Origin of the sequence: Nitrososphaera sp. (genome assembly GCF_037447015.1) — an archaeon.
Lineage (GTDB): Archaea > Thermoproteota > Nitrososphaeria > Nitrososphaerales > Nitrososphaeraceae > Nitrososphaera.
On the sequence record NZ_JBBIHK010000007.1, the window covers coordinates 1 to 57120 of the forward strand.

Below are 57120 nucleotides of genomic sequence, written 5' to 3' on the forward strand. Positions count from 1 at the left end.
AAGACTTGGACGTCCGGCCCGGCGACGTGATCAAGATCACGAGAAAGAGCCCGACCGCGGGTGAAAGTGTATATTACCGCTACGTGGTGGAAGGTTGAGAAGGGATTATGATAGAGAACTCTATCGAGATGTGGCCTATTATCAACGACATTCTGCGCAGGGAAGGAGTCGCAAGGCAGCACCTCAACTCTTACAACGAGTTCATGGAGCGCGGTCTCCAGAGCATCATCGACGAAGTCGGCGAGATTGAAATCGAGACCGCCGAATACCCTTACAAGATCAAGCTTGGCAAGGTGAAACTGCAGCAGCCGAGGATAATGGAGCTTGACGGCTCTATCACACACGTCGCCCCGATGGAGGGGAGGCTGCGCAACCTCACTTACGCTTCTCCGATAATGCTCGAGTGCTCTGTCGTCGAAGACGGCAAGATACTTGAATCCCGCTTTATCCACATCGGCGACATGCCGGTGATGGTCAAGTCCAACACCTGCCTGCTCCATAACCTGCCGGAGAGCAAGCTTGTCGAGTTTGGCGAAGACCCGCGCGACCCGGGAGGATACTTTGTCATCAACGGGTCAGAGCGCGTCATCGTCGGGCTTGAAGACCTCTCGTACAACAAGATAATCGTAGACACTGAAGAGACCACGGGCACGCTGCTGTACAAGGCCAAGGTCTACTCTTCCATCGTCGGCTACAGGGCCAAGCTGGAGCTTATAATGAGGCCCGACGGGTCGATTGTGACAAAGATACCGGGCTCGCCTGTCGACATACCCCTCATCACGCTCATCCGCGCGCTCGGGCTCGAGTCCGACAAGGACATTGCAGACTCGGTCTCTCTGAACGAGCAGATTCAGGACGAGCTCGAGCCTTCGTTTGAAAAGGCCGGCGACGTCTCTTCCAGCCGCGACGCCATAGTCTACATCTCAAAGAGGATTGCGCCAGGCATGCTCGAAGAGTTCCAGATCAAGCGCGCCGAGACTCTGCTCGACTGGGGCCTCCTGCCGCACATCGGCAAGAACCCTGAGAACAGGCACGAAAAGGCGCTGTTCCTGGGCGAGGCTGCCTGCAAGCTTGTCGAGCTAAAGCAGGGCTGGATAGAGGCCGACGACAAGGACCACTATGGCAATAAAGTGATAAAATTTGCAGGTCAGATGCTTGCAGACCTGTTCAGGACGGCGTTCCGCAACCTCATCAGGGACATGAAGTACCAGCTGGAGCGCTCGGGCCAAAAGAGGGGAATCAACGCAGTTGCCGCCGCAGTGAGGCCGGGCATCGTCTCTGACAAGCTGAACAACGCCATCGCTACCGGAAACTGGGGCCGCGGGCGCGTAGGCGTGACGCAGCTTCTGGACCGCACCAACTACATGTCCACGATCAGCCATTTGCGCAGGATCCAGTCGCCGCTGAGCAGGAGCCAGCCCAACTTTGAGGCCCGCGACCTGCACGCCACGCACTTTGGCCGGATCTGCCCCGCCGAGACCCCCGAAGGCTCCAACTGCGGCCTGGTAAAGAACCTGGCGCTCTCTGCGATAATCTCTGTAAACGTGCTGTCTGCCGAAGTCACAGAGAAGCTGTACGAACTTGGCGTGCAGAATGTGGACGAGGCAAACGAGAAGCTCAGAGCGCAGGGCACCCGCGTTTTCGTCGACGGGAGGCTCATCGGCTACGCCGAGAAGGGCGAGCACCTGGTCGAAACCCTCCGCTCGATGAGGAGGTCGGGCAAGGTGCACCCGCACGTGGGCGTCTACCTCTACAGCTCGCAGAACGAGAACGCGACCAAGAGGCTGTACATCAGCTGCAACGCCGGCCGCGTCCTGCGCCCGCTCGTCGTGCTAAAGGACGGCAGGCCGCTCATCACGACAGAGATAATCGAGAAGGTGTCCAAGAAATTCCTGTCTTGGATGGATCTGCTCTACATGGGCGTGGTCGAGCTCGTGGACGCAAACGAGGAGGAGAACCTGTTCATCGCCATGGACCCGAAAAAGATAGACCCTGCCAAGCACACGCACCTAGAGATATTCCCGTCGGCCATCCTGGGCGTCGGCGCGTCCATCATACCATACCCTGAGCATAACCAGTCTCCAAGGAACACCTACGAGAGCGCCATGGCAAAGCAGTCGCTTGGCTTTTCGACTCCGCTTATGAACGCAAGCACCTACGTGCGCCAGCATTTCATGCTGTATCCGCAGGTGCCAATCGTCAGCACAAAGGCGATAAACCTGCTCGGCCTCGAAGACAGGCCGACCGGCCAGAACTGCGTCGTGGCAGTGCTTCCGTTTGAAGGCTACAACATCGAAGACGCTGTCGTGTTCAACAAGTCGTCTGTGGACCGCGGCCTTGGCAGGACGTTCTTTTACCGCATCTACGAGGCCGAGGCCAAGCAGTATCCCGGCGGCATGAAGGACACGTTTGAGGTGCCGCAGGCAGACGCCAACATCCGTGGCTACCGCGGTGAAAAGGCATACCGCCTGCTGGAGGCAGACGGCGCCATCATGCACGAGGCCGTCGTCAACGGAGGCGACATACTGATCGGCAGGACTTCGCCGCCCCGCTTCATGGAAGAGTACAAAGAGTTTGAAGTCAAGGGGCCGTACAGGCGCGACACGTCGGTAGGCGTGAGGCCGTCTGAAAACGGCGTCGTCGACACCGTCATTATCACTCAATCAGTAGAGGGCGGCAAGATGTACAAGATCCGCGTGCGCGACATGCGCATACCCGAGATAGGCGACAAGTTCGCTTCAAGGCACGGCCAGAAAGGGGTCGTCGGTATGCTGGTCAACCAGGAGGACGTTCCCTACACAGAGGACGGCCTGGTGCCCGACGTCATGATCAACCCGCACGCCTTCCCCTCCAGGATGACTGTGGGCATGTTCATGGAGTCGCTTGGCGGCAAGGCCGCGTCGCTGCGCGGAAAAATAGTCGACGGCTCGGCGTTCCTGGGCGAAAAGCTGGACGACATCAAGGGCGTCATGGAGCAGTACGGCTTCAAGTACACCGGCAAGGAAGTGATGTACGACGGCAGGACCGGCAAGCGGTTCCCCGCCGACGTGTACGTCGGAGTAGTCTATTACCAAAAGCTGCACCACATGGTTGCAGACAAGATCCACAGCAGGGCAAGGGGCCAGGTGCAGATGCTGACCAAGCAGCCGACAGAGGGCCGCGCCAGAGGCGGCGGTCTCAGGTTCGGCGAGATGGAGCGCGACTGCCTCATCGCCTACGGCGCCTCAATGATGCTCAAGGACCGGCTCCTGGAAGAGTCGGACAAGGCCGAGGTGCACGTCTGCGAGCGCTGCGGGCTTCTTGCGTACTATGACGTGAAGCAGAGGCGCTACGTCTGCCGCGTCTGCGGTGAGAAAGCCAAGATATCATCAGTCGTCATCGCCTACGCGTTCAAGCTGCTGCTGCAGGAGATGATGAGCCTTAACGTCGCTCCCAGGCTGATAGCCAAGGAGAAAGTCTAGAGGAGGTAATGGTGTAGAGATGATGGAAGAGTCTGCCAAGGTTCTGGGTGGTATCAAGTTCAGCGTCTGGTCGCCAACCGAGGTGCGCAAGTTCTCGGTCGCAGAGGTGACTGCGCCAGAGACGTACGACGAGGATGGAATGCCGGTTCAGGGCGGCCTGATGGACAACAGGCTTGGGACGCTCGAGCCGGGCCAAAAGTGCGCCACGTGCGGCAACACGTCTGCCAAGTGCCCCGGGCATTTCGGGCACATCGAGCTTGCCGAGCCGGTGCTGCACATCGCGTTCGTGGACGACGTGCACAAACTTTTGCTGACGACTTGCAGGTCGTGCAACAGGATCAAGCTCGACCCCGAGGATCTCGCGTATTTCAAGGGCATAAGGGACAGCAAGGCGCCATACGCGGTAATCACTCTTGAAAACATCAAGGAGGAGATCATCGAAAAGGCCAAAAAGATCAAGAGCTGCCCGCACTGCGGCAAAGAACAGTATGACCTGATATTCACAAAGCCGACCATATTCGTAGAGCGGACGGAGGCTGGCGAGAACCGCCTGCTGCCCATAACCATCCGGGAGCGCCTCAGCCACATCCCGGACGAAGACCTTGCTTTGCTGGGCTACGACCCGTCGACTGCAAGGCCGGAGTGGTTCGTGCTGCAGGTGCTGCCGGTGCCGCCCGTGACTGTGAGGCCGTCCATCATACTTGAAACAGGCATCAGGTCGGAAGACGACCTTACGCACAAGCTCGTGGACATTATCCGCGTCAACCAGCGCCTGAAGGAGAGCAAGGAGGCAGGCACTCCACCGCTCATCGTGCAGGACCTCGTCGACCTCTTGCAGTACCACGTTACGACGTACTTTGACAACGAGGTGTCGGGCATCCCGCAGGCCCACCACCGTTCAGGAAGGCCGCTCAAGACGCTGACGCAGCGCCTGAAGGGCAAGGAGGGCAGATTCCGCGGATCATTGTCGGGCAAGCGCGTCGACTTTTCAAGCAGGACCGTGATTTCGCCTGACCCGAACCTTGCGATTTCAAACGTGGGCGTGCCGGTCGATGTCGCCAAGAAGCTCACCATTCCTGAAACGGTCTCGCAGTGGAACCTTGAAAAACTAAAGGCGCTTGTGACCAACGGCCCCAACACGTACCCTGGCGCCAACTATATCATCAGGCCGGACGGCGTCAAGATAAGGCTCGACTATGTGACTGACAGGAAAACGATAGCAGACTCGCTTGCGCCCGGCTACATCGTCGAGCGCCACCTGGCAGACGGCGACATTGTCATCTTTAACCGCCAGCCGTCGCTCCACAGGATGTCGATAATGGCCCACTCGGTGGTAGTGCTGCCGTACAGGACGTTCCGCCTGCATCCAGCAGTCTGCCCGCCGTACAACGCCGACTTTGACGGAGACGAGATGAACCTGCACGTGCCGCAGAGCGAGGAAGCCCGCGCAGAAGCGACGCTTTTGATGCGCGTCCAGGACCAGCTCATATCGCCAAGGTACGGCGGCCCAATCATTGGCGGCCTGCGCGACTTTATCACAGGCGCTTTCATGCTGACCCGGGACAACACGGTTCTGACACGAGACGAGTTCGCCAACCTGGCACTCGTGGGAGGGTACAAGGGCCCTCTGCCAGAGCCGGCCGTGACTGCCAAGGACGGCACCAGGCTTTACAGCGGCAGGCAGCTCTTCTCGCTCTTTCTGCCAAAGGACTTTAACTTTGTCATAACGAGCAAGTGGAACAAGGCCGCCAAGGGCGAGGGCAAGGACGTCGTGATAAAGAACGGCCAGCTGATCTCCGGCGTCATCGACAAGGCGTCGATAGGCGCGGAGGAGCCAGACTCTGTGCTGCACAGGATAGCCAAGGACTATGGCACGGACGCCGCAAGAAAGTTCCTCGACTCTATCCTGATAATGCTAAAGACGTACATCACCCACAGGGGATTCACGTACGGCTACTCTGACCTGTGGCTGCCGCCGGAGACGAGGCAAGAGATATCCGACATCATCCAAAAGACCTACGACAAGGTGCACGAGCTGATACAGCAGTACAAGGACGGCACGCTCCCGCTGACGAGAGGCCTGGCCGCAGAAGAGGCACTGGAACTTTACGTGGTAAACGAGCTGTCACGCGCACGCGACAGGGCCGGCAGGACCGCCGACAGGGCGTTCCCCGACGACAACTCGGGCGTCATCATGGCCTCGACCGGAGCCAGGGGCTCGACCCTGAACATAGGCCAGATGACTGCCGCGCTTGGGCAGCAGTCGATACGCGGCAAGCGCATCCAGAAAGGATACCGCAACCGCGCGCTCCCGCACTATGAGCCGGGCGAGACAAACCCTGACGCAAGGGGGTTTGTAAAATCCAACTACCGCGACGGCCTTTCGCCGCTGGAGTTCTTTTTCCACGCCATGGGCGGCAGGGAAGGTCTCGTGGACACGGCCGTGCGCACGCAGCAGTCCGGCTACATGCAGAGGAGGCTCATCAACGCGCTCGAGCATTTGAAGATAGAGTACGACCAGACCGTGAGGGACCCGCACGCCAACATCGTGCAATACCTGTACGGCGAGGACGGCATCGACCCTGCCAAGAGCGACCACGGCGAGGCCGCAAACCTGTCACGCCTGATAGAGGCCGAGGCCATAGTCGACGAAGGCCGCAAGGCGACTGAGGACCAGATAAACAGGATAATCGAGGAGTACGGCACAGACCTCAACCCGAGGATGCGCGCAAACCTGCAAAAGGCGCTGCTTGAGAACAAGCTGTCCAAGGACGGCGTAGAAAAGGTGGTCAAAAAGGTGCTCGACCTCATAAACAAGGCCCTCGCAGAGCCCGGGGAAGCGATAGGCGTCGTGACCGCTCAATCGATAGGCGAGCCGGGCACGCAGATGACTCTGCGCACCTTCCACTTTGCCGGCGTCAAGGAGCGCAACGTGACCCTCGGCCTGCCAAGGCTCATCGAGCTTGTGGACGCAAGGAAAAAGCCCGTGACGCCGACTATGGACATCTACCTTGACAAGGAGCACAGGGATTCCCGCGAGAAGGCGCTTGAAGTGGCCCGCGAAATCCTGTACACGCAGGTGGGCGACCTCATAGAAAAGAGCGAGACCGACTATTCCGGCGTCCTGACGTTCCACTTCTCCGAAGCCAAGCTGGCAGAGCGCGGCTGCACGCTGGAAGAGGTCAACGCGGTGCTTGAAGGATCAAAGAAAAAGTACGACGTCAAGATGAGCGAGAGCAAGGGCTACATCAAGGTGACCGTGCCAGACGAGCCCGACGCGCAGACGCTACTCACGCTGAAAAACAAGCTTCTGAACACCCGGGTAAAAGGTGTACCGGACATCGAGCGCGTCACCATTGTCAAGCAGGACGACGAGTGGGTCATCCAGACTGCCGGCTCGAACCTGGCAAAGGTGATACTGGTCGACGGCATAGACCTGTCCCGGATAACCACCAACAACGTCTACGAGATATGGCAGACGCTCGGCATCGAGGCCGCAAGGACCGCGCTCGTAAAAGAGATAACGAACACGCTCGAAGAGCAGGGCCTCGAAGTGGACGTGCGCCACATCATGCTCGTGGCAGACCTGATGACTTCAAAGGGCTACCTCCAGCAGATAGGCAGGCACGGCATCGCCGGGACCAAGACTTCGGTGCTGGCAAGGGCGGCGTTTGAAATCACGGTCCCGACCATCGCAAGGGCCTCGCTTGAAGGCCAGGTGGAGACGCTACGGGGCGTGACAGAAAACGTTATAGTAGGTGCCACGGTACCCGTCGGCACTGGAATGGTGGACCTGTACATGCAGGTCAAGGAAGGCAACAACAAGGAAAAGGAAGAAGAATAATAATAAGAATAACAAGGAGAAAAATGGTGATAGTAAAAAATGAAGGCAATTGAAAAAGTGGTCAAAGACGCCATTGCGGCCAACAAGTACAAGAGCGGAGTGCGCGAAGTGCTCCAGTCGGCCAAGGGCTCCAAGCTGATAATAGCCTCAAAGTCGATGGACGCTGCAGACAGGGCCAAGCTGGACGAGCAGGCCCGGTCGGGCGGCGCCCAGGTATACGAGTTTGATGGCAACTCTGTTCAGCTGGGCAAGCTGTGCAACAAGCCCTTCCGGGTGACTGCGATAGCGCTGAAAGGCACGACTGACGCAGAGATCAAGTCCGTGATGGCCGAGCAGCAACAAAAGGGCAGCGGCAAGTGAGGTAGCGGCCGACGACCCTCTTTTCTTTATCTTCTTTTTGTCTTTTTAAAATTGGGGGCGTCAAGACTTAAATTGTACTTGCAAGCTGTGCTTGAGTTGTTGTTGTCGTCGCCTGTTACGGCTGTTGGCAGAGGGACTCGCACTTGACGGAAATAAAGCTGACGTCTGACGAACTAAAGCTGATATCGCTGTTTTCCAGCGTCACTTCGGCGACTGCCCGTGACTGCATAGTCGACGACAAGATGGACCGCGTCATATTTGTTGTCAATAAAGGCCAGATGGGGCTTGCGATAGGCAAGGGTGGCGCCACGATAAAGCAGCTGCAGCAGGTGGTCGGACGCAAGGTCGAGCTGGTCGAGTTCTCGGACAACCCGGCCGATTTCATCCGCAACATGCTCAACGCCGACATGGTCAGCGACGTGCGCATAAACGACCGCATGGACGGCACCAAGCAGGCAATCGTGACTGTTGACCAGAGGAAGAAGGGCGCAGTCGTGGGCAGGGAGGGCAGGAACGCAGAGAAGGCCCGCCTGCTAGCAAAGCGATACTTCAATATATCCAGTGTTTTGATAGTAAGTCCGGAACAGCAGATTACAAACAGGGTGAATATGAGTAATGGGTAAATCTCCACTAGGGTTGTTTGCCGGCGGCGTGCTCCGCAACAAGAAGAGCCGCGCCAGGTGGGCAGACAAGTATTACAAGAGACGCATGCTCATGCTTGACAAAAAGGCCAACCCGCTCGAGGGGGCCCCGCAGGCAAGAGGCATAGTGCTGGAAAAGGTAGGCATCGAGTCCAAGCAGCCAAACTCTGCCGTGCGCAAGTGCGTCAGGGTGCAGCTGATCAAGAACGGCAAGTCGGTGACGGCGTTCCTTCCAAAGGACGGCGCGCTCAACTTTGTCGACGAGCACGACGAGGTCATCATCGGCGGCATCGGGGGCTCGATGGGTGGCGCAATGGGCGACATCCCCGGCGTCAGGTGGCAGGTGTTCAAAGTAAACGGCGTTTCGCTGGACCAGCTGGTCCGTGGCAAGAAGGAGAAGCCGAGAAGATGAGCGGCCGCGAACAGGTAAACATCATGCTCTTCAACAAGTGGGACATGAAGGACATTGGCGTCAACGACCTTGGACTAAAGACTGCGATATCGCTCAAGCCGGCCGTGCTTCCAAACACGTTTGGCAGGCACGAGCACCAGCGCCTGAAAAAGGCCGACGTCAACATTGTCGAGCGCCTCGCAAACAAGATGATGCACTTTGGCAAAAAATACGCCAAGAACACCGGCCGTATGGGCGGCAAGAAGGCAAGGGCACTCAACATGGTCCGGACCGCGTTTGACATAATCCACCTCGAGACTGGCAAGAACCCTGTCGAGCTCCTTGTGAGGGCAATTGAAAATTCGTCGCCAAACGAGGACACGACAAGGATCGTGTACGGTGGCGTCGTCTACCACGTCTCTGTCGACGTAGCTCCGCTGCGCAGGGTTGACCTTGCACTGCGTTTCATAGCAGAGGGCGTAAAAGAGTCTACTTACAGCAACCCGCAGACGGTGGAGGAAGCACTTGCCCGCGAGATAATCCTGGCCGCAAACAACGACATGGCCAGCCACGCGGTCAAGAAAAAGAACGAGCAAGAAAGAATCGCGATGGCTTCACGGTAAAAAAAGCCATTTCTTTTCTCTTCCTCTTTTTCACTTTTTGGCGTCACAAATTGGCTACCTGTACAGGCTTCTGCAACATTGACCAGCTCTTGCAGCGGCTGATTGGCCCGGATTCCATAAACCATGCCGTCATTGTCGTCATAAAAGGTGACAAACCCAGGCATTTGCGTCGGTTCCTGACTGACAACCTTGCCGTCTATTGTGACAGCATCGGTTCCCGTAAACGGTTCCCATCCTATCCATTTGTTGCTGCCGTTTATTGTAACGGGCTGGACTTTGGCGATTGTTTCAGTGTGGCTGGCATAATATGCAAGTTTGCATTATGGAATTCAGTGCTATCTTTCTTTTATCTCATCCAATTTGTTCACCGTGATGACTATGATGCCCTTTCCGCCCAAGGCGTTAAACGATTCTGTAAGAGGGCAGAGAGAATGGTTCTCATAGAACATGACGACGTCTCCCCCCACACCACTCCGCCGGCCTCCATCACTCCCTCCAAGTTATAGCCAGAAGGCAGACTTGACGCGACAGGCTGTTTTACTGGAAAGCCGACGGCAACAGAACCAAGAGTCTTGGGGAGACATCCGCTGTCGGTAGCGGCAGTCGCCATCCTTTTTTCCGTGCCTGTGGTCGATACGACTGCGATTCCGCTGACAATCGCCGCCGCTGCTGCAATTACCATTGAAACGATAATGATGCTTCTTTTCATCCGGTGCTGCCGGGGCGTCGTGCGCAAACATGGTTTAAATATAGTGTGGAGTTAGGCTTACCTAATTGTGCCTCTGGCACTGGGTACGTGGCTGCTAACAAAATGATCAAAACTAGGACAGCTGTCATTTCGTCCCTGCTGCTTGCGCTTCTCTTACTGGCCAATATGATCCCGCTGGCGTCGGCGCAGCCCGGGGATGAGGATTCGCTTGCAATCGCCGCAAACCTCGAGAGGATACGGGCGCAGGTCATGCTGGCGCAAAAGAGCCTGGAGGCCGGCGACAGAGATGGCGCCTTTGCGCACGCCTTTATCTCCCACGCTACGATTTTCCCGTCGATCAATGACGAGCTGCAGGCAGCCGACGAGAAGCAGGCAGCGCATCTGGAGTCGCTGCTGACCGATCTTGCCTTCAAGATCAAGGACGGGAGCCTTTCTGCGCAGCAAGGGACGCTGCTGCAGCAGGAAATAGAGCGCACAATCGATGCCTTTGAAACTGATTCTGATGCTGCCCTTGTGTCGCAGGTTACCGCGCTCTTGCTGCGCGACGCTGCACGGTCCTACCAGCTCTACAAGCAGAATTCGCAGCAGGTGGACTATGAAAACGCGGCCGGCCTTGCCGCCCTTGCCAGGGACAAGTACCTTTCAATCTCAAGCTCGATGGATGAGGCCCGGCAGGCAGAGATCGATTCCTTCTTTTCCGACCTGGAATCGTCGATACAGCTCAAATCAGACCCTGCTTCGGTGGCCCGGACAGCGGCAGCCATCGAGCGAGACCTTGTAGAGAACCTCTCCGCCGGAGGAGGGTCGTCGTCCGGCGGCTACCGTCAGTACTTTGCGGAGATAAGAAAGCTGTACGGCCAGCTGACGGACCAGGTGCGGGCCGGCGACTACAAGGCAGCCGAGCAGAGCGGCATCTCTGCCTACCTTGATAATTTCGAGTTCCTCGAAGCGCCGCTTGAAAAGCACGACGCCTCCCTCAAGGAAAAGCTAGAGATCCAGATGCGCGAAGAGCTGCGGCAAAAGATCCGCGACCGCGAGTCTCCTGAAGCAATAGGCTCGTTCGTGGGCGAGATACTTGCCGGCCTTGACACCGCCGAAGGGATGCTCAGGGGCGACCCGGGATACGAGGCAGGCGCCCAACAGGGCGGCAACAGCCGGTTTGCAAGCATCGAGGGCCTGAGCGAGGGCTTTGGCGCCTACAAGGGGCCGCTGAAGGAAAGGGGCGACGCGGCGGAATCGGCCAAGGAGGAGGTGCGGATAAACATCGACCAGATACGCGTCAGGCTGGACGAGGTCCTCCACATCTACCAGTCCGGCGACTCGCAGGGCGCCATGCAGGCTGCAAGGTCTGCATACCTTGACAGCTACGAAAACATCGAGCTCCCGCTCCGGCCCATAAACCCCGATTTCACGCTTGAAATGGAGATCAAGTTTGCCGAACTCCGCAACCTGATGCAGGCAGGCGCGCCGTACGAGCAGGTGGCCGCAAAGGTGGTGGAGATCCGCCGGGGCCTCGACGAATCCGAGCGCCTCGTGACGGGCACGGGCTCGCTTGCCCCTGCAATCGCGTTTTCAACGTCGTTCTCCATAGTGTTCAGAGAGGGGCTGGAATCTGCGCTCATACTGGGGGCAATCCTCACCTACCTGGAAGCGTCGCGCAACGAGCGCTTCAAGAAACACGTCTATTACGGCATAGTCCTTGCGTTTGCCGGCACGGCCGCGACCTGGTTTGCGGCAGAGTACATCATCGAGATCTCTGGCGTCAGCAAGTCGCTGATAGAGGCCATAGCCGGCATATCGGCAGTGGCGGTGCTGTTCTGGGTGAGCTTTTGGATACTGAACAAGGTCGAGACGAAAAAGTGGATCGAGTTTGTCAAGGCCAAGGTCTGGAAGGCCACCACGACAGGCAGCGTCATGGTCTTTGTCATGCTGTCGTTCTTTACGGTCTACCGCGAGGGGTTTGAGACCGTGCTATTTTACCAGGCGATGCTGTCGTTTGCAAAATACATGGAGTGGTACGTGGCGGCCGGCCTGCTGTCGGGCCTTGCGATCATTACCGGCGTCACGTTCCTCGTGCGCAGGCTGGGCAAAAAGCTGCCCCTGCGCGTCCTGTTTGGGCTCACAATGGGCGTCGGCGCCTACATGTCAATCGCGTTCATGGGCAACGCCGTGCGCGAGTTCCAGGAGGTCGGCTACATCCCGACCACTCACCTGATAGGCACCGTCCCGCGCCTTGACATCAACCTTGCCACGATGACCGGCATCCATCCCACACTTGAGAGCATCGTGGCGCAGGTAGCGCTGCTTGGAGTCTACCTTGCAGGGTCGATGTACGTGCTCGTCCTGCAGCCACGGCGCAAAAAGCTGATCGAGTCTTCAAGAAAGTCCCGGGCCGACCTCGCTTCGTCGACTACTACTACTACCACTGCCCCGGGCAACAAGGCCGGCGACGCCACTACTGCTACTGCCGCCAACAACAACAAACTCGACATAGATGACCACTAGCACTATTTTAAAACCGTGATGCATACTGGTATGTGCTGACGTGGAGAAAAAAGAGAAACAACAACAACAGCAGCCGAGCCTGCCCATAAGAGACATATACAGGCCCAAGTCCGAGACCGTCCTTGTGATGCAGGGCGGCGGCTCGCTTGGCGCGTACGAGTGCGGCGTCTACAAGGCGCTGGACAAGCACGGCATCAAGTTTGACATCGTCGCCGGCACGTCGATAGGCGCCGTGAACGCCGGCATAGTGGCAGGGTCGAAAAACCCTGCGCAGGACCTGGAGGATTTCTGGCTCTCCTGTGTGGAAAATTTGACGCCGCAGGCGCTGCCGGACGAGCTGCGCGGCATGGTGGCCTCTACGGTCAGCGCCCTGTACGGCAACCCGCGCATGTTTGCGCCGATGTGGCGCTACTGGCCCCTTGCCGCAAACCCGCTCTTTGTTTCGCCGTACCTTTACAGCCTTGACCCTCTGAAAAAGACGCTTGCGCAGTACGTCGACTTTGACAGGCTGTCGCCGGGCCACTCGCCCCGGCTCATCGCGACTGCGACCGACCTGCAGAAGAGCGAATCGGTGGTGTTTGACAGCGGCCGGCGGCAGGTGGGCGCCGAGCACCTTGTGGCGTGCGCCGGCTTTCCCTTTTACGGCATCGGCTGGGCGGAGATAGACGGCAGGTACCTGTGGGACGGGAGCCTGGTGAGCAACACTCCACTGCGGGACGTGATACGGGCATCGCCTGAAAACGACAAGCGCGTCTACATCGTCAGCCTTTTCCCAAAAAGGCAGGACAAGCTCCCGCAGAACATGGCCGACTCGTGGCACAGGGCAAGGGACATCATGCACAACGACAAGACGGACCACGACATACACACGTCGCAGGTGATGACGCGCTACCTCGACCTCATGCGCAGGATGCACGACCTTTTGAACAATGCCAAGATAGGTGAAAAGCTGACGGCCGCGTTCTGGGAGCTGGAGCGGGAGTACCACGAGCTGACGGTGGAGCGGGGCACAATCATTGAAAGCGTGGTGAAAATAGAAAGAAAAGAAGACGTGCACTATATCTTTGAAGACGCCGACTTTTCGGCCACGACGATAAAAAAGCTGATACGGCAGGGGGAGCAGGATGCGCACGAGGCGCTACTAGACAATAATCTTGCCCATCCTGCCTGACTGGTAGTCCTCTATGGCCTGCTGGATCTCCTCCTTTGTGTTCATGACAAACGGGCCGTAGCGGGCCATCGGCTCGTTTAACGGTAATCCGCCTATCAGCAGCACGTCAAGGTCTGTCTTGGCGGTTATCTCTACCTCGTCGCCGTCGTTCCCAAACATCACCATCTGGCCCCTTTTTGCGACTCTCTTGGCAGTAGAAAAGGCGCCCTCTCCCTCCACGACGTAGGCAAAGACGTTATAGTTCTTTGGGACGGGCTGCGCCACCCTTGCGCCGGCCTTTATCGTAAAGTGCAGGTACATTATAGGCGTATGCGTGTCTATGACTGCCTTGGCGCCAAGCGCCTCGCCTGCAATGACTCGCACTTTTACGCCGTCCTTGTTTTCAACAACGGGTATCTTTTCTGCACGGACGTCCTGGTACTTCGGCCTGGCCATCTTGTCTTTTTTCGGGAGGTTGACCCACAGCTGGAACCCGTGCATCCTTCCTCCCGTGCGGGCAAACTCTTTTTCAGGCATCTCCGAGTGTATGACGCCGGCGCCGGCGGTCATCCACTGCACATCGCCCGGCTCAAGCCTGCCCGAGTTGCCCTGCGAATCCCTGTGCTCAAACCTGCCTGCCAGCATGTACGTTACCGTCTCAAATCCCCTGTGCGGGTGGTCGGGCGCCCCCTTGGCCTCGCCCGGCGCCAGCTCCATCGGGCCCATCTCGTCCAGCAGCAGGAACGGGTCGAACTGCCTCAAGTTGCCCTGCGGCAGGGGCCTGTGGACCAAAAAGCCCTCGCCTTCGAGCGTCACGATGCTATCAACAATATCTCTTACAGAACGATTCATTTTCTTCTCGTCTATTATCGTGGCCGTCCTATTTAAGGACGGTAGTAATAACTTACCAAGTGCATCACGACAACCTTAGCAGATAAGCCTACGCTAACCGTGATCGCTAACGCTTATAAAAAAGGAGTATGGCAGTAACAAGTCGAATATTGGCAAACACCTCTTTTCGGGTGCAGGCTCACAAGTTCAGCCAGGACAACATACAGACAACGCTTGTTTGCTCAAAGTGCGACGAAGTTTTCCAGAAAGAGTTCCCCCTCGACCTTGAGGGCCAGACCACGGAATTCAAGTGCCCTGTCTGCGGCGTGCCCGGAGAGGTCGACCTGCCATACAAGAGCGCCGACGAGCGCGAGGCACTCGAAGAGGACTTTGAAGAAGTAGAGGAAGAAGAGTCGGGCGAAGAGTTCGAAGAAGAATACTAGTTAGTCCGTTGTAGCAGCGCTAGCAGTAGCGACACCGATCCAACATCTGGTCAAACTGTGGGCCGGGGCATCAAATTAAGGTGAGATGATGACAATGAAAAGCGATGGCAAGGACGTATCTCTATCGTTGCGGTAGCCAATCCAGGGGCGTATCTATGATTGGGGTTTTCATCGTTGCAATCTCTACTTGCTTTGAGCCATCGGACTTCATGACATAGATTCCCGCCTCCCCTTCAGCGATTATTCTGGTGAAGGCTATCTTTTGTCCGTCTGGCGACCAGACAGGATTGCCGTCAAAAGTCGCATTGCTATTGGAGAGGTTTGTATAGGAACCGTCATTGACATTGATCACGTATATCTGGCGCCCATCTCCTGCGACGGTCTGAAAGGCTATTCTGCTGCTGTCTGGCGACCATGCCATTTCCATCAATCCCAAAAGCTCGCCTGTCGTAGTCAATCGGGTCTGGTTATGGCCATCAGAGCTCATGATGTACAGGCTTGCGGGACCAAATTCATCATCCGCCTGTAAAAAGGCGACCTTGCTCAGATCAGGCGACCAAACGTGGCTACCGCTGATGTTGTAGTCAAAATCAAACAGCTTTCTTGCCTTACCGGTGTCGATGTCAATTTCTTTAAAAGACGACTCCGTAAAGACCTTTTTGTCTTTGTCGAAGACTATGCTTTCAAAAATAATCTTGTTACTTGATGCCCATGTCGGCTTGAAATCATTCGTTGCATCACCGTCATCTGTCAGATTAATGGGATTATCTTTCCCGTCCGCGCCGACCACAAAGATGTCTGCATCAGCCTCGTAGGCGATCTTGCTCCCGTCTGGAGACCATGTGTGGCGGCCGATGGCGTCACTGTTGTTTGCCAATAATACCTTGTCTGTGCCGTCCCTGCTCATGACATAGAGGTTCTGCACCAGCCTGCCGCCGTTTGGAGCACCTGCAGGGCCCTCCATGCCCACGTATGCAATTCTGGAGCCGTCCGGCGACGCCGCCGGTCTGACGTGCCACAGCCCGGCATTCTGGCCTGTAAGATTCGTAAGGTTGGTGCCGTCAGAATTGACCCTGTATATCTGCGTCCTAGTTCCATCGATCACTCCTGAAAATACTATCATCATTTCCTTGTCATCTTGAAAAGAAGCAGGGTTCAAAGTTGACGAACCAGACGGGTACATCATTGACATTGTTGAAAATAGGATTACCAGTACGGCACCGATGGCTACGCCTGATATCATTAGCACTGTGGTGCGACTAGGCACGTTGTTGTCCCACTGTCAGCTTGCTTTTGAGCTTTTGTCCAAATAGGAATGCTTTTTTCAGTTATTCAAACTAATGTGCCCTGTGGTTTCCTTCTGCTTGACACTAGCAAAACTCGTGCATTGTTATTTTTTTGTAAAATAATAATATCAGGCCGGGTTCTTTTTCAGCCTTGCAAGCTGGGCCAGAAACGCCGCAAGCTGTATCTCGGGATGGGCGCCGGACGCAAGCCTGTAATCGTATTCTGCCATGAGGGCTGCAAGCTCGTCCGGCCTTTCCAGCTTTAAATCGTAGGCTTCCTGGTTTGCGTACTTTAAAAAGTCTGTTTCGGACATGCCGTACACCTGGGTCAGCTCTAGCAGCTTTGCCCTGGCCTCGTTGAACTTGCCTGACAGCGCAAGTTTCAGCACGTCGCCCACCTTTGACCTGCCAGAAATCCCGATGGCGGCAGAGACGTTTGCCGTGTTCACTGCGCCCATGCCGGCTGCGGCCTGCATCACGTTTATCGAGTGGCGCAGGTCGCCGCCCGTGGAGTCGTAAATTTCTTCAAGCGCCTTTTTCTCGTACTTTACTTTCTCTTTACCGCAGATCATCTCCAGATGCTCCATGACATCTTCTTTTGGCAGGCGCGTAAAGCGGAATACGACGCACCTGCTCTGTATCGGCTCGATAATCTGCGAAAGATAATTGCAGACTATGATAAAGCGCGTGGTGCGGGCGCTGTCCTCTATGATGCGACGAAGCGCAGTCTGCGCCTCCGAGGTCATCTCGTCTGCCTCGTCCAGTATGATTATTTTCGGCTTGCCAAAGTCCTTGTCGCTTGCAAGTTTCACAGAGGCGGCAAACTCTTTGACCCGCTCGCGTACCATTTTTATGCCGCGCTCGTCAGACGCGTTCAGCTCCAGAGTGTTCTTGCGCCACTCGTCGCCCAGGATCTCTTTTGCAATGCACAGCGCAGCAGTCGTCTTGCCAACGCCGGCGGGCCCTGAAAAGAGCATGTGGGGTATGTCGGGGCTCCTGACAAGGTTGGTAATGCCTGTTATGATCTCTTTCTGGTTGACAATGTCTTCGAGCTTTTGCGGCCTGTATTTCTCGGTCCACATCAGGTTGGCAAGGTCGGTCTTTTTGGCTGCTGGCGACGACAAACGCTCCTGTGAGCGGTTTCATCGGATTAATAGATTGCTGCGCTATTGCAAGACGTTGCCGGTCAGTATCCTGTGAACGCCTCTACCCTGAGCCTGTCCTTTGGAATCTGCATCTCTTTTTGAAGCAGCCCCTGCATGGCCTTTAGCATTCCCGGAGGGCCGCAGATATAGAATATCGCCCTGCCGATCTCCTCCTCTGTCAAATGCCTCTCAAGCATGGCCCTGTCGATCCGGCCGCGCTCTCCGTTCCAGCCTTCGGCCTCTTCCTTCTCTTCCTCTGTGGCCTGACTGCTTTCGCCGGTGATCGTATGGACTATCTTGAGGTTCCTGTTCTGGCCGGCCCACCTGTCAAATTCGTCCCTGTACAGGATATTCTGCGGGTTCCTGTTTGAATCAAACATTACTATCCTGACGGGCAGCTGCCTGTCCGTCGCAAACTTGATCATGCTCCTAAATGGCGTCACGCCTATGCCGCCTGACAAAAAGACGGCCGGCCTTGAATGATCGTTGTGCAGGACAAAGTCTCCTTCCGGGCCCCAAACTGTGACTTTGGTGCCTTTTTCAAGCGACGCCAGCCTCTGCTTGTACGGGGTATCGCGGATTCTGGTGCTTACCGTCAACAGATCTGGTTCGGTCGGCGAAGACGCGATTGAAAAATGCCTGACCGGCCCCTTGGGGTCGCCGGAAACGCCGTCCAGCTTGAAGAACGCATACTGCCCTGCCGTGTAGTCCAGCCCGCCTCTTGAAAACTGGAATGTCATGATGTCCGTCCCTTCCAGCTTTTCCTTTGCAAGCAGTTCTAGGACAATCTTGTTGCCGCCTGCTTTTCTTTCCTCCTCTTCATAGTATTTCTTTTGCATGCTTTCTGAGGTGTCTTCCGCATTGCTTTGCTGCTGTTGTTGCGCTGCTGTCGCACCTCCTACTCTTGCTCCACCATCACCGTCAGCCGGTTTTGCCTGCTGGAGGCTCACCATTATGTCGCCAGTTGCCCCATCAACCTTGACCGGGTATGACTGCAGGTCCGTCGCCCAGACCGTCTGGTCCGAGACCTTTGCATTTCGCACGTCGAATATGGCATAGTGCCAGGGGCATTTTAGCTCATAGCCCTGCAAGGTCCCTTCTTCCAGCGGGCCGCCCTCGTGGGAGCAGACCGCGTCCATCGCGTAAACCCTGCCGTTCACCTTTGCCAAGACGACCGGCTTGCCGTCCACCTCCACCTTCTGGAGGCCGCCTTCCTTCAGATCCCTGTCGTTCAGAGCCACCTTTCGAAAGCCCTCCTCTGCAGTCGCCATGTCTGTTGGTTATAGCGCGGGAAAATATTTACGCGTTTTTCATAAAGATTCCTGACAGCCGGGGACAAAATTTGCCATGACGGTGGGCAATCGGGCAGCCCGGTGACTCCTCCTTGCACTATGCTACGATGATAAATCGTTTCAGGCAAAAAGAGAGATTCCGTCCAGATCTGCGCGCCTGAATGAAGACAACGGATTAAGCCCTGCGGGCCCTGTACATTCCGTCGTGACAACAAAGTACGGCGTCATACTTGCGTCGTCCTTTCTTGCGACGGGTGTGATAGTGGCATTGCTGATCTTTGCAAACATGCACGGCCTTCGGGATTTCTTTGACCCTGTAATCCCTGACAGAAAGATCGAACGCGTCGAGCCACACTTTGTCAACGGGACTGCAGTCGTAAAACTGTCAAAGGATCAGGCAAGCTGATGGCCGGTGACTGTCAACTCTGTCTGGAGCAAGATGGTGGACGTGGACTTTGGCATTCCCCACGCGACATACCTTGAAACAAAGCGCCTGATACTTGGCAGGGGAGAGAGCTATGGCTCGTGCGCAGGCACGGCCACGCTTCTTGGCATATCTCCTTCGGCGCCGCCACCTTTGAAATCACGGAAGGCTACCAGTGCCCGATCTGCTGGCACGTCCTTGGCTGGACCGGGTAAAACCCTGCAAAACACAAGCTTTCATAGCTCAAACTAGCTGGATGCGCGGCTAAAGCTGACCCAACAAAAAATATAACCGAAGGCAAGCCTTTACAATTTACCTGCAATGGCCGATGCTCCTGCCGAACCCAAGATTGAAGCTGTACAGGGGGTCTACCATATCGGCTACATGAACGAGGACGTCCGCATATCGTACAAAAAGGACGTCAAGATGGCGGTCGGAAGCGTGGCAGTCGACGCCAAGGAGGGCGACATGTCGTCGCTCCCGCGCTGGGTCGCCAAGATCCTTGCAGAGCAGGGCGCAGTCGAGATCCAGCCAAGCGATGTCGCCGGCTATATTTCAAGGACGCTGAACAGGGAGCGCATAGCCCGGCCCCACGACCTGTCCGGCATCGACGTTGACTTTTACGTGCGCGTCAACGACTATCTGGAAACGCTGAAGGAAAGGGAGCGGGAAAGCCTGCTCGTATCGCTAAACACGTTTGTCGAGTCGCGCCTTGGCAAGATAGTAAAGCTGGCGGCAAGGTCGCCGCTGTCTGCCGAGCTTGAAGCCAAGCTAGCTGCGGAAGAAAAAGAGCTCTATAACGTCATCCATCAGGCATCGATGCGCTTCAAGGGGGGCGTGATCAAAAAGTAAGTTGACGGCAGAGCAGATCACTACAGCCGCACTGGCAGACCGCCTCAGAGAGTTCCTCCAAGCGTTCAAGGACAGGGAGGGCAACTACCGCTATTTTGACAGGATACGGGACATGATGGCGTCAAACGCCCAGTCGCTCGTCGTTGACTATATCGACTTTGACTCTTTTGATCCGGAGCTTGGCAAGCTCCTGACCCACAGGCCGGACGAGATGCTGCAGGCGTTCAACGAGGCCGCGCTCTCTATCCTGCGCGAGATAAACTCTGATTACGAGCAAGAGATCCACGACAAGATCAAGGTCAGGATAGGCAACTATACCGTCCAGAAAGGGCTGCGGGACATCAACGCCGACCTGATAGACAAGCTTGTCAGCGTGTCCGGGATGGTCGTGCGCTCGTCGGAGGTCAAGCCCCTTGCCAAAAAGGTGGCCTACAAGTGCACCAACTGCAACGCAGTGACAGAATCGGAGCTCAAGGGCCTGGTGTTGAAAAAGCCATTGAAATGCTCGGCGTGCGGCGAAAAGGAGCTGGACATGGACCCTGAGAACAGCATATTCATCGATTTCCAGATGGTGCGCCTGCAAGAGCTGCCCGAGGACCTGCCGGCAGGCCAGCTGCCCCACTATGTAGAGGTGACCGTGATGGGCGATCTCGTCGACCAATGCAGGCCCGGCGACAGGATAATGCTCACCGGAATAATCAGGATAGAGCAGGAGCAGCTGGCACCGCAGGTCAAAACGAGCTTGTTCAGGCTGCGGATGGAGGGCAACAACATCGAGTACCTGGGCGGCAGGGCCGGGAGCAAGGACACCAGGACTGTAGAGAGAATAGCGATAAGCGCCGAGGACGAAAAGCAGATCCTGAACATAGCGGCCAAGCCTGACGCGTACGAAAAGCTGGTGGCGTCCTTTGCGCCCCACATCTACGGCCAGGAGGTCATCAAAGAATCAATATTGTTGCTCATCGTGGGCTCGGTGACGAAAAAGCTCGAAGACGGCTCGACGCGCAGGGGCGACATCAACGTGCTGCTTGTAGGAGATCCAGGCACAGCCAAATCAGAAATGCTGAAATTTGCGGCCAAGATCGCGCCCCGCGGCCTCTATACGTCAGGAAGAGGATCGACCGCGGCCGGCCTTACAGCGGCGGTCATACGGGATAAATCCGGAATCATGATGCTCGAAGCTGGGGCCGTGGTTTTGGGCGACCAAGGCCTCGTCTGTATAGACGAGTTTGACAAGATAAAACCTGAAGACCGCTCTGCGCTGCACGAGGTGATGGAGCAGCAGACCTGCTCTGTCGCCAAGGGAGGCATAGTCGCAACCCTCAACGCCCGCACTTCTATACTCTCTGCGGCAAACCCGATGTACGGCAAGTACGACCCGTACAAGAACATCACCGAAAACGTCAACCTGCCAGTCCCGCTGCTCACCAGGTTCGACCTGATATTCATCGTGCGCGACGTGCCGGAGAAGGACAAGGACAACCTGATTGCAAGCCACATCCTGGAAATACACAAGGACGTCGAGCACGCGGCCAAGCCCGCAATCGACATCGACCTCTTTAGCAAGTACCTCGCCTACGCCCGCAACAGGGAGCCGGTGCTGACGCAGGACGCAATAGACATCATTCGCAGCTACTACATGGACATGAGGCGCGCCGAGTCGGAGGGCATGATAACGGTCACTCCCAGGCAGCTGGAAGGCCTGGTGAGGCTGGCTACTGCGCGCGCAAGGCTCCTGCTCAAGGACAGGGTGGAGGGCGAGGACGCCAAGAGGGCCATCTACCTCGTGGACCAGATGCTCAAGACGGCCGGCGTGGACGTGAACACGGGCAAGATGGACGTGGGCGTGCTGTACGGCAAGCCCCAGTCTGAGGTGTCCAAGCAAAAGCTCTTCATGGAGGTGTTCAACGGCCTTGCTGGAAGCGACAACAACCCTGTGGAGGACAAGGCGCTCGTGGCAGAGCTTGTAAAGACGGGCAGGTTCACGGAGGAAGAGGCGCGCACCCAGATAAACAAGTTCTCCCGGGAAGGCAGGATATACGAGCGCAGCCCCGGCCACTGGGTCAAGGTATAATCAAAGTGATCCGCTTTACCAGGGTGGCGGAGGCAAGGTTCAGCCCTCCTTTCAAAGGACGCGTCTTGCAAGTTTACGGGCTCTTTCCAGAGCTGCAGGACCTGCAGATAACGTGCGGCTTTATAAGCGGCAGGGGGCGGGTGCTTGGCACGGCGCGCAGCTGGCGCCGGCAGATATCCCTGCAGCCAAACGCCTCGAACATGACCATCGCTCACGAGTTTGTGCACCTGCTGCAGGGAGGAGCCAGCGGCGTCCCGCACGGCGAAAAGGCGTGCGACATATGGGCGCTTGCGCGCCTGCCGGCAGAGATGCTGGACGGGCATCCGCCCTCATACATCGCGGGCCACTGGAGCCGCGGCCGCTGGTTCAAACACAGGCTGCAGGTCAAGGCGCTGTGCGAGCAGGCCATCGAATTGCGCAGGGTGCAGAGGACGTACATAAAGTGGCTCTCCGGCCAGCTGCGCCTGCTAAAAGAAACCCCTGCTTCTCTTAACTATTGACGACGCTCGTTGGCGGTTCTGATTGCAGGTTGGATGAGGGCAAATGCCTGCCCAGCCTCTATATTCCATCCCTGTACATTTGCAATGGAGTGCAGTCCTCCTGAATAAATCGATGCATGTCGAACCATTGCCATAGCTATAGATATTCCAAAACTGGTGCACATTGGAATCGACAGGTGGAAGCTGGAGCAGATCATGAACCTCTACGAGGGGGCCACGCGCTGCAGGACATTGCCGACCAGGTGGACATCGAGCCAAGCCTGGTGGAAAAAGTGATCGAGCTGGCAAAGAAACAGCAGCAGAAACAACGGCCCTGACGCCGGGCTTTGCATCAATGCCCGCAAGGACCTTATTATCCAGCCGTCATGCCGGCGGTTAAACAGCCGGGTGCAAATAACAATAAAACACTAAAAACTCGGGCCGTCCTGTGTGGTATGTAAAAGTGTCGCTGGCAAAAGATGATGGTGATGGTAATAATAGCAATAATGCCGCTATAGTGGCCCCGCTGCTTGCGCGCCTTGGCTACTCTTCCCTCTACCCGCCGCAGGAAAAGGCGCTTGCGGCAGGCATACTTGACGGCAACAACGTGCTTGTGACCACGCCCACTGCAAGCGGCAAGACGCTTGTAGCCATGATGGCAATCGCAAGGACGGTCGCAATGGGCAAAAAGGCCGTGTACCTTACTCCGCTGAGGGCGCTTGCAAGCGAGAAATATTCAGATTTGAAGGCCCTTGAAGGGATCGAGCTTGGCAACAGCGGCAGCAAGCCAAGGGTCATGCTTTCAACAGGCGACTATGACTCGGGCAAAGAGCTCGCCCTTGCAGACGCGCTCGTGCTGACAAACGAAAAGATGGACGCGCTCTTTCGCCACGGCGCTTCATGGCTTGGCGAGGTCGGGCTGTTCGTTGCAGACGAGGTCCACCTGCTGGGCGACAGGGACAGGGGGCCCACGCTTGAAATGATGCTCACGCGGATACGCAAGCTCTACCCGGAGGCGCAGATAGTCGCGCTCTCTGCCACCGTGTCAAACGCCGACGAAATAGCAGACTGGCTCGGCTGCCAGCTGGTCGAAAGCAGGTGGCGCCCGACAAAGCTGGTCGAAGGCGTCTACGAGTACGGGTCGGTGCGCATGAACGACGGCAGGACTTTTCGCGTGCAGGCCGGGCCGGCCGGCGCCGCAGTCGACATCGCAATCGACGCGCTGGACGGCGGCGGCCAGGCGCTGATATTTGCAGAAACCCGAAAACGGGCGGCGTCGCTTGCCGCAAAGGCGGCAGAGGGCGTCTACAAGCGCCTTGACCCGCAGGCAAAAGAGCTCGCCGCCAGGGCGTCTGCCGAGATTCTTGAAAGGGGCGACGACGCCGAGCTGACAAGGACGCTTGCCCAGCTTGCGGCAAAAGGGGTGGCGTTCCACCACGCCGGCCTTGCCCCTGCCAGCAGGCAGATAGTGGAGGAGTCGTTCAAGAAAGGCGTCTTCAAGGTGCTGGCTGCGACTCCGACCCTTGCGGCGGGGGTGAACCTGCCTGCGCGCCGTGTCGTCGTTGCAAGCATACTGCGGTACGACGGCGAGTACGGCGGCAACGTCCCAATAAGCGTCATGGAATACAAGCAGCTGTGCGGCCGGGCCGGCCGGCCGCAATACGACAAGTCGGGCGAGGCCATAATCGTCGCCGACTCGACCACGGGGGGCAGGGGCGAAGAAATCTATGACCACTATGTGCTCGGCACGCCAGAGCCCCTGCGCTCCCAGCTTGCAGCAGACAGGGCCATCCGGTTCCACCTATTGTCCACGATAGCGTCCGTGCCGGGGATGAAAAAGCAGGACATTGCAGACGTGTTTTCAGCCACGCTCTTTGCCCGCCAGTTCCGGCCGGCCACAGTCGAGTTCAAGGTCGAGTCTGCTTTGGAATACCTGGAGCTGCAAGAGCTTGTCAGGCTCAAAGGAGAGCGGTACATTGCAACTGAATTTGGCAAAAAGACATCGCTGCTGTACATCGACCCGCAGACCGCAGTAGAATTCAGAGAGGCATTGAAAAAGGCAGAGCGAGGCAGGAGGCACACGCTTGGGTTTGTACATTTAATTTCAGAGACGCCGGACTTTTTCCCCAAGCTGTCGCTTCGCAAAAAGGACGCCGACGAGGTCGGCCTGCTTTTGCAGGAGCACGGGGACGAGCTGCTGTACGAGGTGAGCGAGTACGAGTGCTCGCGCAGCTTTTGGGCGCTTGCCGAGTGGATGGAGGAGACCGGCGAGCGGGTGATGGCCGACAGGATGGGAGTCGAGCCGGGCGACATGCACCGGATGGTCGAGACCGGCGCGTGGCTGTCGCACGCTCTGTACGAGGTAGCCAAGCTTGTGGGCAGGGACGACCTGCTTGCCGAGTTGCAGGCGCTCCGGACGCGCATACGCTACGGCATCAAGGAAGAGCTCATCCCGCTTGTCGCGCTGGAAGGCGTGGGCCGGGTGCGCGCAAGGGCCCTCTACAGCGCCGGCTTTACCGACGTGGCCAAGATAATGAGGGCGCCGCAGCCCCGGCTTGCCGCGGTCCCAAAGATAGGCCCGGCGGTGGCTGAAAAGCTAAAGAGCCAGCTGGCCGGGAGGAAAGCGAAGGGCGGTGCAGAATAGACAGCAATGAATTTCACTGACATCATACTGTACGGCGCCGTCGCGTCGGCGATCTCGTTTGCGGCAGTCTATTTCCTCACGCCTGTTGCGATAAGGTCGCTCACCGCAAAGGGTAGCGTGGTGCAGGACTACCACAAGCCGGGAAGGCCGCCTGTCCCCCGGCCGGCCGGCCCTGTCCTCATGGCCGGAATCGCCATCGCAGAGATAGCGCTATTCCTCTTTACGATGGACACCGCTGTGCTTGCAGTCCTTGCGTCGACTGCGGTCGCGTTCGCAGTCGGCTACGTAGACGACAGGAAGGTGATGCCCGGCTGGTTCAAGCCCGCCGCCCTGCTGCTGGCGGCGGTGCCCATAGTGGCGCTTGGCGCGCACGGCGCCCACCTCAACCTGGTGTTTGGCAGCGCCTTCATACCCCTGCTGTACCTGGTTCTGGTGTTTGTCGTGATGCCTATTGCCGGCAACACCATCAACTCTATCGACGTGCTCAACGGCGTGGCAAGCGGCTTTGTCCTGATAGCCTCTGTCCCGCTGCTGGCCGCAATAGCCGTCTTTGGCAGCATGCAGGTGTTCCTGGCCGGCCTGCCACTACTCTTTGGCGCCCTTGCCTTTTTCAAGTACCACAAGTACCCCAGCAGGATATTCCCCGGCGACTCGGGCACCCTGCTCCTTGGCGCAATGTACGGCGCGCTGGCAGTGGCAGGCAGGGCCGAGATAATAGGCATAGTCGCCCTCCTGCCGGCCGTCGTCAACTCGTTCCTGTTCCTCTCCAGCGTGAAAAAGGTGGTCGAGCACAGGCAGGTCAAGGCCCGCCCCGTCGTCCTCTTGGACGACTACAGGCTGGCCGCGTCAAAGGAGGCCGGGGCGCCTGCCACGCTCGTGCGGCTCATACTGGCCGACGGGCCGCTCACGGAAAAGCAGATCGGGCAGCGGATATTCGTGCTTGCAGCCTTTTCTGCACTGCTTGCGTTTGCCACCATAGCCCTGCAATACTTTTTCCTGGGGGGCGGAACTTGAAAAGCCTGTTCGCCTTCTTGGGTGCAATGTGGGTGATGGTGCTCGCAGTTGCGGCATTTCTTGTCATAGCCGTCGCGCCTATCAACGTCTTTTTTCAGGGGAGCCCGCGCCTTATTCCGTCGGCCGTCCAGGCGGTGATTGCTGTCGCGGCGGTCGCCCTGCTCGCCTTTGGGATGAGCAGGCTAAAGAGGGCGTACCTGCGCAAGAAACTAGACCAACCCTAGAGGCGCTATTCATAATTGTTAATATACTGACTGCACATTGACATCCTGCACGTAAAAATTGGCTGATGATCTGAAATGTCAATGAAACTGGGAGGGGGGCTCGCATTGGCTATTGTGGCAGTGATGCTGGCATCAGGTTTTGCCGCCGCCAGCGCCAGCCACCGCAACAATTCCTATCTTGCATTTGCGCAGCAATCTTCTGGCAGCGTTGTCATCATCAACGAAGTGGAGCTGAACCCGAAAGGGCGCGACGGCGGCAAAGAGTGGGTCGAGCTGTACAACCCGACTGGCTCTGACGTCGCAATAGGCGGGTACGCGCTTGCCACCTCGTACAGGCCCTTTACCGTAAACGTGCCTGCCGGCGCAACGATAGGCGCAGGCCAGTTCTACGTCGTTGCGATCGAAGGCGAGAGGCTCGCAAACAGCGACTCGCTTACGCTCACAGACGCCTCCGGCCAGGTGGTGGACAGGACCCCGTCACTTGTCGACCGGAGTGACAGCGGGCTCACGTGGCAGAGGATGCCTGACGGCGGCAGCCAGTGGAAGCTCATTGAGGGCACGCAGGGCACCTGGAACGACCCTGCGTCAAGGTCTTCTTCTTCGCAGTCTTCAAGCAGCTCTGCCGCTGTGACCCCTCCCACACCTCCGCCATCTCCGCAGCAGACACCAGGCAGCGGCGAGAGTGGCAGCGACGGCGGCAAGTGCTCCGGCTCTGCCCTCTGCTTTGAAGGCAAGGTCGTGAGGATAGCAGACGCCGACACGGTCTATGTCGAAAAGACAAAAGGCGAAGTCTATAAAGTTGACCTCTCGCTCACCAAGGTGGTGGCAAGGAGCGACAGGTCGCTTACCCAGAACCTCTGCCTTGGAAACAGCGCCCTTGTGGACCAGGATGACAGGCAGCCGGGGAGGGGCAAGAACATAATGGGCGCCGTCTATTGCTCGTCGTCGGCGACAAGCCTCAACCAGCAGCTCCTGGACAGTGGCTACGCCTCGATAGACCCGCGCCAGTGCTCCACAAGCGAGTTTGCAGGCACCGAGTGGGCCAAGAGGTACGGCTGCTCCTGACAAACTTAGGAACCGACAGAGCTATTATTTCTGTTGATTTTATGATAATTGCACTGCCGGCGCGCTGGCAGGTAATTTTGAAGCCTTCTTGCATGGTTGTTTGAAAACCTTATATTGTAACTTCCTTTAGAACGTGCCATGAAGCGCATAGAGGCAATAATTGCCAGCGAAAAGGTCAGCGCGGTCAACGAAGCCCTCCGCAGGGCGGGGGTGGAAGGCGCAACTATTCTGGACGCAAAAGGCAGGGGCAAGGGCGAAAAGCCCCGGGTGATGGGCGGAAGGGGCACCTCTTCGCACATGGCAGAGTTCTCTACAAGGGCCAACGTCATCACGGTGGTCGACGACGCGATGGTGGACGCGGCGGTCAAGGCCATACTGGACGCGGCCAGCACCGGCGCGGCCGGCGACGGCAAGATATTCATCTCCACCGTCGGCGAGGCGGTGGACATTGGCTCCAAGAAGAGAAGCTCGACCTCGATGGTCTGACCTCTTTCTCTTATCCACTATTCTTCTTGAAGAACCTTTTCGTCTCCCCGAGCGCGAGCACTTCTGCCTGCGCCACCCTGACCACCACCGGCAGGTCGCGCACCGCCTTTCCGATTGCAAGGCACTGCCTCTGCGGGAGCGTCCTGACGATTGAGCGTATCGTGTCGCTGTCTGCAAGCGACACCTTGGCAATTTTCTCAAGGTCAGAGTCGTTTGTAAAGTTGAACAGGAAAATGTTGTCCACCTGCCTGTATATGCCGTCGTTTATGGCGTCCGGCTGGTTCGTGACAAACGTCGTATAGACGCCAAAGTGCCTCATGCGCGTTATAAGGTCCTCCCAGTACGTCTCTCTGATGTAGAGGTGGGCCTCTTCTGCAAACAGGAATATCGGCGGGATGGCCTTGCGCTCTAGCAGGTCGACTATCTTGCTCAGCACGAGCTCAACTGTCATGCGCCTGACGACCCCTGACGACTCGCCCATGTTTATCACCATGGCCGCCCCTGATGATGAGCTGCCAGAATTTTCTATCACGTCTTCAAACCGGAATCCGTCGCTTGCAGAATCTGTAAAGAGCCTCGACGACTGGATAGAGTGATACCTGGACACAAGGGCGTCCCGCACGAGCTCGTTGATGTTCCACGTGTTGACGGCGTTTCCGATGGCCTCTATTCCAAGAGTGCGCTTGTTCTCAAGCCAGTCCCATATTCTGAAAAACTCTCTGAGAGAGGCGGCGGGCATGTCAAGAGCGTTTTTCAACATTCCAGACACGGCGGCCTTGCCGCAATAATCAAGTGAGAAGCGCAGCTGCTTGCCCGGCTCTAGCACCATCACCCTGTCGTGCACCTGCGACGGCGTGCCGTCCTTGTTCCAGCGCAGGCCGGCGTACTCGTTGTTCAGGTCGAACACGACCACGAACGCGCCGTGCTGCACAAGCGTCTTTACCAGCAGCTTTGACAGATGCGATTTGCCAGACTCTTTTTTGCCGGTTATTATCGTCAGCTTACCGTCCAGGTCCTCTGCAAATATCTCGAATTCCTCGTCGCCGGCGCGGCCTAGGGGTATCGGGTAGACGCCGGTCCTCCCCAAAAGCGAGTCGAGCTCTCTCATTTTGAGCCGGCGTATCTTTGATTCTACCCTTGAGGGCAGCCACGTGACGTCGCTTGTCAGCCTGCCGTCAGAGGTCACAGCGGCCCTTATCTTGGCCTTGAATATCCTTGCGTCCCTGACAAGCCGGGACAGGCTCCCTATATTGAGCGGGTCGTGCAGGTTCTCGGTGCTGGATGCGTTGACTACCTCCTCCCTGACCATGTCCTCTATCAACGCCTGCGACGACAGGTACTCTTCGTCGTATACCTGCACCGCCATGCTCCTGCTGCCGCCCTTGTCCTCTATCAGCAAATAGTCGCCCTTGGCGACTGCCGTGCCGTCGTCCTTCATCGCAAGCAGCAAGAGCTCGTTGCCGTTCTTGGCCAGGATCTTCATACCATTATCGACCCCAGGAGAGTCCTGCGAATGTCGTCTGCCGCAAGCTCGGTCACGCCGTAGCTGTTGAGCACGTGGCTGCGGAGGCACGTCACCTCTGTGGCCGTAAAGGTAGAGATGTGGTGGGCAAGCCTGAGCGTCTCCGGGTACCCGGACGCCACCGGGTCGTTGCCAAGCAGCCTGCCAAGCGCCTGCTCCCTGTCGCCCACGATGTCGGCCCTGAGCACAGGCGAGTTCCTGTCCAGCTTTGCCATCAGGCTGCTGCCGACAGAGCCTTTCACCAGGCTCTTGATAATGACATCGACATCGACGTATGCCGGCCCGGGCACTTTGGCAAGGGGCGCCGCTGCCCTTTCCAGTATCTTTAGTTTCGTGTTCTTGCTTATGCCGACAAGCAGGTTCCTGTACAGCGTGCAGTTTTCCGCTATCCTGGTCATGCTCCTCCCGCCGCTGCCCCTCCTGTCCTCAAACACCGACGAGCGGAGCGAGCCGTCGACCAAGATTATCGCGTTCCGAAAGTGGCCGGACAGCTCGTGCTGTATGGCCCTCTCGGCCCTGACCCTTACCAGCCGGCGCGCCACGTCGCTGTCTGCAAGCACAAGGCGCGCCAGCCTGTCGTCCAGCTCTGAATCGTACACGGTGCTCTCGCTCAGGTAGAACAACATGGGCCCTATCTTGAAGTGCATGAGGGCCGCCCCGCCGTACGCTACTGCGACCCCGCACTTGATCGCATACAGCGCCCCTTCTTCTGTCTCGGCCATCTTGATGCTGCTAGAATCGATGGCCGCCACCATCGTGTTCTCCCTGATGGGCTTGAACGTGGTTATTGTTGCTGTTGCGCAATAGGGCGACCCTCCGGCCTTTAGCCCCCACCCGTCCACCGGGACGAGGCTCTTGTCGTCGGCGCTGAACACTATTTTCTTTCCTCTCAACTCTTCAAGCTTGGGAGCCAGGCACTTGCTCACCGACTCGACTATGCCAAAATCACTCATCATGCTGATGCTTGCAGGGGGGTTTAGTTGCGTGGCCATGTTGGTCAACAATAACTGCGGGCACAATTATATTAATATTGCGCAACATGAACAATATGGACAACAACAAGTTTATCAATAGCTTTGCAAACGGATTGCTTGTGAGCGAGGCCCACCCGCCCCCTGATGAGGTAAAGATAAAGCTAAAGCACGGCGAGTGGGAGGTGGAGATAACCTGCGCCGAGCACAAGGTAAAGCAGGTCGTCGAGAACGTGCTTGCCAGCCTCGACACGGCCAAGGTCTCTGATCCAGTCGTGCAGGGCCAGATCGCAGAGCTGAGAAAAGAGATAGAGGCCCTGAAGTCGAGGCCGGCGTCCGCTGCTGCCGCCATGGAAAGAGGGATGATTACACAGGCAAACGGCGGAGTCGAGCAGAAAGTGGCGATAAAGGGCGGCGGCATGACGTGCAGAGGGCTTTTGGAAACGCTCTGGCTGGAAGGGTATTTTGCCAGCGAAAGGTCGCTTGCAGACGTCCACGAAGAGCTGTCAAGGCGGGGCTACAACTATGACCGGACCGCAGTCTCGCACTCACTCACGGACATGGTGAGGGAGACCGTCCTGACCCGGGTGGGCACGATGCGCAACTATAGATACATACAGAAAAGGCCGCCGCCCGGCGGCGACGTGTCTGCTGCCACTACTACTACTGCTACTGCTAATACAACGACAACTACTGCGACCGGCTGACCTTTTTCTCTACAAGCGAATTGAGCCAGTGTATGCCTGCAGTAGTTATCCTGTACTTGCCCTGCTCCTTTTCGTCCCTTGCGACGTGCCCTACCTTGACCATCTCTGAAATGCGGGAGCTGATGGACTTGGGGTTGAGCGCAGTCGCAGACTGGATCTCTGACACCTGCATGGCGTCGTCCTGCGCCTTGCCCGTGTCCTTTGCTATCCTTGCAGCCACCAGCTGGAGCGCGACAATGTCCTTGTCAGACAGCCTTGCGTCTGTGTCCGGGATGACGCGGGGGCCTTCCGGCGTTATCCTGATCAAGCCTGCGTACCTGGCGACGAGCTCGCCTGCGTCATAGTTGAGCGAGATGCGCCTTGCAAGGTCCATCGCCGGGATCTGCTTTGAGAGGAAATTGAAAACAGAAGCCATCACCGATTCGGCGCTCCCGGAGAACTGGACCTTGACGTCGCCCACAGTCACGCTGACGTTAACAACCATAGATGCGCCCTGTTCGTCGCTTGTCATGTCTTTGTATATCCTGAAATGCGAACTCGGCCCTGCCTATTATATATTGACTCGCTCCTCTTCCTTCTTTTTGCGCCACCTGTAAAGGACGTACGTGCCTGCGACGAGCGCGGCAGAGAGCGCAGCCATGCCTGCGTTAAAGAGCATGTCTTTTTCCAGGATTGAGCACTGGATTTCGCCGGCCGCGCACCCTGCCCCGAAAAAGATGCCGTTCCAGGCCGAATGGGTGGCTACTGCGAACCAGCCCTTGCCGCTTGCCCACGTCCTGAGAGCGAAAAAGAGCGACGGAACCACAAAGAGCCAGTTGCCAAACGCCAGCTGCGCCAGCTCGACGCTTGGCGTGTTGAATATGTGCAGGATGGCCCAGAGCGCGCCTGTGACGATAACTGCGTGCGAGCTCCCGAGCAGGTAAAAGGGGATGCCGAAAAATATCGTCTCCTCTATCGGGCCGGCCGCAAGCACGCCTATGAGCGAGCGGGGCAGGCTAGGCTCTTCGTAGCCGGGTATCAGGTACTCGATGACTGCCGTGCCCGCCAGGAGCAGGAGCAAGCCTATCCCGTGGTAGAAAAAGAGCATCTTGGCAAGGTAGCCGACAGAGTTTTTGCGAAAGCGCGTCAGCCACGTGCGAGGGTGCAAATCTGCCAGCTCGTCGGCGAACCTGCCCTTTCCTTCCACGACCGGCAGAGAGAGATCAGAGCGCGCTAAAGAACGTTGCTTTTTTGCTGCACATAGGGTGCTGAATTGGAGAAGAAACAGGAAACCACTCTCTGTGTTATTATAAAACCGTCAACAAAATGATGTGTGGCAAAACGGGACTTGGACTGGCGCAGGCAGCTGCGGTTCGACGCCCTCGTCCCACTTGTGCGCTCGGGCAACCCTGCAATCCGCTATTTTGCCGGCCGGGATCTTGATGATGATGATGGCAACAACACCAATGCAGGGGAGCAGGCGCTGACAAGCCTGTGGGAGCTGGGCGAGGTGAAAAGGATCCTGAAAAGGCAGCTGGACAGCGGGGCCTGGAAGTATCCGGGCGGCGGCCACATGCGTTCGCCAGAAGATTACAACCAGATCGAAACCTACCGGATGCTGGGACAGCTGGTCGAAAAGTATGGCCTGAACAGGGGGCATCATGCCATGCAGAGGGCCGCCGAATATCTTTTTTCACGCCAGACGGGCGAGGGTGACTTTAGAGGCATCTATGGCAACCAGTACAGCCCAAACTACTCTGCCGCCATAATGGAGCTCCTGATCAAGGCGGGGTACGCCGGCGATCCCCGGATCAAAAGAGGATTCAGCTGGCTTCTCTCCATCCGCCAGGCAGACGGCGGCTGGGTGATACCGCTGCGGACAGGGGTCGGCAAGAGGGGGAGAAGCAAGTTTGATCCCGGGGTCCTCCGGGGAGAGCCCATACGCCCTGACGTGTCAAAGCCGTTTTCCCACCTGGTGACTGGAGTAGTCCTGCGCGCGTTTGCGGCCCACCCTGACTATAGAAAGGCGGCCCAAGCCCGCGCCGCTGGCAGGCTCCTGGCATCACGTTTCTTTGAGGCAGACAAGTATCCTGACCGGCGCGCCCCCGGCTTTTGGACAAGCTTTTCCTATCCCTTCTGGTTCACAGATTTGCTGTCGTCCCTTGATTCCCTGTCATTGATGGGGTTTGGCATAGACGACGATAATGATGATGATGATAGTAGTATTAGTGGAAAGATAAGGGCGGCGCTTGACTGGTTTGTCGCCCGCCAGCAGCCGACAGGGCTGTGGGTTCTGCCGACGCGGATGATGAAAAGGGCGCAGGACCGCGACCTGTGGATCACGCTGGCAGTCTGCCGGGTGTTCAAGAGGTTCTACAAAACCGGATGATCCGGATGGAAAATGCCCTGATGCGCCTCTGGCTGGGCTCTACTATGACGCCTCAAGCCGCTTTTTTTCCAAGCAAGGGCCCTTGACTTATCGGCCATCTTTTTCCTTACACCATCCAGTCTTCCCACGCCGCGACGTACCTGTGCAGCAGCTCTTTTGCGGCCTGCGACTCGGGTCTGGCCTTTGCTATCGACTCTACAAACAGCCTGAGCGGGCTGGGCGCCTTTTCAAGTGCCATCATGTCCCGCTCGCACTCTAGCACTATCCTCTCCACCTGCTGCAGGTACGAGTCGGAGATGGCGTATAATATCCTCCTCGACTCGTCTTCCGGCACTCCTGCCTGCGCCAGCTGCTTTACCAGGTTCTCCGAGTTGACGGCCAGCGACTCGGTATAGTGGTCGCGCACCGGCTTGGGTCTGTGCATCAGGGCACCAGCTTTTGCTGCAGTTTTTCCTTGAGCACCGCGTTTATCTTTTGGCCGTCGGCCTTGCCGCGCAGCTCTGCCATGCACCTTCCCATGAGCATCGAAAGGGCGCCCATGCCCTTCTCCTTCACCGCGTCCATGTGCTGGGCTATTATCCTGTCAATCGCTGCCGCAAGCTCCTCGTCGCCTATCGAGGAGGCGCCAAGGGCCCTGACCGCCGCGTCCACCGTGGCGGCCTCCCTCTTCATCAGCTTTTCAAATATCAGCGTGACTGACTCTTTGGCGATGGCGCCGTCGTCCAGCCTTTTGAAAATGTCTGCCACCATGCCGTCTGTCAGGGCGGATGCGTCGAGCCCCTGCCTCTGCAGGTTCGTCAGGTCCTCGGTCAGCTTGGACGCAATGAAGGTTGGCTGCACCTTTTTGCCGCTGGAGGCAGCAACAATCTGCTCAAACAACTGCATATAGTCCGAGTCAAATATCTGGCTTGCCAGCTTGGCGTTGAGGCCGTATTTTTTCGATACCGCGTCGACCATCTCGTCCCACGGCCTTGGCACCTTGCCTGCAAGCGACGCAAGCGTCTCCCCGGTAACGGGTATCGTGGGTATGTCTGTCTCGGGGTACATCCTTGCCGCGCCGGGCCGGGGCCTGCTGAACACGGTCTTGCCTTCAAGCGTGGCGGCGCGAGTCTCTGCCGGCACGCCTGCCGCCGCCTGCCTGAGCCTCCTGACTATCGCGTCCACCGCAAACCCTACCCTTTCCTCCGGCCCGCCTACCATCGCAAAGGCGTCGCCCTGCTCCAGTGCAAGCCTTGCCCTGACCTTCCCTATCTCTTCATCCGTAAAGCCGTACCTGGTGAGCTGCTCGTCAGAGTGGAACACGCCCCCAAGGTCGTAAAAGCGCACGAGCTCGCCAAGCTCCTTGCCCAGCCTGATGTCCTGGTACGGCTGGTAGCCGAGCATGCCTGCAAACCCCCGTATCCTTATCGCCCTGAAAACCGAGCCGGGGGAGCCGAGTATTGCCTTTGCCTTGTTCGACTGCGAGCCTGCCATGATGTCGGTGACGTCTTCGACCCTGTCCCCTATCCCCTCTGCGTTTACGATCCCTTTCTCTCTCAGCTTTTCTGCAACGAGGACAAGGCCGTGCTGGCGGACCATCTCGTGCTCTATCACTTTTACAAGCTGGTCAAGCTGCTGCACGCCCTTTACCTCGACCACCGCGCCTCCCAGTATCGACACGTTCACGTCCTGCCTGATACTGCCAAGGCCGCGGGCGACGCGCTTGCTTGCGCGAAGCAGCCTGCCAAGCGTGAGGGCGACTTGCATCATGTCCTCCGGCCTGCCCGCCGTCACCGGCTCCAGCGCTATCTCTACCAGCGGGACGCCGAGCCTGTCGAGGCCATAATTTTTCATCTTTTTGTCGTCGTCGTTGTCGCCGCCTTCAATCGCCTTGGAGGCGTCCTCTTCGAGGCATATGCTCTGCACGCCCACCTTTTTCCCGGCGACTTCCAGGTAGCCGCCGGTGGCCACGAGCATCGTGCGCTGGAACCCGCTCGTGTTGGAGCCGTCGATGACTATTTTGCGCATGACGTGCACCTCGTCCACTGTGCTGGAGTGGAGCGCAAGGGAGAAGACGAGCGCTGTCTCGAGCGCCTCCGGGTTGACCTCGTGGGGCGGCTCCTCGTCTGCTTCCACCAGGCAGCTGGTGCCTGCAGCCGCATGGTACTGCACCGTGTGCATCTTGCTTGCCTCAAACACCGCGGCAGGGTCGTACGCGCCAAGCTCGCTCTGGGTCGGGCGCAATTTTCTGAAGAACGTGCGGTCGTACCTCTCTGCCTCCTTGCAGCGGCAGTTGCAGAACAGCTTGCTCCTAGTCGCAAGCTGCTGGTGTATCTCAAACCCCACCTTCAGGTCAAGCGCCGCCGGGTCGGGTAACGATTGTGCCACTGCGCAAAAAATTGTGAAATGCAGGTATTAAGCCTTGCCTGCCCTGCTTTCTCCTTCTCTTTTTTAATGCTGCTGACTACAACAACGACGACGATGATAATAATAACGGCTAGATGGGTATCGCTTCTGAAATCTCGCCGGCAATGTTCTCCTGCATCACCTTTTTGATGTCGGCTGCCTGCGGCACGTTGGCAAGGGCCCACATCGCCTTGACCACCGCCGTCTCGGATATCATGTCTGACAGCGGGACGACCCCGATGTCAAGCAGGTCGCGGCCCGTGTCGTAGACGGTCATCCTCACCCTGCCCCAGATGCACTGCGACGTCATGAACATGTGCACCTTTTTCTCTGCGGCCTCTCTCAGGACGCCAAACAAATCTCTGTTGACGTGCCCAAGGCCCGTCCCCTCGAATACTATGGCGCCGTAGCCTTTGGAGACGAGCCAGTATACCAGCGTCGGGTCAAAGCCGGGGTGGTATTTCACAAGCGCCACCCTGCTGTCAAAGTAGGGACGGAGCTCCAGCTCGCGCTTTGCCCTCCGCTCCATCCTGACGCCTGCGTCCTCCTGCATCTCTATCGTCGCGCCGTCCCTCACAAGCGCCACGGGGACGGCATCTATCGACTGGAACGCGTCGCGCCTGCTCGTGTGGTTCTTGCGCACCCGCGTCCCTGCGTGCACCGCCACCACGTCGTCAGACGTCCCTGCGTGCATCGCCACAAACACGCCGGCCGCGTCTGCGTTTGCCGCAAACGCCGTCGCCGCGATGAGGTTCAAAGCGGCGTCGGAAGACGGCCTGTCAGACGAACGCTGCGCGCCCACGAGCACGACCGGTATCGGCAGCTTTTGCAGTGCAAAAGAGAGCGCGGCCGAGGTGTAGTGCATGGTATCGGTGCCGTGCGACACCACGACGCCGGCGTAGGCGCCCGTCCTCACCTTCTCTGCCACCTTTTGCGCTATCTGCGTCCAGTGCGTCGGCGTGAGGTTCTCGCTGTACTCGCTCATCAGCACCTCGGGGTCGACTGCTGCGATGGACGCCAGCTCTGGCACCGACGCATAGAGCTCGGAGGCGGAAAGCGCGGCCCTCACGCCGCCCGTCCTGTAGTCTATCTTGCTTGCTATCGTGCCTCCCGTGCTGATCAGGGCGACCCTTGGGAGGCCACCACTATTACTGCTACCGGTGCTGCCACCTGCATCCTCCTTCTGGTGGGTTGCCGCAGGCGCGGCGCCTGCTGCCGCAGCAGCTGCTAAAACGTCTGCCTTGGCAATCGACTTTATCCTAGATACTTTGATGCCCGTGTTGTATCCGCTCTTTAGCTTGACGACGATGTAATTTTCGTTGGCCGACTCGTAGCGGGGCATTAGTATGCCGTTTATCGTTTCGTCCTCCTGCGTGGAGATGGAGACGGCGTCGCCTGCCGACACGCCGTACCTTTTCAAAAGCTCGAGCCCTGAGCCCCTGTAACCGCCACTGCCTGATGACGACAAGACGCCGCTTGATCGTGTGCATTGCTATATTAATTAATTATCTTTAGATTTCGTTGCATAACGAAAGGCAGTCGGACTAGGGGAATACCGTATATGCAACAACCTGCAGCTGTGCTGGAGAAATGGCAGTCAAACGCTGACTATGGCGACATCACAATCACTTCCCGCAGGGTTTGGTTAATATCCCAAACCTGCATAATTTTCTTTATAGATAGATGGACATGTTTGATCATAACAAAGAGAGTAAAATTTCGTCTAACTTTTACCCCTCCTCCTCCCCCACCCCCAAAAAAACAAGTGCCACAAGAGGTTATCGATTTTCTGCGCAAAGTGGAGATTGATAAAGGCATAGACTATCTAGACAAACTTCTGGAAAAGGAACCGGACTTTGAAGATGCATGGGTGAAGAAAGGCGAGTTCTACTTTATTGCACAAAGATACGAGGATGCGATTAGTGCATACGACAAGGCACTAAGACTAAATGCAGATAACCATAGAGCCCGGGAAGGGAAGCAAAGAGCCTTGGATGAACTGGGCAAAGAAAAGAACAGAAAATAGCTCACCGAGCCAACAAAGCCGGATCGTTTCACGTTCTGCCTATATTCTGAGAGGGGCATTGTCAAACTAGCAGCTGATGAAATGTCTTCTCATAGTTGCGACCCCATCTGCCGCAGATTTGACAGCATCGCCATCATAAATCGGGCAAGCGGCTGCTGCGTATTTTTCTTATTGCCTCTCGGTTATCTCGATGTTGCGCTCTTCAAGTATCTTCAGTATCGCCTGCTCGATGTCCCTGGTGGTGATGTAGCCAAAGTCCCACGCGTCGATAAAGTTCCGGTACTCGCCTTCAAGCGCCCTTGCTGTGTCCTGGAACTCGGCCATCTTGGCAAGCGTGTCCGGCGACCTGTAGCCCTTGGCGACCATGATCGGGCAGCGCTGGTCTGCGGTGCCCATCGGGATGTACCACGCGTTCTTGGCAAACTCGTACCTGCCGTCCTTGACCATGTTGTACATGCGCATCAGCTCGTCGTTTGACAGCTTTTGCATGTCCTGGTACCAGAGCTGCTGGCCTGCAAGGTCCTGCGTGCTGTTGTCTTTGTCTGCTGTTCTTGCTGGCAACTATGGGTAATAAAGAGCGGCAGATGAAAATATACTTTAGCTAGCCAGTCAGTCAGTCAGTGCCTGTGCTCTCTGTGGCCGGCGACGGCCTTTACCCGCTCGACGCCGTCCATCTCTTTTATCATGCGGGCGACAGCCGCAGGCACCAGCTCCTCCCAGCCTCTTTCTCCTTCCTCTTCACCTTCGGCCATCCTGCGCCTCACCTCAGTAGCCATCATCCTGCTCCTGTCTACAAGCGGTGGCTCGACCGTCCTGACCCCTCTTTCTCTGAACAGAAGAAGGGTGAACGGGTCGTTTGCAAAAACCACGTCGTATTTTGGCACAAGCATGTCCACCTGCCGCGTCCACAGCGCGTGCACGTCCACGTCCGGGACAGGTATTATCAGTATCCTGGTGGTATCTATCTCCCCGTCCGCGTCCAGAGCCGCCTTTATCATTGCTATCCGCTCGCCGGCGGTGAACGGGTTGCGCGGCTCGTGGCTCTTTTGCGCGCTGCCCACGACTATTACCAGCAGGCCGACCTGCTTTAGTGCGTGCTTGACAGTAGCCAGGTGCCCCTTGTGGAACGGCTGGAAGCGCCCGACAAAGAGCCCGACCGGGGCGGTGGTGGCAGTAACGGTCACGTAAAGCGTTAGGGGGCAGGCGCTAATTTAAAGCAATTTTCGGGCCGTGTATATTTTTATACAAGCCATAGAAGAATTTTCTATTGCGATTTTCTGCGCTACTGCTTATGGGGCTGCTCGTGCTTTCTGCCGCCGTTCTGGCGTTTCAACCTGCGCCAGCTTTTGCCGCAGTTGCGCTTGGAGGTAGGAACCAGCTTTCAGCTTTTCCCGGGCTTAACGACCCTCCAGTTCAACTGTCCGCATCCGGCGACAACGTGTACGCAATGTGGGGAGAAGGCGGCCTGACGCTGAGGAGGAGCACCGACAGGGGGGCCACCTTTGATGCACCGATTATACTTTCTGGGGGCGATGTCTACTTTTCCTCGATCGCGTCTTCTGGAAGCTATGTATATGTGGCATGGGGAGAACGTTTTCTATCCGGCGGGCAGTCGCCCAAGATATTTCTGACGGCAAGCACTAACGGCGGCAAAACTTTTGATCCTGCGACTGTCATAGGAACCGATATCTACGGCGGCATTCAACTGGTGGCAGACGGTTCCACCGTGTATATTTCGTGGACAGCCAATTCTTTGCAGCCTGATGTCTTTTTCAGGGTGAGCCGGGACGCCGGCGCCACTTTTGAGCCCGACGTCAGCTCTCAGGCCGTCAACATAAGCAACGACTCCAAATCGCTGTACCATAGCATGGCAGTTGTCGGCAACAATGTCTATATCTCCTGGTACCGCCAGAACCCGCAATCTGCTGACGTGGCTTTCCGGCAAAGCTCTGACAGCGGCAAAAGTTTTGGCAACCCGATCGTCCTGAACTCAGTCAGCGCAGGAGTGCCCAAAATCGCTGCGTCGGGCAACAACGTGTATGTAGCATGGACCGATCAGTCGCGCACATTAAAGCTTGCCTGGAGCAGCAACAGCGGCCTTGCATTTTCGCCGGCCCAGAGCACGGTTACAGCCGACGCTAATTATTTCGATATCGCCGCGTCAGGGAACCGCCTCTTTATTGCCGCCTGGGGCTATTATTCCACCACCGTAAACGGCGTTACATCGTACAGAGCCGATCTGGTGTTTGCCCGTAGCTCCAACAACGGGCAACTCTTCAGGACATCGGTGATTGAAACCAGCAGCCATTATTCCACACACCGGAGCGTGGATCTCGAGACGGCAAACGACAACGTCTACTTGATCTGGAGCTGGCAACGCGATAACGGGTTTAATGTCCCTATGACCGATCTCTTTAGGTTCATGCACCTTGACAGTTACGGCTCTATCCCCGGGCCTGCCACTCTGCTGGACAGCAGGAACTATGTAGTGTTTGACAAGGTCGCGGCAGAAGGGGACGACGTTTACATCATCTGGGGCGTGAACGACAGCAGCGACCATGCCAACCCTGTATCCAAGGTCTATTTCAAGGGCTCTAGGTCGCTTGCTAGAAGCGGGTCGTTCACCGTAACGCAGGACAGCGCCGTCAAGTGGTCTAACCGGCTTGGGACGATCGGGACTTCTCACCTGGAGATAACCGGCGGCTATGTCTGCGACACGTCCGGGCCCGTGCCCAAAGTGAAGGTCAAGGCCGGATCGCTGCAGGGCAGAATAAGCATCACCGGCTCGTCCATCTATCCTCCGCCAAACCCTGTAGCTTTTAATGCGACGCTTTCGAGCATCACAATGTCTGTAGGGGGATGGTCGCCGTCAACGGTCACCCTGTCGGGCAAGCTCGACGGGCAGAGGTTATCATCCTTCTCGACAAGGATGAACTTTGCTTCGCTGAACTGCGAAGATGCGGCAGTCAAGTACCTCTCGCTGCAATCGTCGTCCAATTACTTTAGGCTGTCTGCCAAGCAGATTGGCACCATCTATGCCACGCCTGCCACGATCAGCGGCCAGATGGTGTTCAACTAGCGCGCCGGCGCATCTGTACAAAAAGGCACCATTGCCGCTGGGGCGAGAAACGCGCCGCTATTTTTTTTATGACGCTGCTGTCGTCGTCGTTGTCGGCGCTTTTGCGTCTGCCGCAGTTTTTGCCTGCCCATTGCTATCGCTCGCGTACGTGGGCATCTAGGTCGAAAAACGATAAAGGAGTTTTGCAGCGCGTTTCAAACAAAAAAAGACGCACGCGCGACTGACTGGCTGGAAATATAATAATAAAGGCAGGGCAGGCTAGTAAGGGGAAGAGAGACGTGGAGCCGGCTGCTGATGCTTCTGATGTTGTTGTCATTGACGGGTCGCAGGGCGAGGGGGGCGGCCAGATCCTGCGCACCGCAGTCTCGCTCTCGGCGATAACCGGCAGGCCGGTCGAAATAACGAACATCAGGTTCAGGAGGCCAAACCCCGGGCTGCGGCCGTCGCACCTTGCAGCCGTGCAGGTCGTTGCAGACCTGTTTGGGGCCCGGGCCGAGGGGCTGCACGTGGGCTCTGTCCATGTCAGGTTTGAGCCCGGGGAATTTTCAGGCCCCCTTGCTAGGAAGGTGGACATTGGCACCGCCGGCAGCATACCGCTCACGCTGATGACGGTCGTGCCCGCAGTGGCGCTGTCGGGCAACTCGCTTGAAATCGAGATAACCGGCGGCACGGACGTCAAGGCCAGCCCCACCATTGATTACCTGAGGTACGTGGTGGCTGACGCATACAGGAGCGTCGGCATAAAATTCGCAGTCGAGGTCCTGAAAAGAGGGTATTACCCCAAGGGGGGCGGCGTGGTAAAAGCAGTCATAGAGCCGTGCAGGTCGCCGCCACCGACAGCCGAGTTTCTGAACGGCCGTGCCGTCCCGCCAAGGATAATCAGCGTCTGCAGCCAGCTGCCCAAGCACGTGGCAGAGCGGCAGACGACTGCCGCGCTCGTCGCGCTCGAGAAAAAGGGGATACGCTGCAAAAGCTACACTGCTTCCTATGAAACGGCCGCGTCGCCCGGCACCTCTATTCTGGTATATTGCACGTCGGACCTTGGGGGGCCGTTCATCGGCGGCGACTCGATAGGCGAGATAGGCAAGCGCGCCGAGCAGGTGGGGCGGGAGGCTGCCGAGCGGTACCTGGAGAGCGCGCTTGCAGGCGCCGCGGTGGATCCGTTCCTGTCAGACATGCTCGTCCTGCCGCTGTCGCTTGCAAAGGGAACGTCGCGCTACAGGGTCGCCAGAGTGACAGAGCACTTGAAGACGAACCTGCAGGTTGCAGGGATGATGACCGGCTGCCGGCACGAAATAGTAAAAGAATCTGAATCCTTGCATCAGGTCATTATAACAAGAGGTTAGAGCCCGCCGCTGTCAAGGAGCGCCGCAAGCAGCAGGATCGCGATGGACAGCCCGACCATCACCCTGCCCAGGTGGATTATCTTGGACCTCACCGACTGGACGTAGACGCTGCCTGCGTTGCCTGAGAGTATCCTGCGCTCCATGTCTGCGTTGAGCGTTTTCACGTGCACGACGTACGCGCCTATCGTCGCAAGGACGAGGATTATCTTGATCAAAAGCAGGACGCCGTAGGTGGAATCAGCAAGCGCCCCCGGGTAGGATATGAACGCCCTTGCGTTGTAGATTCCAGTCGCCACCAGGATCGCAAACGCCGGCACCGTCACCCTGTTGAACTGCCTGCCGACCTTGACCATGAGGCCGACCCGCTCGTCGAGGTCCTTAAAGTGCGACCTGAGCACCGGCACGGCGACTGCCGCTATAAAGATGGATCCGCCCACCCAGATCGAGGAGCCTATCAGGTGAATCCATGTGACGAGGCCGTCTGCAACAGCCATCGAGATGTTGACGCTTTCGAACTATATATTATCGAATCGCCGGGAAAGGTTTTAATGCGTTCCCCGGCGAGCTATTGCCGTGATCATAGGCCCGCGCAGAGCCATCCTGATCGGCGCCATCGCCGCGGTCGCCGCGACCATCATTCTCATCCCTGCTCTTTTCAGTGCCACAGCTCCTGATTTTAACCTGGTTGTGGTGCGGCTATCGTCTGTAGAAGTCACACGGGTCGAAGACGACAGGCTCGAGCTGCGGCCGGTCTTTACAATCACAAACCCTACCGACCAGACGATAACGACTTCCAAGATAGAGTACGAGCTGTTTGCAGACGGCCAGCCGGTTGGCACCAGCACCATATCGTTTGAGGACATTCCGCTCAACGGCAGGCCGGCCATCTTTGCAGGAAGCTCTGTCAACATACCGCAGAGCACAGGCAGCCCGTTCGTCGTGGAGAGCGGCAACGCCATGTTTGCCAAGATCCGCGATAGCGGCGCAGACGGCATAAAGTGGAAGGCGCAGGGGACTGCCAACATCGAGTCGACGCTGGTGCAGCACGAAAAGCAGTTTGAAAGCGAGATCTGACCGACAGACAGGCAGACTACCACTCTGCATTGCATTGCATTGCAACCGCGCGGCTTTATACCTTGCAACTCGACGCTACGACCGTTGCTGTCAGCTATGACGATGATTATGATTATGATTATGACAGTGGTCGTGCTGCCGGCAGCCGGCGCGATGCCTGTGCCGCAGGTCGTGGCTCCCTACGCAGACCAGATGGTCTTTTTGTTCCTTGGCGGCCTCGTGCTTGCCAAGGCCGTTGAAAAATCAAACGCGCCAGGAGGATCGCCCTCAGCATATTGGCGATGCTTGGCACGCCTCCAAACGTCATAGTGTTTGCGAGCGGGTAGGTGACTGCGCGCAGGATGGCCCGGGCCGGCGTCGCCTCGATGTGGCCTGCATCCTGTTAGTCACGCTGGTGTCGATGCTGCTGTTGCCGCTGGTGTGGAAACAAGAAAGAGGGATAGCAGCCGTCATAATCGTCATCACCGTCGTTGCTGTATGAAGAGAAATTTTGGTGCGGTCACCGGGATTCGAACCCGGGTCGCGGGCTTGGAAGGCCAGCGTCCTAGACCAAACTAGACGATGACCGCACTTGCTTTCCGCAACAATATACCTGCGCAGCCTGATGGGTATTAAATCTTTTAACCAGGAAATATGATGTTCAGGACGGTGTCGACTGCCTTGTTGGTTATCTTGCGCTTGTAGTACTCTTTGCCCTTCTTGGGCGCGTCGGTGGCCTTTTCCGCCTCGACTTCGTGGACGGGCCTGTGGTCCAGTGCCCCGTAAAACTGCACCCTGATGTCCTTCATTATCGATATGACAGTCGCGTTGAACGTCTCGTGCAGCCACACCGACGCTATGAAATAGATGAACGGCGGGTTGGGCTTTTTGCTCACCATGTCATACAGGTAGTTCAGCGTCTGCGCGATGCTCTTTGACTGCGTGTCCACCGCAATGATGTCTGGCCTGACGCCGCCCTTTACCAGCTCTTGCTTGACAATCTCTGCCGGCCCGCCCTCGTCTGCGACCACCATCACCATCGTCTTGTGCCTGTCCGGCCTCGACTTCATTATCATGCCGTACGTCTCTAGCGCAAGTTTCACACGCTCTTGCACATAGTCGGGCAGCACGCCGGCGGCGGCCGCCTTGCCCCTGTGCACGGCGTAGAGCACCAGCAGGTTGCCGTCTGTGAACCTATATTCGGATGATGACATGTGGCGATGGGCAGAAAACTGCCCAACTGCCGCCAATATAAATTTCGTCTTTTCTTCTCTTCTCTGTTAAAAGAAGGACGCGACGACCTTCCTTGGCGCGCAGATCTGGCGCTCCAGCTCGTCGAGCCTCTGCAGCGCGTCGGGGATCTTTTGCAGCTCTTTGAACTGCTTGTCGTGGCGCACCTTTTTCACGACGGCCATGACCTCTTCGTGGGTGACGCCGTGCTTGATGTCGTACTCGATCTGCTTGGCGCAGCTTGACACCGTGCTGTATTTCTTGTAGTTCCTCTTTTCAAAAGAAGACGCGTCGGGGGCCACGCCCTTTACAAAGCGCACAATTACTTTTTCAACGTGTTCAAGGTGCCAGTCTTTCATGGCATAATTGTTAGCTTTCATGGCGCCTTTCTCTACCATCAATGGCTATTTAATCTCTTGTTCAAATATACTTGGCAAGGTCCGTCTTTTCCTCGCCCGGTATTCTGGCTATCTCAAACCGCTCCCTGGCCTTCAGGACAGTCGCGGTCGCGTCGATGCCGACCTTGGTGGTGAGCAGGTTCGTCTGGTCGCTTGAAGGGTCGAGGCTCGAGCCCTTGGCGTTTGGGATTATGATAAAGCCCCTGTCGGCCTGGCATCTTGAGGTGACCGCGTACTCGACTGCCACGGGGTCTGCCGGGTCGATGTCGTCGTCCACCACTGTCGCCATCTTGAGCGACGGGTGGGCCGCAAATGCTGCAAGGATGGCGTTCTTGGGCTCCCCTTCGAGCCTCTTCCTTATCTGGATGACTGCGGCAAGCCAGTTGCTCCCGCCGTCTGTCAGGTGGACAGACTGCGTGGTGGGCACGACGCTTTTGACATAGTCGTACATCTTTGCTTCCACGGGCAGGCCCATCAGCAGCCTGTGCTCCGCATAGCCTGGCAGTATGTCGTGGTAAATTGCGTTATCGCGGTAGCTGATGCGCTCCAGCTCGAACACGGGCTGCTTGCGCCTGAAATCATAAGTCCTCAGCATCTCTACCATCCACTCCTCCTGCACCCTGTCCTTCAGTATCCTGCCTTCAAGCACTATCTCTGCGTGGGAAGGCACGTTTACCTGAGCGTATTTTGTCTTTGCAATGCCGAGCCTGCCTTCCAGGAGCGAGTTTGCTATGAGCATCTCGTCCACGCCGTACGCGGCCTGGTACGCGGCCGCGATGCTTACTGCAGGATGGACGCCTATCGCTATTGCCACCTTCAGGTCCTCGCCGTGGTCCCGCGCATACGTGTAACATTTGTGCAGGTGCCTGCCCTCGACCATCCTGATGGCCATGTGCCGCTCGTCCAGCCGGAGCAGCCTGTGCGTCGACGAGTTCTGGTTCCCACGCTCCTGGTCTTTGGCAAACACTATGGAGGCGGTGATGAAAGGCCCGGCGTCCTTTTCAAAGTGCGTGACAATTGGCAGGTCCATCAGGCTGCGGGACGAGTTCTTTTCAAAGGGCGCCTTTGCCCCCTGCTTTGGGAGCCCTCTGCCTCCTGCGGCGGCAAGCGCCTGTGTTATCCTGCCGTGGATCGCCTGCCTGGTTGCACCCCTGCCTTCGGGGGCCTTTCTGGCATGGCCGCTGTCGTTATTATTGTTGTTGTTGGTGATGGCAAGGTAGAACCTCCTTGCAGTGCCGCAGATGTTGCTTGCCACTGCAAATTTGCTGCCTTTGACCTTCTCAAACATCACCGCTTCTTTAGAGTCGAGCTTTGAAACGACGGCCGCAAGCTCAAACTCCGGGCTGACCTGCTTTTTCACGCGCACAAGCTCACCCTCTTGCTCTAAAAGCGCCAGGTAGCTGCGCAGGTCGGCCGCCGCGCCGGCTTTACTATTGTTATTGTTATTACTTGACATTTCTGTCCTTCATCGCCCCAACGAGGTTCATAACCTCTCCCATAATTGCTTTCATGTCGTCAAGGGCCAGCTGGGCCTTGGCATAGAAGGAGACTATGCATATCCCGTTTGTCATCGCCGCGACCTTCTCTGAAAGGGTGCTGACAAAGACGGGGTCGTGTTTGCTCGGTATGACCCTGGCCGCGTTCACGTTGTTCTGCGAGCTGATCGCCACCGAGACTGCGCCTATGCGCCGCTCGCCGCCTTCTGAAACCGATAAAAAAGTGCCGTTGCCGAAAAAAGTGGCTTCAAGCAGGAAATTTCTGCCGCTGTCGGAGCTCACGGTCCTGCTCTCGTGGGTTCCGCCGCTCTCCATGTTGCCAGCCAGTCTTTGCAGTGTTACCGGGACCTTACGGTTATCGGCTTGGGGGCCGTAGCCACGCTCATCTTTTTCGTCCTTGCGCGCAGCTTTGCCTTGTACTTCAGGTTCCTCGGCTTTGTCCGCAGCCTGTACCCGCAGCATGGGCACCAGAGGCCATCCCACTTGATGAATATCTCGCAGATCTGGCACCTCTTTTGTCCCGAAGCGTACCGGCCAGAGCCGACTGGCTTTTGAGCCTTGTGACGGATGCATATGCCTTTGCAAGTCATTTTTATCACCGGGTTATGTTACTATAAACACGACGATTGCCGTGAAATAGCGCCTTTCCCGTGCGCTCTATTACGCACAATATCTATTTAAGATTTATACAAATTTTTTAATATCAAAAGGCATGTTTTGTCAAATATTATACAATATAAACAAAACTAATCGTGCAAATGTTCTAAATAAATTATGGGAAAATAGTAGATCCATGCTAAAAATATTATGCAATTCCGGCGTTCCTGTATGTGTAATTATATGGCAAAGCTGGCTCTGATAGTGTGAAACCTATCAATTGCTGCAAAATCTGTCAAGATTTCTATGGTCTATTTAATTGTTTGCGTGAGGCGCGCAATTACAAAAAGCGGGTAGAACCAAAAGCTATATCCTGTTTCTAGAGCCAGTGCTGCATCTTCAGGAAGTCTTCTATGGGCTCCTTCTTCAGGAGTTTTATGAGGGCAAGCGCCTGGGGCACCGACAGCATCGGCCTGTCAAAGTGGTTGTCCGTCGCTATCCTGGGGCAGGCCACCTGGATAAAGGCGTCGATGCCCTTGAATATCTGCACCCTGTCGTTCGTGACCTCTGTGAGCGCTATCAGCTGCACCTTTTTGCCGAGCTTTTCCAGCTCTTTTTTCAATTCGAGCGCCCGCACGTGGGCGAACTGGCCCTCCTTGAGCCCGATGATTATCCCTATCCTCTCTGCGTCCAGCGCCTTGTAGATTGCAAGAATGGCCCGCTTTTGCAGCCCCTGCGCAAACTCGTTGACCTGCGTGTACTCTTCAAAGTAGGGGTCGAGCATGAACGTCGGCTTTTCCGTCGACATGGCTACGCTTGCCGAGTGGAACTGGCTCTGGCCCAAAAACAGATAGGCGTCCACCTTTTTCTGCACGTTCCATGCGGGGTAGAACTCGCAGCCAAACACCTGCGCGTCGCGCAGCTGCCCCTTGCCCCTGCCGATTATCACGCTGTAGCCATAAGACTCCAGTATCCTCCTTGCAGGCTCGACCTGCTCCAGGTGCTGGCTGTCTGTCAGCAACGAAATGGATTTGTATCTGCCCTTCATCTCCCTTGCAAACTTCTCTGTCACCTTTTCAAACGACACGTCGTCGTAGGCGTTTATCATGACCACCTTTTCGCCAAAGCTCTCCATCGCCACGGTGTGACCCACGGAGAAAAGTATGTCTGCGCCAAGCATGTCTGCCGCATGCGTGTTCAGGTCGCAGGAGCCCCAGCACGTGTCGCCGATGACGTAGGCTTCGATGCCTGCCTTTTCTGTAATGTGGTCTGCAACGTCCTGCAGCCTCGGTATGAGCGCCTCGGCGCCGTTGAGCGCGACCGAGCGGGGCCTGCGCTCCTCTATAACCTCAAAGATGCGCTTTTCGTCTATCCTGATCATTTCTTTTTCCCCGCTCCTGCAGCCGCAGCGGGCGTGACCCTTATCGCAAATTTCGGGCAGACTGCCTCGCAGCCAAAACAGTAGATGCAGTCTCTCTCGCGGGAGGGGATGGCCTTTTTCTTGCTGCCGCCGTCTGCCAAATAGTGCCAGTCAAACACGTTGACCGGGCACACGTCCATGCACGCGCCGTCGCCTATGCACAGGTCGAAGTCGACTGCGACTTCTGTGCCGTAGATGCCCAAATCGTTGCCGGTGCCGTTTTTCCACACCTCCAGGTCGCCATACTGTTCTGCTCGCCTGTGCGCCTGAAAGTCCGGGTCTATCGGCAACGAAAGACCAGTTTCCAAAATTCAATTTAAATCATGCTGTGTGTGTGCGTGCGCGCGTATAATCTACCTGATGCTGATGGTCTATTGTTTTTGCAGTAAGACCTTGCCAGACTGTTTTGCGCAGAACTCGGCGCGACGATACTCCTTATCTATAATAATATATAAAATAAAATCACATGGATATTCGTATGCCATGAAAGAGCACTGCAGAAAAAAGAGAACCTGTTTATGAGAAATTGGAACCGAATTCTTTTGCCATATTATCTCGAAAAGTTCTAACGATGTAATTGTTGCATGTAACTAAGACGGAAAGGTCACAGTTAAGCACTGAAAATTCCAAAGGAATGGACTTGAAAGCTGTTTTAGATACTGTGGCTCATGTGGCCCGATACAGGCACAAGACTCCTGAAAAGAGGCAAAGGTTCTGGCGTCAATTAAATTCGGGCGCAGATATAATGATTTTTTGACTGAACCGTTGATTTCAGAGATCTTTTGTCGTATTGAAATGCTGGATGGGGGGATTGCGGCACAATGCTATCTCTTGGCCTTGAAAAATCGAAAAAACGTGCGCATAGTCCCAGACGGTGGTGGAGACAAAATGGCATTTCAAGCTGGGGGACTTCTTAAACTGAAGCACAAGACACACAGTATTTCTATTGTCGATTGCTATGTTCTTGCGGCTGCGCAAATAGAAAGAGCCGTCATTTATACTGCAGACCATGGGATCTGGCATGCTGCAAAAGAAGAAAAATGCAATGTCAGTTTTATTCCTAAAGAAGGACTTGAAAAATATATGTCAGGATAGCTTTGGATCTTAAAGTTATGTATTGAGGCGACGTAGACAGCGCCGTAGATGAAATCGTGGATCCTCTTATCTTTCTTCCATGCCTATTCGTATAGTTGGATTATCTCTGCCGTGTGATCCTCGCCCACAGATGTCGCCGCGCCCTGCGCGCCCTTGGCCCCTGACTTTATGGGGTTCAGGAAATAGTTCGTGTATTCTTCCTCGATGCCGCTTGGGAGTATCTTTTTCCACTTTGCCACCAGGCCCGAAGCCCTTCCCGCCGGGATGCTGGGGTTGTTCTTGGGAAAGACGACCCTTATCTCGACTTCGACTCCCGTCCCCTCTTCAAGCAGCCTCGCCCATTCGTTTTCAAGCGCCTTCCATTCGCCGACGTTCATGGTGGGGTCCTGGAGGAAGAGGTTCTCTTCAACCTCGGGCCCGCCGAACCTGCGGCCTATTATGTGCCCCGCGTGCTCCTTCGTGCCTGACGACAGCTCGCTGCGGGCGGCGGGGTTGTAGTGCTTTTGCACAATGCTTGGAGGGACGAGCCTGCCTTCGGCTATCTTGTACGTGAAATTCTCTGTCTCGTCTTTTGAAAACCTGTAAAAGGACTTCCAGGACCACTCGACAGCGTCCGTGCCCAGCTTTAGCCCCTGCTCGTCAAAGAACTTTTTGATGAGCGCCCTGAGCTCGTCAAGCTCGCCCATCATCCCCTCGGGCAGAGCGCTCAGCGCCGCGTACAGCTGTTCCAGAGGCTTCCTGATGTACTTGAAGAAGGTGGGTGACTCCCCTGCCCTCCTGACTATCTTGGCAACCGCCTCGACCCATTTGCCGACCTTGCCCAGCTTGGCAAGGTCGCCGACGTACGGGAACACGCTTATGACGCTCAGCCCTGCGCCGACATAATCGCCGCTTGCAAGCGAAAGGCCCGCCCCGACGACGTCAGACGCCCCTGTGGGGTCGACTATGCCTGCCACGTCGGCCACCATCGTGAGGCACTCCAGTATCAGCTGCTCGTCCTCTTCGGTCAAGAGCTCGTCGCTTGCAAGCGCCTCGTCGGTGAGGCACTCGCCGTACAGCAGTGCCTCTTCGTGGGTCACCTGCTGCGACTTTTCAAGCGCCAGCTCGTGCCGGTTGAGGTAAACGTCGGACGGCATCTCTAGGACTCTTTCTCTTCTTTGTCTTCAGGCGGAGGAGGAGGGGGCGGGAACAGGAGCTCGTAGACCTTGGCCGCGTCGATGTCCTTCCTCCTTAGGATGTCGTTTCTGGTCTTTTCCCGTTCTACTTCGAGCGCAAGCTTTTCGTTTGCCAGCCTCTGGCCCTCGACCTTTTCGTCCTGCAATCCCTTGGAATAGTCGTCCAGCGCGTCGGCCTGACCGAGCAGCGCCTCGACTATGACGCCGTCTGTCCGCATGACGTTTTTTGTGACTTTTAGGATTATCCCGGGCACCACTATCTCTGTCCCTGTCGCGGCGTCCTTGTACAGCGACACGTATTCCTTTTTCACGCGCCAGTACGAGCCTGCGCCCCTCAGCTTGACCTCTTCGACGAAGGCGTGCTCCCTGTCCTGGTAGTCCCTGATGTAGAGCAGCTCTGCAAGGATTGCGTCTTTGACCTCCTTCTTTTTTGCAGCGGCGACGTACTTGTCCAGCAGGTCGTCCAGCTTGGCAAGGGGCACTTCGTCGCGGGACTCGCCGTAGCCGTTAAAGAACGCCACTCTCACATCAATCAGGTGGAGTATGGTGATGAACTCTTGGTTCATCTGACGGAACGTGAAATTGAGCGTCCTGCCGACATTGATGTTCTGTATCTCCCTTGAAATGGCCGTCTCCTCGCCCGTCTGCTCGGTGGTCTCAAAGCTGGTGTTCACCTCGACGTTCCGCTGCGCGGACGCCTTTGCGGCGTGCTTGGAAGTCGAGTTGGACACGTTCTTGGCAAACTCCTCCCTCGCGGAGGTGGAGCTGCCGCTGACCCCGCCGCTCACCTTGGCCGAGCCCCAGCCCCATGTCGCGCTCGCCTCGGCGTCGGCATAATACTCAAAGCTCTTTGTCGTGTTCTCCTTGCTTGACTGCTCGCTCATCACCGACGTTTCAAACTCGTCTGCGCTCTCCTCTGTATAGGAGTCGAGGATGCTCGACGCCTCCTTGGAGGTGGACTCGGTGCGCTTGTAGGTGGAGATGCTGATGGTGGTCTTTTCGCCCGGCAGGAGCGAGTAGGTCTTGATAGTCCTGCCTGCGCCGTACTGGCCGAGGTACGTCGAGAGCCTGTACGACTCGACTATCAGTATCCTCGGCTCGACCTTTGGCTCGGGCAAATAGTTGTACTTCAGCTTTCCAGACAGCGCGGTGTATATGTTGAGCCGCTTGCCTTCGGCAAGGTTGGCCTGCATCTCTTTCTCGTCTATCTCTAGCATCTTTTCTGTGGGCATGTGTGTGCACATTCGCCTCTCTGTTATTTGCCGCCAGCGGTGGTGGTAGTGGTAGTAGCAGCAGAAGACTTGGCGGCCACCGTCGCGCTCTTGAGGTTCATCTTTATGCCTGATAATGTCTTTATTGTGGGCACCTTGGCAGTCGAACCGGTCCCAGAAAGGCGCTCCTTCTCCGGCACCTTCTTGGCAATTGGCGTGAAATACTCGTCTGGAAAGACGAGCTCGATGACGTTCTTGCCCGAATACGACGTCGGCTCCGGGACGTTGTAGCTGATGACTGCTGCTTTTCCCTGTGTATCGAACTTGATTACCGGTTCGGCCATTTCAAAATAGCGGGCAATGGGTCAAGTATTTATCTTTTCCGGGAAATTCTTTCGCAAACGGTTCGGCTGGCGTTCCGGGGACAATGCTGAATTAAAATGCAAGAAGACTGAGTTGCGTCTCCATCAGGTCATTGCCAAACGTCAAAGTGTGGCGGTTCAATCTGAGGTTCGAACTCACAGTGAGAGCAACATAGCGGGACTCAAACCTTACAAAAAAGGATCCAGATGCCCGAGAGTCGGCCCTGGTCGCTTACTCTTAGTGTGACCAAACTTTTACGTCTTTGAACTTGGGTCCTCTCCCAATTATGCATCTAAAGTCTCTATCCTGCGTCTGGATAACAGGAATTTGACGATAAACAGCAAGAACCATGCTTAACCAATCCGCAAGCGAGGCAGGGATGCCAGGATATTTCTCAACAAAATGGAGAGCGGATGCGACCTCTGGTGCTACGAACACATCATCAAACTCCCTTGCTAGCGGTTATCCTGATTTCTGCAAGATGTTCCCGCCTGATGCACTCGCATAACCTATCTTGGAGAATCCTTTTTGGGACACAAAGAAAAAGTGGCTGGGGCGGTATATTAAAGAGCCGTACTTTTTGACAAGGCTCTGCATAAAGCATTGCCCAATTGCAAAAGACCGCTTTGCCTGCAAAACATACTGCAGAGAATTGTACACGGCCAAAGAAATCATGCCACATGATCGCTTCCAGTAGGAGAAGAGAGAGGAGGCAGCCTGCCGGTACCACCGTCGGCAAAAGGCCCCTTTTCAAGCCCCGCAAGATCCACCACGTAGACGTGCTAGCATGGCTACGCCGCCTTAGGGTTGCTCCCTCCCGGACCTCACCCCTTTCGACGATTCATAGTCGACGCCGCGCCTTCGCGCAGATCGCTACTCATAACCATCCGACACGGCGTGATTTCATTTCAGCAAGGCAAGCGGGTACCTCCTGCCGGCAGATTTACCCGGCAGTTGCTGGTCCTGGCATGAAGCCGATTTCCAGTGTGGGGCACGGCTAGCACCCCGACCCTCCCTGCCTCCGATGCCGGGTGCGCAAAATAGCTATATTACATTATCTTTTATTTTGCGGCGGCGACGACGACGGCGCCGGCCTCAGCGCGCCGACCGTTTTGCACACCGAGCAAATATCGCCGGTCGCGTCCCTGCCGCAGGCAGAGCACTTTTTCCTGCCGTCCTTGAGAGTAGCAGATGCGCGCAGCTTCTCTGCCACCTTCATCATAGACGCATAGGCGTTGTTCTTTATCCCCGGATGCTCTTTTTCCATCCTGTTAAAGAACTCGCGCAGGTCGGTGCGTATGCTCTCGTGCATGTAGGGGCACTCTTCTGACTGGAACGGGATGTCGCACTGGAGCGCATAGAACGCTATCTCGTGCTCGTACAGCTCGACAAACGGCTTGACCTTTTTCATGCCGCCCGCCGCGTACTCGACCGGCTGCGGGTGCATCCAGCCTATGCGCTCCACGTCGCCTGCAAGCAGGTTTATCATGAACGTCTGCAGCTGGTCGTCAAGGTTGTGGGCCGTGGCAACCACGTCGGCGCCGGCAGACTCGGCGGCCAGGTCGATGGCCCGCCTGCGGAACGTGCCGCACATCGAGCAGGACGACATCTTTTCTGACGGCCTTGCCACCATCGCCTCGTCCATCGAGACCCCGAACAGATCTTTGTAGCTCAATACCCTGCTCTCCACTCCAAGCTGCGAGCAGAACTCTTTCACTATCCCTAGCGACTCGTCGCGGTAACCGCCAATCCCCTCGTCTATAGTGACTGCCACGAGGTCGCTGGCATTGCGGCCGTGCGCGTCAAACATCTTTTTGAGGACGTGCAGCAGCGATAGGCTGTCCTTGCCGCCCGAGACGCCCACTGCGACGCGCTCGCCGCGCCTTATCATAGAATATTTTGAAACGGTGCGCGCCGCCTTTTCCTCGACTGCGCGCACAAAGCACTTTTTGCACAAATGCTCGCCGGAGTAGGCCCTGAAATAGACCGGAGGCGCCCTGGCGCACTTGGTGCATTCGTGATGATGGCGACGAGGATTAGTCTGCTGCTGCAAGGCCGTACCTGACAAGGCACTCGCAGGGGATATTAATTATTCTAGGATGACTTTTGCTGCTTGTCTTTCTTGGACGATTGCCACCAGTCGATGTACTCGTCGTGCATCTGGCGCCTCTTGTCCTTCTTCATTTCCTCGGCCCTGTCGCGGATCTCGTCCATCTTTTCCCTGGATGCAAACAGCCCGCAGCTCTTGCAGATGAAATTCTTGCTTGCGAGGTCAAACTTTAGCTCTCCACCGCACTCGGGACAGTAGCTTACCAACGGGTACGCGTCTTGCGCACGCCAATATAAGGTTAAAGTAAGGTTAAAGTCAGTCGGTGCGTGGGCTTTGGTCGTCATACAGCACGCTGAGGTGCCGTCAGTTCGCCCGTCGAAAGGTGCCACGCACCGAGCACTTTTTGATAGAGAATGAAAAAGATTAAACTGTTGCTGCTGTTTTTTCTGCCGTTGTTATCGTGCCGGCGTCGGCGTCTACCGTCACGCTGACCCCGCTTTTTATCCCGGCCCCTGCCGGCAGCATGTCTACCATGGGTATGTTTGCAATCGCGCAGCCGGAGGCGGTGGTGATGTCTGCGGCCTTGGTCGTGCATGCTATGGCGCTTGGCGCCACGCCGTTCCTTGCAAGCGAGTAAAACACGTACGCGCCGACGCTGCTGCCAACGGCGTTTGGGTAGACTAGCACCCTGCCCTTGAGCGACTTGCCTGCAAGCTCGTGCTTTTTGTCCGTTATGACGCCCGTCTTTGGGTCGACCATCGCAAGAAAGTTTATCGGCTGCGCCGTGACAAGCGCCTTCCCGCTTCCCCTGCCGCCGACTATTTTCCTGCAGCCTTTTGCAACTATTATCATCATCATTTCGTCGTGTACTCCTTCACAATCGTCTTCATGTCCTTGAGGGCGACCTTGACCTTGTTGGAGTGGTTCAGGTAGTATGCGCCCTTGATGCTGTTTGTGACGACCGCATCCACTTCGTCTTTTGAAATGTACGGCGTAAGGCAGGTGCACGAGTCGCACATGAACTCGCCCCCGGCTTTCTCGAGCCTGCCTGTCAGCCCTACCTTTGACGCCTGGTTGTGTATCGCCTTTGAGCAGAAAATCATGCAGCGTTTCTTGAATTTCTTGCCCTCCACCATGTCTGCCAGCCTCTCCAGTTCGGGCATCCCGAGCTGCGGGCTGCCAAAAGTGATGACGTCGCCGTCGTCTGCGGTGGAGAGCTCGTCCATCACGGCCCTGGCCTCCTTTTTGCCAAACGGGATCTTTTCCCTGGCACTGCCGGTGGTAAACATGCCGCACGAGCCCGAAGTCCCCATCCCGCCTGCAAGCGCCTTTGCCTGCTGCCTGTCCGGCTCTATGCCGGGGAAGGCGACGCTGCTCTCGCTCACGGACTTGCCTGCGAAATACCCTAGCAGGCCGTAGTCCAGCTCATTCTCCATGTCGATTTCTGGCACTATGGCAGTTCTGGGTTTCCTGTTCTCGTCGAGGCGCAGGTCGGAGAGTGGGGCCTTGCCCGTGACTGCGCTTGCGAGCGCCGACAGCGCGCTCTCTTTGTTGGTTCGAAGCCCCATGAGCGAATTGGTGAAAACTGCCGCGTTGCTCTCTGCAAAGCTGACGGTCGCGTTGCGTGGGAGGTCAAAGACCTCGTACGGGGTGCACGTAAAAGACGGCGTGACGCCCATCCTCTCGTACGCCCTGACGATGACATCCTGCTTTTTTCTGAACTCTGCAGAGATGCCCTCCGGCCTTGCCCTGTCGTAGCCCATCGGGTTGAGCGTGGTCTTGACCGCCACCCTTGCCTCTTGGCTGAACCTGTCCAGGAATTCCAGGCCGGCGTCGCCGATGGTGTTGTAATTGACTCCTGAAACGTGGGCCCATTTCACGGGGACGAGCCTTTTGGCGCCTGTGGCCTCGCCTATTGCGGCAAGTATGCGGTACGCGGAGGCTAGGGCCTCGCCCTTTTCGCCACGGAGCGCCTTTTCTTCTTCCCGGGTTAGCTCCACGCTGCTACTTGCTGAAAAGAGTATAAGAACCATTGCCATTCGCACCGGTCAACTCTTGCAGAAAAATGGCCTGCGCCTTTTCGTAAATACCTCTGCAATAACCGCATATATGCTACAAGAGGACCTAGTAGCGCAAGGCGCGCAGCAGAATTATATCGTGGCCCGCCTCACCCTCTTCTGTATATCCGTCCTTGGCTAAAAAAGACATGGGCTACATCCTGAAAAAGATGGAGGGCGCGCTCTACCGGGAAAAGCCCCCGCGCCTGACTGCGCTGCGCGGCCTGCAGATGGAGGAGCAGGGCGACCCCTTCAAGATACTGATAGGCACCATTCTGTCTGCCCGCTCACGCGACGAAAACACCACCAAAGTCGTCAACAGGCTGTTTTCCAGGTACAGGACGCCGCAGGAGCTGGCAGGCGCCGACATCGAGGAGATCAAGCAGCTGATACGCAGCATCGGCTTTTACAACGTCAAAGCCGCGCGGATAAAGCAGGTGGCCCAGATAATAGCGGACAGGTTTGCCGGCAAGGTGCCGCAGGACATGGACAGGCTGCTGGAGCTACCCGGCGTCGGCCGCAAGACGGCCAACTGCGTGCTGGTCTACGCGTTTGACCAGCCTGCGATACCTGTAGACGTGCACGTCCACCGGATATCAAACAGGCTCGGGCTTGTACACACGAGGAC

Annotated in this window: 57 protein-coding genes, 1 tRNA gene and 1 other RNA gene (1 of these 59 only partly in view); 28 read left to right on the forward strand and 31 right to left on the reverse strand. The window is 56.8% G+C overall.

What is annotated here, in order from left to right; genetic code table 11:
* The first annotated feature begins 5 nt into the window (after positions 1-5).
* From WKI84_RS04100 to WKI84_RS04130, 7 genes are all read left to right on the forward strand, one after another.
* On the forward strand, positions 6-98 hold the full coding sequence (locus WKI84_RS04100; RefSeq protein ID WP_337862342.1) for a DNA-directed RNA polymerase subunit RpoH/Rpb5 C-terminal domain-containing protein: 93 nt from the start codon (positions 6-8) through the stop codon (positions 96-98).
* Between the two features lie 9 nt (positions 99-107).
* On the forward strand, positions 108-3461 hold the full coding sequence (locus WKI84_RS04105) for a DNA-directed RNA polymerase subunit B (RefSeq protein ID WP_337862254.1): 3354 nt from the start codon (positions 108-110) through the stop codon (positions 3459-3461).
* 19 nt (positions 3462-3480) lie between these two features.
* A complete protein-coding gene (locus WKI84_RS04110) occupies positions 3481-7305 on the forward strand; it encodes a DNA-directed RNA polymerase subunit A' (RefSeq protein WP_337862255.1) in 3825 nt (1274 codons plus the stop codon).
* Between the two features lie 39 nt (positions 7306-7344).
* Complete coding sequence (locus tag WKI84_RS04115) at positions 7345-7665, forward strand: ribosomal L7Ae/L30e/S12e/Gadd45 family protein (protein WP_337862256.1); 321 nt, start codon at positions 7345-7347, stop codon at positions 7663-7665.
* Positions 7666-7808: 143 nt separating this feature from the next.
* Entirely contained in the window at positions 7809-8288 is a 480-nt protein-coding gene (locus WKI84_RS04120; protein WP_337862257.1) for a NusA-like transcription termination signal-binding factor, read from the forward strand.
* Positions 8281-8718: a 30S ribosomal protein S12 gene (locus tag WKI84_RS04125; RefSeq protein WP_337862258.1), complete on the forward strand. Its 438-nt coding sequence runs from the start codon at positions 8281-8283 to the stop codon at positions 8716-8718. The genes WKI84_RS04120 and WKI84_RS04125 overlap by 8 nt, the downstream gene beginning before the upstream one ends.
* The gene (locus tag WKI84_RS04130) at positions 8715-9320 is read left to right on the forward strand and encodes a 30S ribosomal protein S7 (RefSeq protein ID WP_337862259.1); all 606 of its coding nucleotides are present in this window, start codon (positions 8715-8717) and stop codon (positions 9318-9320) included. The genes WKI84_RS04125 and WKI84_RS04130 overlap by 4 nt, the downstream gene beginning before the upstream one ends.
* A gap of 335 nt (positions 9321-9655) precedes the next feature.
* Here WKI84_RS04130 and WKI84_RS04135 read toward each other — a convergent pair whose 3' ends face one another.
* The gene (locus WKI84_RS04135) at positions 9656-9787 is read right to left on the reverse strand and encodes a hypothetical protein (protein ID WP_337862260.1); all 132 of its coding nucleotides are present in this window, start codon (positions 9785-9787) and stop codon (positions 9656-9658) included.
* Positions 9788-10194: 407 nt separating this feature from the next.
* Between WKI84_RS04135 and WKI84_RS04140 the strand changes: the two genes are divergently transcribed.
* Both WKI84_RS04140 and WKI84_RS04145 read left to right on the forward strand, forming a co-directional pair.
* Positions 10195-12534, forward strand: a complete 2340-nt coding sequence (locus WKI84_RS04140; protein WP_337862261.1) for an FTR1 family protein — start codon at positions 10195-10197, stop codon at positions 12532-12534.
* Between the two features lie 40 nt (positions 12535-12574).
* Positions 12575-13705: a patatin-like phospholipase family protein gene (locus tag WKI84_RS04145; RefSeq protein WP_337862262.1), complete on the forward strand. Its 1131-nt coding sequence runs from the start codon at positions 12575-12577 to the stop codon at positions 13703-13705.
* Here WKI84_RS04145 and WKI84_RS04150 read toward each other — a convergent pair.
* Positions 13676-14500, reverse strand: a complete 825-nt coding sequence (locus WKI84_RS04150) for a pirin family protein (protein WP_337862263.1) — start codon at positions 14498-14500, stop codon at positions 13676-13678. The genes WKI84_RS04145 and WKI84_RS04150 overlap by 30 nt on opposite strands.
* Positions 14501-14685: 185 nt before the next feature.
* Between WKI84_RS04150 and WKI84_RS04155 the strand changes: the two genes are divergently transcribed.
* Entirely contained in the window at positions 14686-14958 is a 273-nt protein-coding gene (locus tag WKI84_RS04155; protein ID WP_337862264.1) for a hypothetical protein, read from the forward strand.
* 121 nt (positions 14959-15079) lie between these two features.
* Here WKI84_RS04155 and WKI84_RS04160 read toward each other — a convergent pair whose 3' ends face one another.
* The 3 genes from WKI84_RS04160 to WKI84_RS04170 all read right to left on the reverse strand — a co-directional run bounded on the left by WKI84_RS04160 (position 15080) and on the right by WKI84_RS04170 (position 18660).
* Positions 15080-16084 carry a hypothetical protein gene (locus WKI84_RS04160; RefSeq protein WP_337862265.1) on the reverse strand — a complete coding sequence of 335 codons (1005 nt, stop codon included), beginning with the start codon at positions 16082-16084 and terminating at the stop codon, positions 15080-15082.
* A gap of 288 nt (positions 16085-16372) precedes the next feature.
* Entirely contained in the window at positions 16373-17368 is a 996-nt protein-coding gene (locus tag WKI84_RS04165; protein ID WP_337862266.1) for a replication factor C small subunit, read from the reverse strand.
* A gap of 62 nt (positions 17369-17430) precedes the next feature.
* Positions 17431-18660, reverse strand: coding sequence for a Rieske 2Fe-2S domain-containing protein (locus WKI84_RS04170; protein WP_337862267.1), 1230 nt, complete (start codon positions 18658-18660; stop codon positions 17431-17433).
* 226 nt (positions 18661-18886) lie between these two features.
* On the opposite strand from WKI84_RS04170, the gene WKI84_RS04175 reads away from it, so the two are divergent.
* The 10 genes from WKI84_RS04175 to WKI84_RS04220 all read left to right on the forward strand — a co-directional run bounded on the left by WKI84_RS04175 (position 18887) and on the right by WKI84_RS04220 (position 27943).
* Positions 18887-19087, forward strand: a complete 201-nt coding sequence (locus tag WKI84_RS04175; protein ID WP_337862268.1) for a hypothetical protein — start codon at positions 18887-18889, stop codon at positions 19085-19087.
* Between the two features lie 339 nt (positions 19088-19426).
* Positions 19427-19957 (forward strand): hypothetical protein, encoded by a 531-nt coding sequence (locus tag WKI84_RS04180; RefSeq protein ID WP_337862269.1) that lies wholly within the window; start codon positions 19427-19429, stop codon positions 19955-19957.
* A 1-nt stretch (position 19958) separates the two neighbouring features.
* Positions 19959-22031, forward strand: coding sequence for a minichromosome maintenance protein MCM (locus tag WKI84_RS04185; RefSeq protein ID WP_337862270.1), 2073 nt, complete (start codon positions 19959-19961; stop codon positions 22029-22031).
* A gap of 5 nt (positions 22032-22036) precedes the next feature.
* A complete protein-coding gene (locus WKI84_RS04190; protein ID WP_337862271.1) occupies positions 22037-22531 on the forward strand; it encodes a hypothetical protein in 495 nt (164 codons plus the stop codon).
* A gap of 176 nt (positions 22532-22707) precedes the next feature.
* On the forward strand, positions 22708-22848 hold the full coding sequence (locus WKI84_RS04195) for a hypothetical protein (protein WP_337862272.1): 141 nt from the start codon (positions 22708-22710) through the stop codon (positions 22846-22848).
* Positions 22849-22973: 125 nt separating this feature from the next.
* Positions 22974-25154 (forward strand): DEAD/DEAH box helicase, encoded by a 2181-nt coding sequence (locus tag WKI84_RS04200; RefSeq protein WP_337862273.1) that lies wholly within the window; start codon positions 22974-22976, stop codon positions 25152-25154.
* 6 nt (positions 25155-25160) lie between these two features.
* Positions 25161-26168, forward strand: coding sequence for a UDP-N-acetylglucosamine-1-phosphate transferase (locus tag WKI84_RS04205; RefSeq protein WP_337862274.1), 1008 nt, complete (start codon positions 25161-25163; stop codon positions 26166-26168).
* Positions 26165-26392 carry a hypothetical protein gene (locus WKI84_RS04210; RefSeq protein WP_337862275.1) on the forward strand — a complete coding sequence of 76 codons (228 nt, stop codon included), beginning with the start codon at positions 26165-26167 and terminating at the stop codon, positions 26390-26392. Before WKI84_RS04205 ends, WKI84_RS04210 begins: the two co-directional genes overlap by 4 nt.
* Before the next feature lie 75 nt (positions 26393-26467).
* Positions 26468-27457 (forward strand): lamin tail domain-containing protein, encoded by a 990-nt coding sequence (locus WKI84_RS04215; RefSeq protein WP_337862276.1) that lies wholly within the window; start codon positions 26468-26470, stop codon positions 27455-27457.
* Positions 27458-27595: 138 nt separating this feature from the next.
* Positions 27596-27943 carry a P-II family nitrogen regulator gene (locus WKI84_RS04220; RefSeq protein WP_337862277.1) on the forward strand — a complete coding sequence of 116 codons (348 nt, stop codon included), beginning with the start codon at positions 27596-27598 and terminating at the stop codon, positions 27941-27943.
* A 10-nt stretch (positions 27944-27953) separates the two neighbouring features.
* Here the strand turns inward: WKI84_RS04220 and WKI84_RS04225 are convergent, their stop codons facing one another.
* Entirely contained in the window at positions 27954-29426 is a 1473-nt protein-coding gene (locus WKI84_RS04225) for a DUF87 domain-containing protein (RefSeq protein WP_337862278.1), read from the reverse strand.
* Entirely contained in the window at positions 29423-30457 is a 1035-nt protein-coding gene (locus tag WKI84_RS04230) for a DNA double-strand break repair nuclease NurA (protein WP_337862279.1), read from the reverse strand. Before WKI84_RS04230 ends, WKI84_RS04225 begins: the two co-directional genes overlap by 4 nt.
* Before the next feature lie 56 nt (positions 30458-30513).
* Between WKI84_RS04230 and WKI84_RS04235 the strand changes: the two genes are divergently transcribed.
* On the forward strand, positions 30514-31143 hold the full coding sequence (locus WKI84_RS04235) for a hypothetical protein (RefSeq protein ID WP_337862280.1): 630 nt from the start codon (positions 30514-30516) through the stop codon (positions 31141-31143).
* On the opposite strand, the gene WKI84_RS04240 is transcribed toward WKI84_RS04235, so the two are convergent.
* Both WKI84_RS04240 and WKI84_RS04245 read right to left on the reverse strand, forming a co-directional pair.
* Positions 31127-31654, reverse strand: coding sequence for a hypothetical protein (locus WKI84_RS04240; protein ID WP_337862281.1), 528 nt, complete (start codon positions 31652-31654; stop codon positions 31127-31129). The genes WKI84_RS04235 and WKI84_RS04240 overlap by 17 nt on opposite strands.
* A gap of 39 nt (positions 31655-31693) precedes the next feature.
* Positions 31694-32329, reverse strand: a complete 636-nt coding sequence (locus tag WKI84_RS04245; RefSeq protein WP_337862282.1) for a CPBP family intramembrane glutamic endopeptidase — start codon at positions 32327-32329, stop codon at positions 31694-31696.
* Positions 32330-32470: 141 nt separating this feature from the next.
* Between WKI84_RS04245 and WKI84_RS04250 the strand changes: the two genes are divergently transcribed.
* Entirely contained in the window at positions 32471-33511 is a 1041-nt protein-coding gene (locus WKI84_RS04250) for a hypothetical protein (protein WP_337862283.1), read from the forward strand.
* 106 nt (positions 33512-33617) lie between these two features.
* Here WKI84_RS04250 and WKI84_RS04255 read toward each other — a convergent pair whose 3' ends face one another.
* From WKI84_RS04255 to gatD, 3 genes are all read right to left on the reverse strand, one after another.
* Positions 33618-33935, reverse strand: coding sequence for a hypothetical protein (locus WKI84_RS04255; protein ID WP_337862284.1), 318 nt, complete (start codon positions 33933-33935; stop codon positions 33618-33620).
* Complete coding sequence (gatE, locus tag WKI84_RS04260; protein WP_337862285.1) at positions 33935-35878, reverse strand: Glu-tRNA(Gln) amidotransferase subunit GatE; 1944 nt, start codon at positions 35876-35878, stop codon at positions 33935-33937. Before gatE ends, WKI84_RS04255 begins: the two co-directional genes overlap by 1 nt.
* A gap of 109 nt (positions 35879-35987) precedes the next feature.
* Positions 35988-37364 carry a Glu-tRNA(Gln) amidotransferase subunit GatD gene (gatD, locus tag WKI84_RS04265; RefSeq protein WP_337862286.1) on the reverse strand — a complete coding sequence of 459 codons (1377 nt, stop codon included), beginning with the start codon at positions 37362-37364 and terminating at the stop codon, positions 35988-35990.
* 93 nt (positions 37365-37457) lie between these two features.
* Here gatD and WKI84_RS04270 point away from each other — a divergent pair, with 93 nt between their 5' ends.
* Positions 37458-37922: a tetratricopeptide repeat protein gene (locus WKI84_RS04270; protein WP_337862287.1), complete on the forward strand. Its 465-nt coding sequence runs from the start codon at positions 37458-37460 to the stop codon at positions 37920-37922.
* Positions 37923-38090: 168 nt separating this feature from the next.
* On the opposite strand, the gene WKI84_RS04275 is transcribed toward WKI84_RS04270, so the two are convergent.
* Positions 38091-38483 (reverse strand): hypothetical protein, encoded by a 393-nt coding sequence (locus WKI84_RS04275; protein WP_337862288.1) that lies wholly within the window; start codon positions 38481-38483, stop codon positions 38091-38093.
* Between the two features lie 56 nt (positions 38484-38539).
* Positions 38540-39106 (reverse strand): nicotinamide-nucleotide adenylyltransferase, encoded by a 567-nt coding sequence (locus WKI84_RS04280; protein ID WP_337862289.1) that lies wholly within the window; start codon positions 39104-39106, stop codon positions 38540-38542.
* 107 nt (positions 39107-39213) lie between these two features.
* On the opposite strand from WKI84_RS04280, the gene WKI84_RS04285 reads away from it, so the two are divergent.
* On the forward strand, positions 39214-41001 hold the full coding sequence (locus tag WKI84_RS04285) for a sialidase family protein (protein WP_337862290.1): 1788 nt from the start codon (positions 39214-39216) through the stop codon (positions 40999-41001).
* Between the two features lie 278 nt (positions 41002-41279).
* Positions 41280-42347, forward strand: coding sequence for an RNA 3'-terminal phosphate cyclase (gene rtcA, locus WKI84_RS04290; protein ID WP_337862291.1), 1068 nt, complete (start codon positions 41280-41282; stop codon positions 42345-42347).
* Here the strand turns inward: rtcA and WKI84_RS04295 are convergent.
* A complete protein-coding gene (locus WKI84_RS04295) occupies positions 42344-42841 on the reverse strand; it encodes a CopD family protein (protein WP_337862292.1) in 498 nt (165 codons plus the stop codon). The genes rtcA and WKI84_RS04295 overlap by 4 nt on opposite strands.
* Positions 42842-42920: 79 nt before the next feature.
* On the opposite strand from WKI84_RS04295, the gene WKI84_RS04300 reads away from it, so the two are divergent.
* A complete protein-coding gene (locus tag WKI84_RS04300) occupies positions 42921-43421 on the forward strand; it encodes a hypothetical protein (RefSeq protein WP_337862293.1) in 501 nt (166 codons plus the stop codon).
* Between the two features lie 491 nt (positions 43422-43912).
* Here WKI84_RS04300 and WKI84_RS04305 read toward each other — a convergent pair.
* From WKI84_RS04305 to WKI84_RS04340, 8 genes are all read right to left on the reverse strand, one after another.
* A tRNA-Gly gene (locus WKI84_RS04305) sits at positions 43913-43990 on the reverse strand.
* Positions 43991-44041: 51 nt separating this feature from the next.
* A complete protein-coding gene (locus WKI84_RS04310; RefSeq protein ID WP_337862294.1) occupies positions 44042-44614 on the reverse strand; it encodes a hypothetical protein in 573 nt (190 codons plus the stop codon).
* A gap of 66 nt (positions 44615-44680) precedes the next feature.
* Positions 44681-45028, reverse strand: coding sequence for a hypothetical protein (locus WKI84_RS04315; RefSeq protein WP_337862343.1), 348 nt, complete (start codon positions 45026-45028; stop codon positions 44681-44683).
* A 22-nt stretch (positions 45029-45050) separates the two neighbouring features.
* The gene (locus WKI84_RS04320; RefSeq protein WP_337862295.1) at positions 45051-46484 is read right to left on the reverse strand and encodes a UbiD family decarboxylase; all 1434 of its coding nucleotides are present in this window, start codon (positions 46482-46484) and stop codon (positions 45051-45053) included.
* On the reverse strand, positions 46474-46839 hold the full coding sequence (locus WKI84_RS04325; RefSeq protein ID WP_337862296.1) for a hypothetical protein: 366 nt from the start codon (positions 46837-46839) through the stop codon (positions 46474-46476). The genes WKI84_RS04320 and WKI84_RS04325 overlap by 11 nt, the downstream gene beginning before the upstream one ends.
* 23 nt (positions 46840-46862) lie before the next feature.
* On the reverse strand, positions 46863-47114 hold the full coding sequence (locus WKI84_RS04330; RefSeq protein WP_337862297.1) for a hypothetical protein: 252 nt from the start codon (positions 47112-47114) through the stop codon (positions 46863-46865).
* Positions 47115-47500: 386 nt separating this feature from the next.
* Positions 47501-48502, reverse strand: coding sequence for a diphthamide biosynthesis enzyme Dph2 (gene dph2, locus WKI84_RS04335; RefSeq protein ID WP_337862298.1), 1002 nt, complete (start codon positions 48500-48502; stop codon positions 47501-47503).
* Entirely contained in the window at positions 48499-48831 is a 333-nt protein-coding gene (locus tag WKI84_RS04340; protein ID WP_337862299.1) for a ferredoxin family protein, read from the reverse strand. The genes dph2 and WKI84_RS04340 overlap by 4 nt, the downstream gene beginning before the upstream one ends.
* Before the next feature lie 463 nt (positions 48832-49294).
* On the opposite strand from WKI84_RS04340, the gene WKI84_RS04345 reads away from it, so the two are divergent.
* The gene (locus WKI84_RS04345; protein ID WP_337862300.1) at positions 49295-49636 is read left to right on the forward strand and encodes a hypothetical protein; all 342 of its coding nucleotides are present in this window, start codon (positions 49295-49297) and stop codon (positions 49634-49636) included.
* An 83-nt stretch (positions 49637-49719) separates the two neighbouring features.
* Here WKI84_RS04345 and WKI84_RS04350 read toward each other — a convergent pair whose 3' ends face one another.
* The 8 genes from WKI84_RS04350 to WKI84_RS04385 form a co-directional block, all read right to left on the reverse strand.
* Positions 49720-50772, reverse strand: a complete 1053-nt coding sequence (locus WKI84_RS04350; RefSeq protein ID WP_337862301.1) for a DNA/RNA non-specific endonuclease — start codon at positions 50770-50772, stop codon at positions 49720-49722.
* A 2-nt stretch (positions 50773-50774) separates the two neighbouring features.
* On the reverse strand, positions 50775-52043 hold the full coding sequence (locus WKI84_RS04355) for a hypothetical protein (RefSeq protein ID WP_337862302.1): 1269 nt from the start codon (positions 52041-52043) through the stop codon (positions 50775-50777).
* A gap of 23 nt (positions 52044-52066) precedes the next feature.
* Positions 52067-52366 (reverse strand): hypothetical protein, encoded by a 300-nt coding sequence (locus WKI84_RS04360; RefSeq protein ID WP_337862303.1) that lies wholly within the window; start codon positions 52364-52366, stop codon positions 52067-52069.
* Positions 52367-53095: 729 nt separating this feature from the next.
* An RNA gene (gene ffs, locus WKI84_RS04365) (signal recognition particle sRNA) lies at positions 53096-53406 on the reverse strand.
* Positions 53407-53439: 33 nt separating this feature from the next.
* The gene (locus tag WKI84_RS04370; RefSeq protein ID WP_337862304.1) at positions 53440-54453 is read right to left on the reverse strand and encodes a TIGR00269 family protein; all 1014 of its coding nucleotides are present in this window, start codon (positions 54451-54453) and stop codon (positions 53440-53442) included.
* Between the two features lie 26 nt (positions 54454-54479).
* Positions 54480-54701: a hypothetical protein gene (locus WKI84_RS04375; protein WP_337862305.1), complete on the reverse strand. Its 222-nt coding sequence runs from the start codon at positions 54699-54701 to the stop codon at positions 54480-54482.
* Positions 54702-54858: 157 nt separating this feature from the next.
* Complete coding sequence (locus WKI84_RS04380; RefSeq protein ID WP_337862306.1) at positions 54859-55293, reverse strand: DUF126 domain-containing protein; 435 nt, start codon at positions 55291-55293, stop codon at positions 54859-54861.
* Entirely contained in the window at positions 55290-56474 is a 1185-nt protein-coding gene (locus tag WKI84_RS04385) for an aconitase X catalytic domain-containing protein (RefSeq protein ID WP_337862307.1), read from the reverse strand. Before WKI84_RS04385 ends, WKI84_RS04380 begins: the two co-directional genes overlap by 4 nt.
* A gap of 152 nt (positions 56475-56626) precedes the next feature.
* On the opposite strand from WKI84_RS04385, the gene nth reads away from it, so the two are divergent.
* Positions 56627-57120, forward strand: the 5' portion of a protein-coding gene (nth, locus tag WKI84_RS04390) for an endonuclease III (RefSeq protein ID WP_337862308.1). It continues 244 nt past the right edge of the window; the window shows 494 of its 738 coding nt (coding positions 1-494); the start codon lies at positions 56627-56629; its stop codon lies off the right edge, out of view.

Bases quoted from the DNA above. Each gene is read 5' to 3' on its own strand.
- WKI84_RS04105 (WP_337862254.1), top strand. From the start codon at position 108: ATGATAGAGAACTCTATCGAGATGTGGCCTATTATCAACGACATTCTG.
- WKI84_RS04110 (WP_337862255.1), top strand. From the start codon at position 3,481: ATGATGGAAGAGTCTGCCAAGGTTCTGGGTGGTATCAAGTTCAGCGTC.
- WKI84_RS04115 (WP_337862256.1), top strand. From the start codon at position 7,345: ATGAAGGCAATTGAAAAAGTGGTCAAAGACGCCATTGCGGCCAACAAG.
- WKI84_RS04125 (WP_337862258.1), top strand. From the start codon at position 8,281: ATGGGTAAATCTCCACTAGGGTTGTTTGCCGGCGGCGTGCTCCGCAAC.
- WKI84_RS04130 (WP_337862259.1), top strand. From the start codon at position 8,715: ATGAGCGGCCGCGAACAGGTAAACATCATGCTCTTCAACAAGTGGGAC.
- WKI84_RS04140 (WP_337862261.1), top strand. From the start codon at position 10,195: ATGATCCCGCTGGCGTCGGCGCAGCCCGGGGATGAGGATTCGCTTGCA.
- WKI84_RS04160 (WP_337862265.1), bottom strand. From the start codon at position 16,084: ATGATGATAGTATTTTCAGGAGTGATCGATGGAACTAGGACGCAGATA.
- WKI84_RS04170 (WP_337862267.1), bottom strand. From the start codon at position 18,660: ATGGCGACTGCAGAGGAGGGCTTTCGAAAGGTGGCTCTGAACGACAGG.
- WKI84_RS04180 (WP_337862269.1), top strand. From the start codon at position 19,427: ATGGCCGATGCTCCTGCCGAACCCAAGATTGAAGCTGTACAGGGGGTC.
- WKI84_RS04205 (WP_337862274.1), top strand. From the start codon at position 25,161: ATGAATTTCACTGACATCATACTGTACGGCGCCGTCGCGTCGGCGATC.
- WKI84_RS04215 (WP_337862276.1), top strand. From the start codon at position 26,468: ATGTCAATGAAACTGGGAGGGGGGCTCGCATTGGCTATTGTGGCAGTG.
- WKI84_RS04220 (WP_337862277.1), top strand. From the start codon at position 27,596: ATGAAGCGCATAGAGGCAATAATTGCCAGCGAAAAGGTCAGCGCGGTC.
- WKI84_RS04225 (WP_337862278.1), bottom strand. From the start codon at position 29,426: ATGAAGATCCTGGCCAAGAACGGCAACGAGCTCTTGCTGCTTGCGATG.
- WKI84_RS04230 (WP_337862279.1), bottom strand. From the start codon at position 30,457: ATGGCCACGCAACTAAACCCCCCTGCAAGCATCAGCATGATGAGTGAT.
- WKI84_RS04235 (WP_337862280.1), top strand. From the start codon at position 30,514: ATGGACAACAACAAGTTTATCAATAGCTTTGCAAACGGATTGCTTGTG.
- WKI84_RS04240 (WP_337862281.1), bottom strand. From the start codon at position 31,654: ATGACAAGCGACGAACAGGGCGCATCTATGGTTGTTAACGTCAGCGTG.
- WKI84_RS04255 (WP_337862284.1), bottom strand. From the start codon at position 33,935: ATGCACAGACCCAAGCCGGTGCGCGACCACTATACCGAGTCGCTGGCC.
- WKI84_RS04270 (WP_337862287.1), top strand. From the start codon at position 37,458: ATGCAACAACCTGCAGCTGTGCTGGAGAAATGGCAGTCAAACGCTGAC.
- WKI84_RS04285 (WP_337862290.1), top strand. From the start codon at position 39,214: ATGGGGCTGCTCGTGCTTTCTGCCGCCGTTCTGGCGTTTCAACCTGCG.
- WKI84_RS04295 (WP_337862292.1), bottom strand. From the start codon at position 42,841: ATGGCTGTTGCAGACGGCCTCGTCACATGGATTCACCTGATAGGCTCC.
- WKI84_RS04310 (WP_337862294.1), bottom strand. From the start codon at position 44,614: ATGTCATCATCCGAATATAGGTTCACAGACGGCAACCTGCTGGTGCTC.
- WKI84_RS04315 (WP_337862343.1), bottom strand. From the start codon at position 45,028: ATGGTAGAGAAAGGCGCCATGAAAGCTAACAATTATGCCATGAAAGAC.
- WKI84_RS04320 (WP_337862295.1), bottom strand. From the start codon at position 46,484: ATGTCAAGTAATAACAATAACAATAGTAAAGCCGGCGCGGCGGCCGAC.
- WKI84_RS04325 (WP_337862296.1), bottom strand. From the start codon at position 46,839: ATGGAGAGCGGCGGAACCCACGAGAGCAGGACCGTGAGCTCCGACAGC.
- WKI84_RS04330 (WP_337862297.1), bottom strand. From the start codon at position 47,114: ATGACTTGCAAAGGCATATGCATCCGTCACAAGGCTCAAAAGCCAGTC.
- dph2 (WP_337862298.1), bottom strand. From the start codon at position 48,502: ATGATCAGGATAGACGAAAAGCGCATCTTTGAGGTTATAGAGGAGCGC.
- WKI84_RS04350 (WP_337862301.1), bottom strand. From the start codon at position 50,772: ATGCCGTCCGACGTTTACCTCAACCGGCACGAGCTGGCGCTTGAAAAG.
- WKI84_RS04355 (WP_337862302.1), bottom strand. From the start codon at position 52,043: ATGCCCACAGAAAAGATGCTAGAGATAGACGAGAAAGAGATGCAGGCC.
- WKI84_RS04360 (WP_337862303.1), bottom strand. From the start codon at position 52,366: ATGGCCGAACCGGTAATCAAGTTCGATACACAGGGAAAAGCAGCAGTC.
- WKI84_RS04380 (WP_337862306.1), bottom strand. From the start codon at position 55,293: ATGATGATGATAATAGTTGCAAAAGGCTGCAGGAAAATAGTCGGCGGC.
- WKI84_RS04385 (WP_337862307.1), bottom strand. From the start codon at position 56,474: ATGGCAATGGTTCTTATACTCTTTTCAGCAAGTAGCAGCGTGGAGCTA.